Annotated in this window: 46 protein-coding genes and 2 pseudogenes (1 of these 48 running past the window's edge); 29 read left to right on the top strand and 19 right to left on the bottom strand. The window is 67.2% G+C overall.

The features are described from left to right. Window positions 1–78 precede the first annotated feature (78 nt). The 8 genes and pseudogenes from OOZ63_RS23830 to OOZ63_RS23865 all read right to left on the bottom strand — a co-directional run. Window positions 79–714 carry an IS66 family transposase zinc-finger binding domain-containing protein gene (locus tag OOZ63_RS23830; RefSeq protein ID WP_266008141.1) on the bottom strand — a complete coding sequence of 212 codons (636 nt, stop codon included), beginning with the start codon at window positions 712–714 and terminating at the stop codon, window positions 79–81. A 65-nt stretch (window positions 715–779) separates the two neighbouring features. After that, a complete protein-coding gene (tnpB, locus tag OOZ63_RS23835) occupies window positions 780–1,127 on the bottom strand; it encodes an IS66 family insertion sequence element accessory protein TnpB (protein ID WP_266008233.1) in 348 nt (115 codons plus the stop codon). Then, entirely contained in the window at window positions 1,124–1,270 is a 147-nt protein-coding gene (locus tag OOZ63_RS23840) for a hypothetical protein (protein WP_266008236.1), read from the bottom strand. The genes tnpB and OOZ63_RS23840 overlap by 4 nt, the downstream gene beginning before the upstream one ends. A 103-nt stretch (window positions 1,271–1,373) precedes the next feature. Then, window positions 1,374–1,559: pseudogene (locus OOZ63_RS23845) on the bottom strand (transposase); the annotation flags it as partial. Window positions 1,560–2,116: 557 nt separating this feature from the next. Next, window positions 2,117–3,343, bottom strand: a complete 1,227-nt coding sequence (locus OOZ63_RS23850; RefSeq protein WP_266008142.1) for a hypothetical protein — start codon at window positions 3,341–3,343, stop codon at window positions 2,117–2,119. 10 nt (window positions 3,344–3,353) lie between these two features. Continuing rightward, window positions 3,354–3,794, bottom strand: coding sequence for a response regulator (locus tag OOZ63_RS23855; protein WP_266008143.1), 441 nt, complete (start codon window positions 3,792–3,794; stop codon window positions 3,354–3,356). A 2-nt stretch (window positions 3,795–3,796) separates the two neighbouring features. Then, window positions 3,797–7,168 (bottom strand): hypothetical protein, encoded by a 3,372-nt coding sequence (locus tag OOZ63_RS23860; RefSeq protein WP_266008144.1) that lies wholly within the window; start codon window positions 7,166–7,168, stop codon window positions 3,797–3,799. A gap of 769 nt (window positions 7,169–7,937) precedes the next feature. Continuing rightward, window positions 7,938–8,018, bottom strand: a pseudogene (locus tag OOZ63_RS23865) (integrase); the annotation flags it as partial. Window positions 8,019–8,351: 333 nt separating this feature from the next. Here OOZ63_RS23865 and OOZ63_RS23870 point away from each other — a divergent pair. From OOZ63_RS23870 to OOZ63_RS23975, 22 genes are all read left to right on the top strand, one after another. After that, window positions 8,352–10,271 (top strand): phage tail sheath family protein, encoded by a 1,920-nt coding sequence (locus tag OOZ63_RS23870; RefSeq protein WP_266008145.1) that lies wholly within the window; start codon window positions 8,352–8,354, stop codon window positions 10,269–10,271. Between the two features lie 10 nt (window positions 10,272–10,281). Further along, window positions 10,282–10,806: a phage tail protein gene (locus OOZ63_RS23875; RefSeq protein WP_266008146.1), complete on the top strand. Its 525-nt coding sequence runs from the start codon at window positions 10,282–10,284 to the stop codon at window positions 10,804–10,806. Window positions 10,807–10,825: 19 nt separating this feature from the next. Beyond that, window positions 10,826–11,542, top strand: a complete 717-nt coding sequence (locus tag OOZ63_RS23880) for a hypothetical protein (RefSeq protein WP_266008147.1) — start codon at window positions 10,826–10,828, stop codon at window positions 11,540–11,542. Further along, on the top strand, window positions 11,539–12,576 hold the full coding sequence (locus OOZ63_RS23885) for a hypothetical protein (protein WP_266008148.1): 1,038 nt from the start codon (window positions 11,539–11,541) through the stop codon (window positions 12,574–12,576). Before OOZ63_RS23880 ends, OOZ63_RS23885 begins: the two co-directional genes overlap by 4 nt. Then, the gene (locus OOZ63_RS23890; protein WP_266008149.1) at window positions 12,573–13,865 is read left to right on the top strand and encodes a DUF4255 domain-containing protein; all 1,293 of its coding nucleotides are present in this window, start codon (window positions 12,573–12,575) and stop codon (window positions 13,863–13,865) included. Before OOZ63_RS23885 ends, OOZ63_RS23890 begins: the two co-directional genes overlap by 4 nt. Next, the gene (locus tag OOZ63_RS23895) at window positions 13,862–16,087 is read left to right on the top strand and encodes an ATP-binding protein (protein WP_266008150.1); all 2,226 of its coding nucleotides are present in this window, start codon (window positions 13,862–13,864) and stop codon (window positions 16,085–16,087) included. The genes OOZ63_RS23890 and OOZ63_RS23895 overlap by 4 nt, the downstream gene beginning before the upstream one ends. Continuing rightward, window positions 16,084–16,350: a hypothetical protein gene (locus tag OOZ63_RS23900; protein WP_266008151.1), complete on the top strand. Its 267-nt coding sequence runs from the start codon at window positions 16,084–16,086 to the stop codon at window positions 16,348–16,350. The genes OOZ63_RS23895 and OOZ63_RS23900 overlap by 4 nt, the downstream gene beginning before the upstream one ends. Then, window positions 16,347–19,544, top strand: a complete 3,198-nt coding sequence (locus tag OOZ63_RS23905; protein ID WP_266008152.1) for a DUF4157 domain-containing protein — start codon at window positions 16,347–16,349, stop codon at window positions 19,542–19,544. The genes OOZ63_RS23900 and OOZ63_RS23905 overlap by 4 nt, the downstream gene beginning before the upstream one ends. Next, the gene (locus tag OOZ63_RS23910; RefSeq protein ID WP_266008153.1) at window positions 19,541–20,803 is read left to right on the top strand and encodes a DUF4157 domain-containing protein; all 1,263 of its coding nucleotides are present in this window, start codon (window positions 19,541–19,543) and stop codon (window positions 20,801–20,803) included. The genes OOZ63_RS23905 and OOZ63_RS23910 overlap by 4 nt, the downstream gene beginning before the upstream one ends. 28 nt (window positions 20,804–20,831) lie before the next feature. Beyond that, window positions 20,832–21,485 carry a hypothetical protein gene (locus OOZ63_RS23915; RefSeq protein WP_266008154.1) on the top strand — a complete coding sequence of 218 codons (654 nt, stop codon included), beginning with the start codon at window positions 20,832–20,834 and terminating at the stop codon, window positions 21,483–21,485. Window positions 21,486–21,496: 11 nt separating this feature from the next. Further along, window positions 21,497–21,835, top strand: coding sequence for a LysM peptidoglycan-binding domain-containing protein (locus OOZ63_RS23920; protein ID WP_266008155.1), 339 nt, complete (start codon window positions 21,497–21,499; stop codon window positions 21,833–21,835). Between the two features lie 13 nt (window positions 21,836–21,848). Further along, window positions 21,849–22,976 carry a hypothetical protein gene (locus tag OOZ63_RS23925; RefSeq protein WP_266008156.1) on the top strand — a complete coding sequence of 376 codons (1,128 nt, stop codon included), beginning with the start codon at window positions 21,849–21,851 and terminating at the stop codon, window positions 22,974–22,976. Continuing rightward, the gene (locus tag OOZ63_RS23930) at window positions 22,976–25,192 is read left to right on the top strand and encodes an eCIS core domain-containing protein (protein WP_266008157.1); all 2,217 of its coding nucleotides are present in this window, start codon (window positions 22,976–22,978) and stop codon (window positions 25,190–25,192) included. Before OOZ63_RS23925 ends, OOZ63_RS23930 begins: the two co-directional genes overlap by 1 nt. Then, window positions 25,189–25,728 (top strand): phage baseplate assembly protein V, encoded by a 540-nt coding sequence (locus OOZ63_RS23935; protein WP_266008158.1) that lies wholly within the window; start codon window positions 25,189–25,191, stop codon window positions 25,726–25,728. The genes OOZ63_RS23930 and OOZ63_RS23935 overlap by 4 nt, the downstream gene beginning before the upstream one ends. A gap of 11 nt (window positions 25,729–25,739) precedes the next feature. Then, the gene (locus OOZ63_RS23940) at window positions 25,740–26,063 is read left to right on the top strand and encodes a hypothetical protein (RefSeq protein WP_266008159.1); all 324 of its coding nucleotides are present in this window, start codon (window positions 25,740–25,742) and stop codon (window positions 26,061–26,063) included. Window positions 26,064–26,079: 16 nt separating this feature from the next. Beyond that, on the top strand, window positions 26,080–26,448 hold the full coding sequence (locus OOZ63_RS23945) for a GPW/gp25 family protein (protein WP_266008160.1): 369 nt from the start codon (window positions 26,080–26,082) through the stop codon (window positions 26,446–26,448). Continuing rightward, window positions 26,445–29,060 (top strand): putative baseplate assembly protein, encoded by a 2,616-nt coding sequence (locus OOZ63_RS23950; protein WP_266008162.1) that lies wholly within the window; start codon window positions 26,445–26,447, stop codon window positions 29,058–29,060. Before OOZ63_RS23945 ends, OOZ63_RS23950 begins: the two co-directional genes overlap by 4 nt. Beyond that, on the top strand, window positions 29,057–32,482 hold the full coding sequence (locus tag OOZ63_RS23955) for a putative baseplate assembly protein (RefSeq protein ID WP_266008163.1): 3,426 nt from the start codon (window positions 29,057–29,059) through the stop codon (window positions 32,480–32,482). Before OOZ63_RS23950 ends, OOZ63_RS23955 begins: the two co-directional genes overlap by 4 nt. A 1-nt stretch (window position 32,483) precedes the next feature. Continuing rightward, window positions 32,484–34,772 (top strand): hypothetical protein, encoded by a 2,289-nt coding sequence (locus tag OOZ63_RS23960; RefSeq protein ID WP_266008164.1) that lies wholly within the window; start codon window positions 32,484–32,486, stop codon window positions 34,770–34,772. 21 nt (window positions 34,773–34,793) lie between these two features. Next, complete coding sequence (locus OOZ63_RS23965; RefSeq protein ID WP_266008165.1) at window positions 34,794–36,260, top strand: DUF6519 domain-containing protein; 1,467 nt, start codon at window positions 34,794–34,796, stop codon at window positions 36,258–36,260. Between the two features lie 290 nt (window positions 36,261–36,550). Next, window positions 36,551–36,817: a hypothetical protein gene (locus tag OOZ63_RS23970; protein WP_266008166.1), complete on the top strand. Its 267-nt coding sequence runs from the start codon at window positions 36,551–36,553 to the stop codon at window positions 36,815–36,817. A 225-nt stretch (window positions 36,818–37,042) separates the two neighbouring features. Continuing rightward, entirely contained in the window at window positions 37,043–37,276 is a 234-nt protein-coding gene (locus OOZ63_RS23975; protein WP_266008167.1) for a hypothetical protein, read from the top strand. Window positions 37,277–37,397: 121 nt separating this feature from the next. Here OOZ63_RS23975 and OOZ63_RS23980 read toward each other — a convergent pair whose 3' ends face one another. Together OOZ63_RS23980 and OOZ63_RS23985 are read right to left on the bottom strand one after the other, a co-directional pair. Further along, the gene (locus tag OOZ63_RS23980) at window positions 37,398–38,048 is read right to left on the bottom strand and encodes an H-NS family nucleoid-associated regulatory protein (RefSeq protein WP_266008168.1); all 651 of its coding nucleotides are present in this window, start codon (window positions 38,046–38,048) and stop codon (window positions 37,398–37,400) included. 134 nt (window positions 38,049–38,182) lie between these two features. Continuing rightward, the gene (locus tag OOZ63_RS23985) at window positions 38,183–39,115 is read right to left on the bottom strand and encodes a hypothetical protein (protein ID WP_266008169.1); all 933 of its coding nucleotides are present in this window, start codon (window positions 39,113–39,115) and stop codon (window positions 38,183–38,185) included. 415 nt (window positions 39,116–39,530) lie between these two features. Between OOZ63_RS23985 and OOZ63_RS23990 the strand changes: the two genes are divergently transcribed. The 4 genes from OOZ63_RS23990 (at window position 39,531) to OOZ63_RS24005 (ending at window position 44,177) form a co-directional block, all read left to right on the top strand. Beyond that, a complete protein-coding gene (locus OOZ63_RS23990) occupies window positions 39,531–39,665 on the top strand; it encodes a rubrivinodin family lasso peptide (protein ID WP_266008170.1) in 135 nt (44 codons plus the stop codon). A gap of 187 nt (window positions 39,666–39,852) precedes the next feature. Beyond that, window positions 39,853–40,500 (top strand): lasso peptide biosynthesis B2 protein, encoded by a 648-nt coding sequence (locus tag OOZ63_RS23995; protein WP_266008171.1) that lies wholly within the window; start codon window positions 39,853–39,855, stop codon window positions 40,498–40,500. Between the two features lie 18 nt (window positions 40,501–40,518). After that, window positions 40,519–42,312, top strand: a complete 1,794-nt coding sequence (locus tag OOZ63_RS24000) for an asparagine synthase C-terminal domain-containing protein (protein ID WP_266008172.1) — start codon at window positions 40,519–40,521, stop codon at window positions 42,310–42,312. Window positions 42,313–42,314: 2 nt separating this feature from the next. After that, window positions 42,315–44,177: an ABC transporter transmembrane domain-containing protein gene (locus OOZ63_RS24005; RefSeq protein ID WP_266008173.1), complete on the top strand. Its 1,863-nt coding sequence runs from the start codon at window positions 42,315–42,317 to the stop codon at window positions 44,175–44,177. A gap of 31 nt (window positions 44,178–44,208) precedes the next feature. Here the strand turns inward: OOZ63_RS24005 and OOZ63_RS24010 are convergent, their stop codons facing one another. The 6 genes from OOZ63_RS24010 to OOZ63_RS24035 form a co-directional block, all read right to left on the bottom strand. Next, complete coding sequence (locus OOZ63_RS24010; RefSeq protein WP_266008174.1) at window positions 44,209–44,496, bottom strand: nucleotidyl transferase AbiEii/AbiGii toxin family protein; 288 nt, start codon at window positions 44,494–44,496, stop codon at window positions 44,209–44,211. Window positions 44,497–44,594: 98 nt separating this feature from the next. Continuing rightward, window positions 44,595–44,981 carry a type IV toxin-antitoxin system AbiEi family antitoxin domain-containing protein gene (locus tag OOZ63_RS24015; protein WP_266008234.1) on the bottom strand — a complete coding sequence of 129 codons (387 nt, stop codon included), beginning with the start codon at window positions 44,979–44,981 and terminating at the stop codon, window positions 44,595–44,597. Between the two features lie 228 nt (window positions 44,982–45,209). Beyond that, window positions 45,210–47,624, bottom strand: a complete 2,415-nt coding sequence (locus OOZ63_RS24020) for an alpha/beta hydrolase family protein (protein WP_266008175.1) — start codon at window positions 47,622–47,624, stop codon at window positions 45,210–45,212. 92 nt (window positions 47,625–47,716) lie between these two features. Then, on the bottom strand, window positions 47,717–50,563 hold the full coding sequence (locus OOZ63_RS24025) for a TonB-dependent receptor (RefSeq protein WP_266008176.1): 2,847 nt from the start codon (window positions 50,561–50,563) through the stop codon (window positions 47,717–47,719). A gap of 233 nt (window positions 50,564–50,796) precedes the next feature. Continuing rightward, a complete protein-coding gene (locus tag OOZ63_RS24030) occupies window positions 50,797–51,885 on the bottom strand; it encodes a FecR family protein (RefSeq protein ID WP_266008177.1) in 1,089 nt (362 codons plus the stop codon). Between the two features lies 1 nt (window position 51,886). Further along, window positions 51,887–52,711 (bottom strand): RNA polymerase sigma factor, encoded by an 825-nt coding sequence (locus OOZ63_RS24035; protein ID WP_266008178.1) that lies wholly within the window; start codon window positions 52,709–52,711, stop codon window positions 51,887–51,889. Between the two features lie 382 nt (window positions 52,712–53,093). On the opposite strand from OOZ63_RS24035, the gene OOZ63_RS24040 reads away from it, so the two are divergent. The 3 genes from OOZ63_RS24040 (at window position 53,094) to OOZ63_RS24050 (ending at window position 55,349) form a co-directional block, all read left to right on the top strand. Continuing rightward, entirely contained in the window at window positions 53,094–53,882 is a 789-nt protein-coding gene (locus OOZ63_RS24040; RefSeq protein ID WP_266008179.1) for a hypothetical protein, read from the top strand. Between the two features lie 277 nt (window positions 53,883–54,159). Beyond that, complete coding sequence (locus OOZ63_RS24045; RefSeq protein WP_266008180.1) at window positions 54,160–55,095, top strand: TolB family protein; 936 nt, start codon at window positions 54,160–54,162, stop codon at window positions 55,093–55,095. Window positions 55,096–55,193: 98 nt separating this feature from the next. Further along, window positions 55,194–55,349 carry a hypothetical protein gene (locus OOZ63_RS24050; RefSeq protein ID WP_266008181.1) on the top strand — a complete coding sequence of 52 codons (156 nt, stop codon included), beginning with the start codon at window positions 55,194–55,196 and terminating at the stop codon, window positions 55,347–55,349. 211 nt (window positions 55,350–55,560) lie between these two features. Here OOZ63_RS24050 and OOZ63_RS24055 read toward each other — a convergent pair whose 3' ends face one another. The 3 genes from OOZ63_RS24055 to OOZ63_RS24065 all read right to left on the bottom strand — a co-directional run. Next, window positions 55,561–55,911 (bottom strand): RNA recognition motif domain-containing protein, encoded by a 351-nt coding sequence (locus OOZ63_RS24055; protein ID WP_266008182.1) that lies wholly within the window; start codon window positions 55,909–55,911, stop codon window positions 55,561–55,563. A gap of 111 nt (window positions 55,912–56,022) precedes the next feature. Next, window positions 56,023–56,232: a hypothetical protein gene (locus tag OOZ63_RS24060; RefSeq protein ID WP_266008235.1), complete on the bottom strand. Its 210-nt coding sequence runs from the start codon at window positions 56,230–56,232 to the stop codon at window positions 56,023–56,025. Window positions 56,233–56,737: 505 nt separating this feature from the next. Then, window positions 56,738–57,671 carry the 3' portion of an alkaline phosphatase D family protein gene (locus OOZ63_RS24065; protein WP_266008183.1) on the bottom strand. Its footprint extends 26 nt past the window's final position, so only the last 934 of its 960 coding nucleotides appear in the window; its start codon lies off the right edge, out of view; its stop codon occupies window positions 56,738–56,740.

A 57,671-nucleotide genomic window follows, 5' to 3' on the forward strand; every position in this document is an offset into this window, starting at 1 on the left:
CTGGTCGCACGTCACGGCCGTCACGCTCAACCCGGAGCGCGAATCGGTCGTCACTGCGGCCTCGCGTTCCCGAAATACTCAGCCATTGGCTGCATGAATGAGGCGACAGGTAGCTTGACGCGCGCCGATGTGGTCGCAGTATTTGGAGACCATCACATGGGCGATCAGCCCGGGCCCGGCGATGCCACGCGCAATAGGACGACTCGGCGCTGCGGCCTGGAAGATCGACTGGCAGCTCACGCACGCCAGCTTGGGTCGCACGTGGCGGATCACCTTGAAGTGCGATGGCACGTACTCGAGTTGCTCGGAGACGTCCTGCCCGATCTGGCGCAGACGGCCGCCGCAGGCTGAGCAGCCGCAGCGCTGGCCTGCGGTGTCATGGTGTGCGGCAGTGGTGTCGGGCCGGTGGACTTGCGCTTCGCGCGGCAGGTGGGCCGGCAGACTGCGGTCGATCTCGGGCGCGTTCGCCGCATTGGTCTTGGCGGGTGCAACGGCTGCAAGCGGTGCTGGCGTCGCGCCGATGTCAATCAGGTTGATCTGGGCGTCGAGTTGCTCGCTGGAGGTGCCGAACTCGGAGCGCAGGCGGCGCAGCAGTTGCAGCTTGAGCTTGTCGACCATCAGCTTGAGCAGCGCTACCTCGGAGTCGCGAGCCTCAATGACCCGCAGCAGCGAGTCGATCGTGGGGGTCGGATGGGTGGGCGTCGACACAGGCATCGAGTCTGCGATAGGGGCTCTCCCTTGACCATTGGTACTGCCCCGCAGAGCTTGCCACCGACTCGCTATGCAGCCAGTTCCGGATGGTGCGTTCTCACCGGCATGCGCCAGTCGATGCCCTCCAGCAGCATGGACAACTGTGCGGGTGTCAGCGACACGCTGCCCGACGTGGCTTGCGGCCAGACGAAGCGCCCGCGCTCCAGCCGCTTGGCCAGCAGCATCAGGCCCTGGCCGTCAAACCACAGCACCTTGATGATGTCGCCGCGCCGGCCTCGGAAGACGAAGACGTGGCCCTTGAACGGGTTCTCCGCCAGTGCAGTCTGCACCAGCGCTGCCAGGCCATCGAATCCCTTGCGCAGGTCGGTGTGGCCGGCCACGATCCACACGCGGGTGCCTGAAGGAAGGCCAATCATTGGACGCTGGCCAACCCGCGCAGCACGATGCGGATGCTGGCCTCGTCCACCGGGCCACGCAGGCGAACACGGGCGCCGTTGATGTCGATCTCGATGGTGCCCGCCGGTGCGGTGCGTGGTGGCGGGCCCGAGGGCGTCGGCACGCATGCCGCAACTGGATCCTCTGCAGCCACCACAGTGACAGGCAGCAGAACCGGGGGGGCCGTTTTGGCAAGTGTTCGGTGGCTGAGCTTGCAGGTGCAGTCGCCGCCAGTTGAATAGCAAGTTGGCATTGACGCCGGCTTGCTGCGCAATGGCTGCCACCGATGCACCGGGCTCCAGGGTGCGTTGCACCAGCGATTGCTTGAACTCTTCGGCATGCCGGCGCCGAATGTCTTGGGGCTTGCTGACTCGCTTGTTCATGTGTGCATCTATCGGGTTACGCGCACACATCCAAGCGTGGGTGCCGTTACCTGATCGTGCTCATGGGCTGACTCCGGCGCAATGGGGCCTTGGGGCCACGCTTACGGTTCAATGATGAACTACGGCTTTGGGCACACTGCCGCCGGAGCGGCTGCCCCGCGAGCGGCTTAGTCCACAGGCTGTCTGCAGCCATTGAGTTTTGGCGGGCCATCAGCTGCAGCCGCCAGTACCGGTCATTGGCCCGATCGATGGCTGAATGACCGCTGCACCTCCCGGACCTGCACTTCAGCAGAAACTGAGCTTCGGACGGCCGAGACCCAGCGCGGCGCGCAGGTCAGCGACAGCTCTCGCGATCAACGAACTGGCGGTACCGACCCTAATGCGACGGCGGCTGCTCTGATCTCATCGCCCCGAAGCTGCCGGCCAAATTGAAGACAAGGCCCGCGGCTTGACGATCGAGCTTCGGCAATCCAGTAGTGCTGGCTTGGGGCCTTTTGTTCTTTTAAGCGACATCCTCATCGGGTAGAAAAGGATTTCGCAAGGGACATCTGCATGCCAGGTAAACATCGTGCTGAGGTGGATAGGGACTACATTGAATCAACGACATCGCGCCCATACCGCATTAAGAACTCAGTTGCGACGCTTGCGCTTGTGTAGGCTGCATAAGCTTGATACTTATCATCTTTGAGAAAGCTCCCAAAGTCGCAAACCGACTTGACGCTGAACGAAACCGGGCGGGGGCGGCAGGCCATTCTCGCTGCGCAGTACACCCCGTACGCCTCCATCTCGAGGCCGATTGTTTGCCGGTTTTGTTTGGACCGAATTTCCTGAAACACGCTTGCATCTGCGATAACCGCGGGGCCGGTTGCTGACGGACCGATATGAAGCGTGGGAAACAAGCTGCGAGGCTTCTCACCCCTCCATTGTTCGTGGAGCTTCTGAAAGAACGCGCGGTCTTGTTTCAGTTGTTCGAACTTCGCCACCACTTCTCTGTCTACCGCGATGTAGTCGGGCGCGTGCGTAATTTCTCGATGCCCGTTACCGTCGTCACTGATTTTAGCGCACGTGTAGTCCCACGCTGGCGTCGCGAGGATGGGGTCACCATAGTCTACGTTTGGCTCATATCCAGCGCAGATGCCAATCATAACTAGCATCCTCGGGCGAAAGCGTTCAATCAACTTGTACGAGAGAAGTGCGCTTTCAGTGGATCCCATCCTCAAACAACTTGCGGCGACCACACTCAATGGGCCTTTAGGAGTTTGAAGAGATCCGATCGTAGCGAAGCTAGTCGGATCGATAGGGACGCTTTCCTCAAGGCGCAATGCCGTGTCTCTTAGAGCTTCAAACTCCGGTGTCCGAAGAGCCGTAATGATGCATACATCGGTCTCGTAAGCTACTTGCTGAGTACGAGTTTCGTTGAGATACGCATGTGTGATAAGACGTTCTAATTGCTCTTCCCACGCGCCGCCACCTTTCGCCGTCCTAAGTAGCTGCCAAGGGTTTGAAGCAAAGATCTTTTCAACTCGAGGGGATACTTCAGCCGCCGCGGTAATCCCCACAAGATAGGCTGGCAGCTTGATATCGTCGTCCTCTTGAATGTATTCAAGAAGTACAGCGCCACCCTCATCAATTTGCTCACTCCATGCGGTCTCAGGTAGGAGCATATCGACGACAACGAGATCGAATCTGGTTTGCCTGAGCTGTGCAAGACCGTCCTGGACATTGGTGGAAGACCGAAAGTTCGCGTCCTTTACCGTGCTTGAGTTTAATACCCGTTGAATAAGATCCGAGTATCGATTTGGCTTGTCATCCACGACTAGTATATTAATCATTGCTCTTTATGAACCCCGTGATTGCTGTCATCCACGCTCCGGTGCTGTGATGGAAGTGCGTATATCCAGCATATAAGCCGGGAAACTCCTGGCGAAGTTGCATGTCCAGCTCTGCGAGCGAGGTCTCATCACCGTTAAGGTTTCTGAAACCACGCAGTTGAGTCACCAGCATCACCCGCGACGGAATTTCCATTTCCCACATGTATGTGAGAATTTGCCTCCCCCCCAGGTCCTGTTGGCGGCCACCAGAAACAGACGCGTCGAATGTCGGAAGCGACATGTCGAGGAGTATGCAATCGTAGACCCCGTCGTCTAAGTAGCGAATGGCTTCGTTAATTGATGCCGCATGGTCAATTTGAAGCATCTCTGAGCTTAGAAGATCTAGGATCTGGTTCTGCTTGGGCTTGTCGTCCTCAATCAATAAAAGTTTCATGCTTAGTCCCGTTCAAGTTTGAGCATGTATACCGGAACGGAGAATTTTGCCAAGAACTTGCGGTCGCTTTGAAGCCCGAAATCTACTGAGCGATCAGCGCTTCCTTCGTGGTTTAGCAGAAATGCCAATCGAACAAGTCCCGAGCCTTTCGTGCGTTTGGTCGCTTCCTCAAATTTACGTGCCTGTATTTCTGCTTTGGCTTTCGAGACCTTCTCTTCGATGATCGCGAGGTCGGTCAATGGAGATACATCGCTGATGACGGTTACAGAGATTGCATTTGGTTCGACCCATTCGATCGCGATGTCGACCTGCGAGGCGGTCGAGCGCCCAATTTGGGAGTCCACAAATCCCGAGTGTTTGCTGATATTCCCAAAAATTAGATAGGCGGCATCATTGATAATCTCAAGCGCTTCGCGATGGACAACGATATTCGCTCTAGGGTCGATGCTCCACGCCACATCGGGATCGAAGCCCGGGCGAATTGTTCTTACCGAACCAATTCCGATCTCCATCGCCGTGCGAAGGTCGTATGCGGACAACTGCTCAGGTTCACTAGGTACGTGAAACCAAGATGCTAGTTTTTCACCCGCTGCATTGATTGAGTCCTTTGCGGTATGGACGTGACTTCTAAACGCTGTTACCTGAGGGGCGGCCATTCCGGGTTGGATCGAAGCACTGAGTTCATCTAGTCGTCGACAGATCTCGCCGGAGAGCGTTGAGCGCATGTAGTCCTGAACCAAATCTAGGTTGCGGGACAAGGTTGGCCAGAACAAATCGTAGGCACAGTATCGGACTAGCTGCTCCAGCGAGTAGCCTTGAGATAGGCGGAACTTCGCGTTAATCACCCACCGGGACAAATGCTGGCGCCGTTCCTCTTCCGTGCCAAACATCCAAATCAGTCCGTGCTGCTTGGCATCTGTTCGGACATATAGGAGCTCGGTAACGGCCTTATCCAGCAGGTCATCGATTGATCGCGAAAACGAACGCAGTAGCGAGTCTGCTCGTGACTGTGCGGAGGGGTCTTGTATTTCATCAATCCAGAACGAATTACTAGTGTAGTCACCGGTGCTTGCGCTCTTCTTTGTCACCAATCGAGCCGATTCCAATGGGCTCCGAAAAACGCCTTCCAGCGACCCGTGACGCACACGCGATCCTAGAAAAGCATCCAGCCCATGTCGCGGGAGCGTCATGAATCCTGTACAGCATTCCTCGATAAAGTCTGCCAACAGAGAGTCCGCCGTAATATCGTAGTTTGCTAGGTAGTCGCTGATCTCTCGAATGTTGCCCCGACTTTTGAGAATAACTTGCAACCCTCGTTCGACTTCGTTAACACTTTCGGCCAGCTTGTCGCCAGCGTACGCAAGATATCGAAGGAAGGTTTCGTTAAGGTTGGTGAAGCACCAACGCTCAAGCCCAAGTACGTCGACATATACCCGCGAAGATTCGACCTGCTTGACACCTTCCTCGATTGACAGCCTGCGATTCAGTTCAATGATCTCCTCTTCATACAACGTGCTGTTATCCGTATCGAGGTGCGAAAGCATCACGCATATTCTTAGTCGCTCTCGGTCAAGATCTTGCGGACTACGGAAATCGACGCCCATTTCCATGACTTCTTGAGAGCAAACGTTCCGAAGAAAGAAAATTACGTGTGCGCTGTTCTGGTCTTCAGGCAGACCAGGCATCGCTGAAGGCAAAGTAACCCCGTGCGCCTTCAGGAATTGCTTCCATGAAACCTTGAGTGCCACATCCTTATCATTTGCTCGAGCAAAGTGACCGTAGAGGAAGAACGCAATTGGCAGGGAGGCCCGGCGCTGCATCGCCTTTAGGTCTTTAAACCCCCTGGTTTTGATAGCATTCATCAGTGGTAGGACGGTCGTCATCCATAATGCCTCGACTGCGATGTCTACAGACGCTTCAATAGAATTCTCAACGTCTCCGTCCTCGAAAAGTAGCCATGCATGAAGGACGCGTCCCCATAGCCGGAAAAGTTCACTTTTTGAATTTTCAAGACCATCTATTGCTAGCAATGCATCAGCATGTTTTCGCCGTCCACGAAGGCCAAGTGTGATCGCAAGCGTTGCATTCTCAGGGCTTAGGTATTGTGTGCGCGTTTCTTGCCCCTGCTCAAGTCGCAGATACTCAATTAAGGCAGGTGATTTTTCTCCTTGATTCTCGAGCAAGAGCAATTCTGGCCGTAGCATTGACACCGGGACGCCGCCCCGCACCAAAGTTTCGGTATCAAACTTATAGACGCTACCAAGTTGACGATTCTTCAACCATCTTCTAAGGAACATTGAATACGGGAGAGAGCGGAAATTGAGGCAAACCTTTTCTAGCTCTGCGGCGGCGTCATCGCTTTCTTCGGAGTGAGTTAGGAGTTTTGAGTGGAGTTCAATTAGGCTCGCGGGAATGCTCCCGCGCGGCAACGTGCTGGGTGCGCCGAGAGCCTGTATATAGGAGAGAATTATGAGTGCCAAGCCGTCGACTGGCGAGTCATCCAGATCGCGCTTAGCCAGTTCTGCGGCCTCAGGTAGTCGTCCTGCCAAGTAGTGTTCGAGATGCTGAGGGCTCGCGGTTGGAGCAGGTCTCGGGCTCAAGTCCAAGAGGATTCTCAGCATGGACATCTCCTTGCTGTTCAGCTCGAACAAGATTTCCACAGCCTCAAGGACAATGCCTCGCCTATCCGGTCGGTCGGCTAATGAAGAGATTATGGACAAAAATGTCTCATATAGATCGATAGGGGAACTGGCCGCTTCGAATGCGAGAATTTCCGCGAAAGCGGTTTCAGTTTGCGGCAACTCTCCAAGAAGTTTGTAGAAGATATATCGCTTGTGGCTTGGCTCTACGTCCCAATGCGTAGCCCGACTTCGAAGCCTAATTTCGTAGCCGGCTAGTGAAACGCTCGTCTCATTTCGCTCACTTACGTTGGCGGCGAAGAACGAAAGAAACGATTTCTTGTACTTGTTTCCTAGTGTTTGCACGAAGCCGCGCTGTTCATGGAAACCATGGGCTTGGCCGAGTAGCGCAATACGATTCTCGACGGACCATAGACTAGCGCCCGCAATCTTGTCGATCTTGTTGAGGGTAAGGATGGCTTCAACAAATCTGTTCGTAAGAAGTAGATTTAAATACTCCTCTTTCAGAATGCTATATTCCTGAATGGTTGTCCGGACCTGTGCTAGATTCAACGCGGCCCAGAGTAGTTCCCGTCCGAGCTTCGTGGTATCAAGTGGCGGCACAGCTCGGAGCGCACTCTTTCCTTGGCGGACGTTTACTGCGGGGTTTGCCGCGCCCAGCATTGGACTTATTCGCGCAAGCATCTGAAGTCTGGGGAACTGGTGCGCCGGGGCCCGAGACTTAACGGCACTCATAGCTGAGTGAATTGGGCTCCAAAGATCACGATGGCCAACGGCTCCGCGAATCTGCGCGAGAGGTGTTGTTGGCTTAGAAGCGCTCTTCGTTTTCGCCGGGGCGCTTTCTGGTTGGTTGCTCTTTTTACCGCCTGCCCGAGGTTGAGTGCGTCGAGTGGATTCAGTCATATGTTGTTCTGCTCGCTTTTGTTGCGATGCTTGTGCTCCTTGCTTTGAGTATCACCTACCGGGACCCAAAGGAGAGAGCTTGAACTAGTCGTGCGTGATGGCGCACCACGGCTTTTAGGTGGGCCTGTTGTGCCCAACGCGACGTGGCGCAATGCGCGTTTGCGATCGCGAACAGTTGAACTCAGGCCCGCTGTGGTCAAGCCAAGAGGTGGGAGGCAGTTAGAGGGAGCCTGGGCCAAGAGCGCCGGCGCTGATGCAACCCGTGACAAGCACCGAAGGCATTCGTTCGCGGATGCCAGCAAGCCCTAGTGGTCGGGGCGGTGCGTGGCGTCAGGGCTTGCTGCGTTGGCCAGCACTTGGCTGTTGGTACGGGTATTGACGCCGTGATAGGCAAGGACGGTTGGCGCTCGAATCCTGGTAGGGGGCATGTGCAGACACTACCGGTTGGCGTGGCGCAGTTCACGCGTGGCCGGCGGTCGCAGAGCCGACGTTCGCGGACGTCCGCGTATGGCCGGAAGCTCCTGCTTGTCGCGCAACCACATTGCCGCCATTGACGACGCCTGCCCCAGCCGGCTTGCAGGGCCAGGCGCTCCTTCAGTCTTCAGATCTCCGTCTGTTCGGCGATTTCGCGGGCGTCATCGATCTCGATCCCCAAGTACCGCACCGTCGACTCCAGGCTGGTTGCAGCCGGTCGCGAGTGACCGCATTCAGGAGGGCTGGCTTCGGCGAGTCACGCCCCGATCAGTCGGGCGGACCCTGGGGCCCAGCCGATACCCGTTTGCTTCGCGGTCCGACCCGATCGTGACTCTACACAACATTGACTACATGCTGTGCAGTTAGGGATAGAGGCTTGCCGATCCGAGTTCTATCGTACGTTGGCGCTTCGATAGCGCGTTCCGCCAAGGCCCCATCGGACCCCGGCGCAGGAACCGCAGCGTGATGCACAGTGGGCTTGGCCGGCGCCTGCACTCGTGGTCGCATTCCCCGCGTTCCGCCGCCGAGCCAGGAGACACCCATGCCATCCACGTTGAGCTACCCCGGCGTCTACATCGAGGAAGTGCCGAGCGGCGTGCGCGCGATCAGCGCGGTGGCCACGTCCATCACCGCCTTCGTTGGTCGCGCCGCCCGCGGGCCCATCAGCAAGGCCGTGCTGGTCAACGGCTTCGGCGACTTCGAGCGCCAGTTCGGAGGGCTCTGGCTGAAGAGCCAGCTAGGTTACGCGGTGCGCGACTTCTTCCTGAACGGCGGATCGCAGGCCATCATCGTGCGGCTGCATCACCCGAGCTACGGCAGCGAGGAGGACCAGGCTGTGGCTGAAGATGCCGCGGCGGCCACCGCAGCGGCAGCCGTTGGGGCCAATGCCGCCGCCGCCGCCACCGCAGCGCAGACCGAAGCGGCGACATATGAAGACGAGCCGGCCCTGTCGGCGGCCGCAGCGGTTGCCGCCGCCGCGGCCGCCGCCGCGGCCGTCAACGGCGCCACGGTGGAGCAGGTGACCGCCGCCGCGCGGGTTGCCGCTGCGCCCGCGTCGGCCGCGCTGGATGTCGGAGGCCTGCTGCTGGTGGCCGCGTCGCCCGGCCGCTGGGGCGGCAACCTGCGCGTGGTGGTGGACACCGATGACATCGCCGACGAAGTGGCTGCCGCCCTCGGCGTGGCCAAGTCGCTCATCTTCAATCTCACCGTGCGCGACGCCTCGCCCGGCGGTGCCAGCGAACGCTTCGCCAACCTCACCACCGTGGAGAGTGCCCGCCGCATCGACCGCGTGCTAGCGCAGGGCTCGACGCTGCTGCGCTGGCGCGGCACGCTGGACCCCGACGCGGCGCCCGCCGTGACTGCGGTGATGGATCCGGTGAGCGAGGCCGAGGACGACGTGGCCGACGCCAAGGCCGCCTGGACTGCGGCGCAGATCGCCGGCAGCGGCGTGGACGATGCCAAGGAGGCCTACGACGACGCGGTCGCGGCGCTCGTCACGGCGCGTGAAACCGCCTTGCAGGCCGCCTCCGACGGCGGCCATCTCACCGCCGCGGACTTTCTGCCCGCCGGCGGCGAGGCCGATAAGCGCGGGCTCTATGCCCTGGAACAGGCCGACCTCTTCAATCTGCTGTGCATCCCGCCCTACGCCACCAGCGACGCGGTGAACTTCGATGTCGACGACGTGGTGCTGAGCGCGGCCACCGCCTACTGCGAGAAGCGTCGCGCGGTGCACCTCATCGACCCGCCCAGCAGCTGGACCGCCAAGCAGGCAGTGAAGGACGCGGTGAGCGCCGGTTTCCCGCCAGTTCGCAGCCGCAACGCGGCCGTGTACTTCCCGCGCGTGCGCCAGCCCAACCTGCTGCGCGAGAACCGCCTGGAGACCTTTGCGCCATGCGGCGTGGTGGCCGGCGTCATCGCGCGCACCGACACGCAGCGCGGCGTGTGGAAGGCGCCCGCCGGGCTGGAGGCGACCATGAATGGCGTCCCCCAGCTGGAAGTCAACCTCACCGACCTGGAGAACGGCGAACTCAACCCGTTGGGCATCAACTGCCTGCGCGCCTTCCCGGTGGCCGGCCGCGTGGTGTGGGGCGCTCGCACGCTGCGCGGGGCCGACCAGCTTGCCGACGAATGGAAGTACCTGCCGGTGCGCCGCACCGCTCTGTTCATCGAGGAAAGCCTGTACCGCGGCACGCAGTGGGTGGTGTTCGAGCCCAATGACGAGCCGCTGTGGGCACAGATCCGGTTGAACGTGGGCGCCTTCATGCAGGGCCTGTTCCGCCAGGGGGCGTTTCAGGGGTCATCGCCGCGGGACGCCTACTTCGTGCGGTGTGACAAGGACACCACCACGCAGGCAGACATCGACCTGGGCATCGTGAACATCGCCGTCGGCTTTGCGCCGCTCAAGCCGGCTGAGTTCGTCGTGATCCGCTTGCAGCAGATCGCTGGCCAGACCCCCGCTTGAGGAGACCACCGTGCCCCAATTCACCGTCAACGCGACCCGCTTCGACCCGTACAAGAACTTCAAGTTCCGCGTCAAGTGGGATGGCAAATACGTGGCCGGCATCAGCAAGGTGGGCGCTCTCAAGCGCACAACCGAAGTCGTCAAGCACCGCGAGGGCGGTGACCCCAGCAGCAGCCGCAAGTCCCCGGGCCGCACCGAGTACGAGGCCATCTCTCTGGAGCGCGGCGTCACCCATGACAAGGACTTCGAGCAGTGGGCCAACAAGGTCTGGAACTACGGCTCCGGCCTGGGCGCGGAAGTGGCGCTGAAGGACTTCCGCAAAGACATCATCATCGAGGTCTACAACGAGACCGGCCAGTTGGTGCTGGCCTACAAGGTCTACCGCGCCTGGGTGTCCGAGTTCCAGGCCCAAGCCGACCTCGACGCCAACGCCAACGCGGTGCTGATCCAGAGCATCAAGCTCGAGAACGAGGGCTGGGAACGCGACTACGAAGTCGCCGAACCGTCCGAGCCCACCTTCACCGAGCCGGCCTGAGCACACCCGGTCGCAGGCCATGCACACCCCCGACGCCACCGCACTGCTGCAGGTGTGGGAGCGAGGCCTGCACGCCTCGCCCGCCGCCCGCGGACTGCTGCTGCTGGGCTGCGCCTGGCCGGGGCTGGCGGCCGGCACGCTGGCGTGCGCGCCCATCGGCCAGCGCGACGCTTGGTTGCTGAGCCTGCGGGAAGCGCTGTTCGGCAACCGCCTGCAGTGCCTGGGCAAGTGCCCGGCCTGCGGTGAGCGGGTGGAGCTGGCGTTCGACACCGACGATGTGCGCGCGCCGCATGCCAGCGCGGGCGATGAATGCGAGCCCTGGCCGGGCCTGCGACTGCGCGTGCCCGACAGCCAGGACCTGCTGGCGCTGGAGGGCTTGGCCTACGGCGCCGACGCCGAGCTGCATCTGCTGCAGCGTTGCCAGGTGGCCTCCGTGGACGACGTTGCGCTGGTGATGGAGAAGCCGCAACGGGTGGCGGCCTCGCAGGCGCTGGCGCAGGCCGACGCGCAGGCTGAAGTGCTGCTGGACCTGCAATGCCCGGCTTGTGGTGCAGCCTTCCAGCAGCGCTTCGACATCGTGCTGCACCTGTGGGTCGAACTGGACCATTGGGCGCAGCGCATGCTCGCCCGCGTGCATGTGCTGGCCAGCCGTTATGGCTGGAGCGAGGCCGACATCCTGCGCCTGAGCCCCATGCGGCGGCAGGCGTACCTTGAACTGATCGGAGCCCCGGTGTGACGCGCTTCCTGCATGCTCTGGCGTTGCGCGAGCGCTCGCTGCTGCCGGTTCTGCAGCCGCGGCTGCCGGGGCCGTTCGAGCGTCCGGAGTCGCCGGTGGAGCCGGGCTGGCGTGCGGTTGATCCGGGCATGGCGCCGGCAACCGACTTCCAGGCGCCGGTCGTCACAGTGGCGGGCGAGCCGTTGCCGTTGCCCATCGTCCAGCGCCGTCCGGCGCCCGCCACGCCGCCCGCGCCGGCCCAGGTTGCAACGCCGCTTGAGCCAGCCCATGCTGATGCCGCCTCTGCGAGCACCGGGCATCACACCGCGTTCGTTCCCGCCGCCGAGCCGGCGTCGAGTCCAGCCGGCCCTGCGGTGGTTGAACAGCAGCATCGCCCAGCCGCGCCCGAGGTCCAGTGCCACGCGGCTGCCGGCCAGCGCGTCGGGTTGATGCCGCCAGTCGACACGGTGGCGGTCGTGCCGCAGCCTGTGGCCGTACCGCTGGTGAACGACGTGCCGCCGGTGCACCGCCCGGCCCTCGCGCAGCCCGCCTTGCTGCCGCGTTGGACACCCCAGGCCGAGCCTGCCCCGCGCCGTGGACACGTTGGCGCGTCGCGTCGTGCCGATCCCGTCGACGAGCAGCGCAGCGACCCGCCCCCGGCACGCCTGGCAATACAGACTCTGGCGCCTCGGGCGGCCCAGGTGCCGCCAGCAGCTGACAGGCCCGCCGAAACGCGTCCCCCCGCGCCGCCCGCGCAGGGCAGCCTGGTCGACGCCGAACCGCGCCGCCTGCTCGTGCCGGCCCTGGTGCAACAGGTGCAGGCATCGCCGCCGCGGGCCGAAGGGCGGGACGCCGCTGCGCTGGCCGCCGGGCCCACGGTGCACGTCAGCATCGGCCGCGTGGAGGTCCGCGCCGCGGCGCCAGCAGCGGCGCCCTTGCCGGCCACGCGCGTCAAGGCGCCCGTGCGCCCCCCCGCACTGAGCCTGAACGACTACCTACTGCAACGCGGCGCCGCCCCCCGACGCAGTAGCGGCGGCACGGGGGGCGCACGGTGAGCAACCACCTGGCCATCGCCACCGTCACGGCGGCCTTGGGCCAGCTCGTGTTCCGGTCGGCCAGCGACGCCGTCTCGGGCACCGACCTGCGCTACGGCCGCCCGCAACCGCCCACGGCCGGCAGCAGCGCGCGGCGCGTGCATGTCTATCTCTACCAGGTGCTGCCGCACGCCGGGCTGCGCAATGCCGATCTGCCCACGCGCAGCGGCAGCGACGGCCGGCTGGTGGCGCGCCCCCAGGCGGCGCTGGAGCTGCGCTACCTGGTGAGCTTCTACGGCGACGACAGCGAGCTCGAGCCCGACCGCATGCTGGGCGCCGTGGCGCGCGACCTGCACGCCCGCCCGCTACTCACCGCGCAGCAGATTGCCGACGCCATCGCCAGTATGGGCACGCCGCTGCAGGACTCCGACCTGGCCGACAGCATCGAACGCGTGAAGTTCACCCCCGTGGGCCTGTCGCTGGACGAGCTGTCCAAGCTCTGGTCTGTGCTGGTGCAAACCCCGCATGCGCTGTCGCTGGTGTGCCATGCCAGCGTCGTGCTGATCGATGCGCTGGAGCGTGCCGCGCCGGTGCTGCCGGTGCTGCGGCGCGGCGAGCAGGACCGCGGCGTCGACACCCGGCTTGGCACACTCCCGCAGCTGGGCGATGCCTGGGTGGGCTGGCCCGACAGCGCCGCACGCCAGCCGCGACCGCCCAGCCTGCGTGCGCCTCAGCTCGGCGCGCGGCTCATCGTGCAGACCAGCCCGCTGGCCGCTGACAGCGTGGTGCTGCGCTTGACGCACCCGCAGCGGCCGTTGATCGAATGGACCGTGCCCTGGCCGGTCACCGACCCGCAGGCCCGGCCCAACGAGCTGGCGCTGGACCTGCCGGACGATGCCGCCGCGCAGACCGACTGGGCCGCAGGCCTTTACAGCGTGGTGTTGGCTGCCACGCGCGACGGCCGCACCAGCGAGTCGCCCGTGTGGCCGCTGCTGCTGGCGCCGCGCATCATGGCCATCACGCCCAACCCGGTTGCTCGCGTGGCCGGCGTGGCGACGCTGGGCGTGACCTGCCGCCCGCAGGTGCAGCCGCTGCAGGCGGTCAGCCTGCGCATCGACGAGCTGGAAGTGCCGGCCGAGCCGCGCGTCGCCGCGACCGACACGCTGAGCTTCGTCATCGACCCTGCGCCCGCGCTTACCGCGCAACTGGTGTGGCTGCGCGTGGACGGCGCGCTCAGCCAGCCCGTGGCACTGGACCCGGTCAGCGGCCAGTTCGTGTTCGACGACGCGCAACGGGTGACCATCACATGATCACGCTCGAAGACTGGCAGGCCCGAAACGACGCCTATCTGGGCGCCGCGCTGGCTGACCTGCGCCGCCGGCTGGAACGCGCCACGCAGGCGGCTCAGGCGCCTGCCCAGCGCCCGGCGGCGCCCGCGCCCGCGCCCAGCGAGCCGCCGCGAGCCCCGGCGCGCGGGCCGCTGGCCTTCCTGCGCCGCTCGCCCCACCCCACCGTGACCGGACCGGGCGAGCAGCCGCTGCTGGGCGGTGAGCCCACGCCACTGCCGCCCGAGGCGGCCTTCGACGGTGCCGACGGCGACCCACCGCCCGCGCTGGTCATGCTGGCACAGCGCTTTGGCCTGTCGGACTTCGAGCGCCAGGTGTTGCTGCTGTGCGTGGCCAACGAGCTGGACACCGGCATCGCCGGCCTGTGCGCCGCTGCGCAGCGCCAGCCCGAGCGCGACCACCCCAGCTTCGCGCTGGCCATGGCGCTGCTGGACGGCCCGGCCTGGGAGGCCTTGTCGCCCGAGCGGCCGCTGCGCTACTGGCGGCTGGTGGAGATCAGCCAGCCGGCCGGCCGCGCGCTGACCGCCAGCGCGCTGCGGGCCGACGAGCGCATCGTCAACTTCGTCAAGGGCCTGAACCACCTGGACGACCGCCTCGCCCCGCTGCTGGTGGGCATGCCGCGCCCGCCGGTGGAGCAGCTGCCAACGTCGCAGCAGGCCGCCGCGCTAGCCTTGCGGGAGGCGCTGGACGCCCCCCCGCAGGGTGCCGGCCTGCCCTGGCCGGCGGCGCGCGTGGCGGTGCTGCGCGGCGCCCACCGCGACAGCAAGCGCCAGGTCGCCGGCGCCTGCGCCGCGGCGCTGGACCTGCACCTCTACCGCCTGTCCGCTGACGCGCTGAACGCCGCGCCGCAGGAGCTGGACACGCTGGCCCGCCTCTGGCACCGCGAGAGCCTGCTGCTGCCGCTGATGCTGTATGTCGATGCACATGACCTCGACCGCTCCGGCGGCCCCGAGGGTGCGCCGGCCCGCCTGGCGCGGCTGCTCGTGCGCACCGGGGGGCGCATCATCGTGGACACCCGCGACGGCCTGGTGCTGCCCGAGCCCGCGGCGCTGACGCTGGACATCGCCAAGCCCTCGGCCGGCGAACAGCGCGAGGCCTGGCGCGAGGTGATCGAATCTCTGGGCGGCGTGCCGGCCGAAGCAGGGCCGGCCGACGAAGACGACGAGGAGGACGATCCCGTCGCCACGATGGCCGATGACCTGGCCGGCCAGCTGGCCGCCCAGTTCGACCTGAGCCAGCCGGAAATCGAGGCCATAGGCCACGCCACGGCACGCGGAACACCGCCGGCTGACGCGCGTGCGCTGAAGGCGGCGCTGTGGCGGGCCGGCATGCAGGGCACGCGCCCGCACCTGGAGCGCCTGGCCCAGCGGCTGGACGCCAAGGCCACCTGGGGGCAGATCGTGCTGCCCGAGGCCGAGATGGCGCAGCTGCGGCAGATTGCCGCGCAGGTGCGCTCACGCAGCCGGGTCTACGACGAATGGGGTTTTCGAGCGCGCATGAACCGCGGCCTGGGCGTGAGCGCGCTGTTCGCCGGCGACAGCGGCACCGGCAAGACCATGGCCAGCGAAGTGCTGTCGCGTGCGCTGCGGCTGGATCTCTACCGCATCGACCTCTCGGCGGTGGTCAGCAAGTACATAGGCGAGACCGAGAAGAACCTGCGCGAGGTATTCGACGCGGCCGAGGCCGGCGGCGCCATCCTGCTGTTCGACGAGGCCGATGCGCTGTTCGGCAAGCGCTCAGAGGTGAAGGACTCGCACGACCGCTACGCCAACATCGAGATCGACTACCTGCTGCAGCGCATGGAGTCCTACGGCGGGCTGGCCATCCTGGCCACCAACATGAAGAGCGCGCTGGACCCGGCGTTCGTGCGCCGCCTGCGCTTCATCGTCAACTTCCCCTATCCATCGCAGGCGCAGCGGCGCGGCATCTGGCAGCGCGCCTTCCCCGCCGAGACACCGCTGGATGCGCTCGACGTGGACCGGCTGGCGCGGCTGAGCCTGTCCGGAGGCAACATCCACAGCATTGCGCTGCACGCCGCCTTCCTGGCCGCGCGCGCCGGCACGGACGTGACCATGCCGCTGGTGCTGGAGGCCGCGCGCATGGAGCTGCGCAAGCTGGACCGGCCCGTCAACGAAGCCGACTTCCGGGCTGCCGAAGGCCCGGCCGTGCAGAGGGTGCGGGCATGAGGTTGGAACTGCACATCGAGCACCTGGTCGTGGACACCTCACTGGCCCGCGATGCCGAGGCGCTGCAGCAGGCCATCGTCCAGGCGCTGGGCCGGCAGTTGCAGGGCCAGCGCCTGGCACCGTGGCTGCAGCAGGGTGGCCGCGCCGCCACGCTGGCCGACGTGCCCGCCGTTGCCGCGGCGCGCGGCGAGGCGGCGCTAGGGCAAGGCATTGCCACTGCACTGCACGCGGGCCTGCGCAGTGGGCCAGGGAGAGCGCCATGACCGCGGTGCGCACGGCGTTGAAACCGGTGACCGCGGCACTGGACATGGCCATGCCCGGCTTTGCGCCGGCAGCCCCCCGGGCTCGCGGACCGGCGCGCTCGCCGTCCCCGGGGTGGGCGCAGGACCTGAGCGCCGTGCCCCTGGTGCAGCGCCAGTGCAGCGGCAGCGCGCCCAAGGCCCGGGGCTGCCACTGCGCCAGCTGCGACGACGAGCCGTCCGAGGGCGTGCAGGCCAAGCCGCTGGCCCCGGCCGTGGAAGATGCCCACGACCAGGCCGCTGATCGCGCCGCCGATGCGGTGATGGCGCGGCGCCGGCCCGGCTGGCTGGGCTCGGTGTCGGCTGGCCCTCTGCGGCGCGCGCGGGCGCAGCCGCCGGGCGGCCAGGCCTCGCCGACGGCCACGGCCGTCGAGCCCGTGCTGCGCGCATCCGGGCGGCCGCTGGAAGCGCCCGTGCGCCACCTGATGGAGTCGCGCTTCGGCCAGGATTTCAGCGCCGTGCGCGTGCATGCGGACGACCGCGGCGCCAGCGCCGCGGCCCGGCTCAACGCGAGGGCTTTTGCACTCGGGCCGCACCTGGCCTTCGGTCGAAATGAATACGCGCCGCACACGCCCGCCGGCCAGCACCTGCTGGCGCACGAGCTGGCGCACGTGGTGCAGCAGCGCGGCCTGCCACAGGTGCAGCGCATGCCGCTGCGCACCAGTTGCGATGCGCCGCGGTGGGACGGCCAAGCTCCGGGTTGCGGGGCGGGCGGACTGAAGGCGAGCTGGACGCTAGTGGACTTGGTCACCAAGGCGGCGGCGAACTACGCGCTCGATGAACTGGTCGTGAGGCGCGGTCTCGCCAGCGCCTTCCCCGGCAACTGGATCACGCAGGTGTGGACGCCGGCGAACCCGGAGAAGTCCGGCGCAGACCGTGGCCGCGCCGACGGCATGAAGGTGCGCACCGGCGGCACGCTGCGCGTCGAGGTCGTGGAGGTGAAGTCGCGCAGCACCGAGTTCGCGGGCGGTTGCGACCTCGCCGCACGCGAAGCGGCCGGCTATGTCAGCGTGCTCCGGCCGCTGGCGCCTCAACTGCTGCAGATCTCGCAGGGGCTGGCCGGCATCGGCGGCATGCGCGTCGACCCCAACCGCCGGCTCAACGCCACGCAGCAGTTCGTCATCGAGTCCGCCGGCATCAGCATGGCCACGGAGCGCATGCGGCAGGCCTGGCGCTTCTACCAGGGCCTGCAGGACAAGCTGAACACCACCTTCACGACGCCGTTCACCGCCTTCGAGGCCGCAGTGCATGCCGAAGGCGCGCGCGGCAAGGTCTATCCGGCCGGCCCGGAGGTGCTCGAGGAATGCAAGACCGGCCGCGGGCGCAGCTCACGCCCGGGCAGACGGCGCGTGCAGCTCGGCTTCCAGGTGAACCTGGAGGGCGGCGCGAGTTACGGCTGCAGCAAGACGCCGTGCCAGGGCGAGGAGGAGGAAGAGCAGCGCCAGCGGCAGGCTGTTCCCCTGGCGCTACCGCGGGCCCAGCCCGAGGCCCTGCCGGAGACCGAGGTCACCGGCGTGCGCCAGCCGCAGCCGGCCATACCCCCGCCGAGTGAGGAAGACGACCTGACCATTCCCGTGCTGGTGGGCACCGGTGCAGCGGCGGCGCTCACCGCGGCGGCCGTCGCGCGGGCGCAGCAGCGTGCCTTGCAGATTGCCGGTGAGCGCACGCTCGCGCTGGCCGCCGATAAGGCGGCCCAACGGGTCGCCATCAAGGCGGCCAAGCAGGCAGCAGCGAAGAATGTCATCAGCCTGGCCGAGCGTCGTGCCGCCAAGGCCGCAGGGACCAAGGTCGCGGGTCGCGTGGCCGGCGCCGCCGCGGCGCGGGCTGTGGCGGCGGCATCGGCGGCGGCGGCCGTCTTCCTGCTGGCCAGCGGCCGGGCCGAGGCGCGCGTGGGCCTAGGCCCCGACCCTTTGTCCGCGCTCTACGACGCGCTGACCCGCAACGGCACGCCACCCACCGACGAGATGCGGGCGCTGATCGAGAGCGACCCCACGCTGCGCGCGCTGGCGCAAGAGGCCGGTCCCAGCGGCAACATGACGCCGCTGCAGCAGGCGCTGGCGCAGCGCACGATGGAGCTCATCCGCGACAACGCGTCGGAGTTTAGCGAGGAGGACCTCGAGATCCTGTCGCAGATGTCGTCGAGCGGCGCTGCCGGCGCGTCTCCACAGACCGGCGCGGACCTGTGCGCAGCCATCGACGCCGCGCGGGCCGACCAGAGCGGCACCGGCAAGGGTGCGGGAACCGGCTCGTCAACCAGCCCGGGCAAGGCCGCGGGCCAAGGATCCGGCAGTGTCCCTGGCGCCGGCCCTTCCACGTCGCCCACCACCGCGACACCCGCCGGCACCAACGGCGGTGGCACGTCGGACCCGCAGGCAAAGGCCGTGGGCGACGCCCGGCGCGCCTACCCCGCGCTGTCGGACGAAGCCCGCGGCCAGGTGGCCGCTGCGCCGCCGGCCGTGCGCCGGCTTTTCGACGCGATGACCGGCCGCGGCCCCGGCCCGGCGGTGGACGACGCGGTGGTGCGCCGCTTCTTCGAGATCGTGCCGTTGGACCTTGACGACGCCGGCGTCAGCGCGCTGATCGCCGGCCTGGGCCCGACGGGTGCCGGGCGCACGGCCGAGGAGATCCTCGCCAGGCTGGACGCCGCGGTGCGTGCCCGCGGCACGCGCCCATCGCCCGAGGTGCCGCCGCCGCCCAGCGAACGCCCGCCGCCGCAGACCGGCGAGGGCGGTACCGAGACCCCGGGCGCCGCGGCCACCGCCGGCCCCACGGCCGCAGGCGAGAAGGCCTCGCCCGAACGCAGCGCCAGCGAGGAGGACGCCGTGCGCCTGCGCAGCATCGAGCTGCTGGTGGCGGCCATCAAGGCCTATGACGGCTGGGCGTCGCTGGGCCCCAGCCAGTACGTGATGGTGGGCAACCTCTCCGGCGTGCCGGTGGGCGGCACGGTAGGGCTGCACGTGTACCAGCGCAGCCCGCTGCCCGACGGCTCGTCCGTGCGGGCGGCGTGCTGGGCGCAACTGCGAGTCACGCAGGCCGCGACGCGCACCGGCCAGCGCTGGCGCGGCACGGTGGTGAGTTCCACCTTCTTCGTGTCCGAGAACGGCGACACCGTCGACGGCCTGCCGGCCGGCCGCGTGCTTTCGGGAATCCTGCAGTGAGCCGCCAACGCCAGTCCCCAGACCGCCCCGCCGCCGACATGCTGCTGGTGGGCGCCCGCCCGTCAGCCGCGAGTGCCGGCCCACGCGTCGAGGGCCGGGCGACGAGCGGCCCCGGGCAGCCGCTGGATGCCGCCACGCGCGCCGCGATGGAGCCGCACTTCGGCCACGACTTCAGCGCCGTGCGGGTGCATGCCGACGCCGGCGCCGCCCGCCACACCGCGATGCGCGGCGCCGAGGCGGTCACGCTGGGCAACGACATCGGCTTCGCCGCGGGCCGCTATGCGCCGGGCACGCCCGAGGGCCGCGAGCTGATCGCGCACGAGCTGGCGCACGTGGTGCAGCAGTCTGGCGCGGGCGGCGCGGCGCAGGGTGGCGATACGTTGGAGGCGCAGGCCCAAGAGGCCGGCGCCCGCGCCATGCGCGGCGGCGACATGCCCGCGCTGGACACTGCGCCGCGTACCGAGCAGCGCCGGATCCCGCTGCGCGACGGCGGGCGCGGGCTGGGCTCGGGCATGTCGCATATCGACCAGCTGATCGCCCGGCTGAACGCGATGTCAACCGGGCTCGATTTCGCGGTCGTGGCCGGCGCACTCGACGCCACCTTGAGGCCCCGTGGCAGCTTGAGCGAGTTCGACCGCCAGATGAAGGCCTTCGTCGACGACGCGACACCCATCCCGATGCGCATGGTCACGCGGCACAACCGGCTGGGCAACAGGCTCACCGGCTTCCGCGAGACCATCGATGTGGACAACTGGCGGGATGGCTACGTGGACATCGACGACCTGTTGGCCAGTTCGGATCTGGGGCTGCAGATTGCACTGGTGCACTTCCTGCGCGAGCGCCAAGCCACGCGCCGCTACGACGCCCGCATCGGCACGCCGTCGATGGACCCCAACTTCGCGGGGCCGGCCGCCGAGTTCAACGGCGTCCATGGCGTCGGCCTGCAACGCGAACTGCTCGTGCTGCGCGACTTTTTCTCCGACCCGAGCATCGTGGTGGTAGACGCGGATTCGCGCCGCTTCCGCAACGACCGGGGGCACCGCATCAACATGCGCACGCGCATCGGCCGCGGGGTCGAGAGCGGGATCTTCGCGGTCAACTTCGAGGTGGTGATCCCCGGCCCGCCGCGCCGCGTGATGACGGCCGAGGCCTACCGCGACATGCGCCGCGCCGAGGCCACGGCGGCGCAGATCGAAGGCGAGCGCCTGCGCGGCGCGACCGAGCACCGCGAGGGCGGCCGCTCCGTGCCCGCGCCCTGACCGACCCACCCAGCGCACAAGGCACACCATGAGCGACAGCTTCCCGAGCAATGCGCCGCGCCACCTGAAGGGCGCGCTGATCGGCGTGGATCCGTTCAACCCGCTGGCCAGCGTGGTGGTGTTCCAGTACAACCCCGAGACCATGTCGCGCCGGCTGGAGCCGCGCGGCCCGGCCGCCGACGGCGAGCGTGGCGAGGCCTTCCGGCTGTCCGGCCCGCCCAAGGAGACCATCACGCTGTCGGTGGAGATCGACGCCACCGACCAGCTCGCCGAGGCCCACCCGCTCGCGGTCGCCAGCGGCATCGGCGCGACGCTGGCCGCGCTTGAAATGATGCTCTACCCCAAGAGCGCGCTGGTCATCGCCAACACCGTGCTGGCAGCGGTGGGCACGGTGGAGATCCTGCCCACCGAGGGGCCTATGGTCCTGTTCGTGTGGGGGCCCACGCGCGTGCTGCCGGTGCGGGTCACGTCGATGTCCATCACCGAAGAGGCCTACGACACGCTGCTCAACCCGACGCGCGCCAAGGTCGAGCTGTCGCTGGCCGTGCTGGGCTACAACGACCTGAAGCTCACTTCGCCCGGCAACGCGCTCTTCTTCGTGCACCAGGTGACGAAGGAAGTGCTGGCCACCACCAACCTCTTCAACAGCGTGCAGAACATCGGCACGGGTTTGAAGCTCTAGAAAGGCGCCCCATGAGCCTGCCCAAGTTCCCCGCCAACAGCCGCTATGCGTCGACCGAGACCACGCGCCTCGTCGGGCCCGACGGCGCCGAGCTGGTCTACCTGAAGCGCCGCTTTCTGCCGCAGCCCGAGCGCCTGGCGCTGTGGCGGGCGCACAGCGTGGTGCAGGGCGACCGGCTCGACAACCTGGCCGCGCGTTACCTGAGCGACCCGGAGCTGTGGTGGCGCATCGCCGACGCCAACCGCGCGATGCGGCCCGACGACCTGCTGCAGCCGGTGGGGCGGGTGCTGAAGCTGTCGCTGCCAGACGGCGTGCCCGGCGCCGGCGTGCCGGGGCTGGGCTCGAACTGAGTACGAGGCGGCCTTGTTCGACGGTGCCCACCTCACGCTGCTGATCGGCCCGCTGCCGGCGCCGCTTCCCGCGCCGCAGCCGCTGATGGAGGCGCTGCAGAGCGTCGAGGTGAACGCGTCGCGCGACCGCAGCGGCTTCCAGATCACGTTCGCGATGGGCAAGACCTCGCCGCTGCAGCTCGCGCTGCTGCCGGCCGGCTTCTTCGACCCCATGATCACCCGCGTGGTCATCGTCGCCACGGTGCGCGGCATCCCGCAGGTGCTGATGGACGGCGTGGTCACGCGCCAGGAGATGCAGCCCGGCACCCAGCCCGGCCAGGGCAGGCTGACGCTGACGGGCGAGGACCTCAGCGTGCTGATGGACATCGTCGAGCTGCGCATCCCCTACCCGGCGATGCCGGACAACGTGCGCATCATGACCATCCTGGCCAAGTACGCGATGTTCGGCGTGATCCCGCTGGTGATCCCGCCGCCGGTGATGAACGTCGACAGCCCCACCAGCCGCTTCGACACCCAGGACGGCACCGACCGCGCCTACATCCAGCAGCTCGCTGCGCAAAGCGGCTATGTGTTCTACATCGAGCCCGGCCCGCTGCCGCTGCAGAGCATCGCCTACTTCGGGCCTGACATCCGCATCCCCATCCCGCAGCCGGCGCTGAACATCGACATGGACGCCGACACCAACGTCGAGTCGCTCAGCTTCAGCCTCGACGGCCTGGCCAAGAAGACGACGGTGATGTTCCTGCTCGACCCGGTGACGCGCAAGATCCCCATCCCCATCCCGATCCCCGACATGAACCCGCTGCACCCGCCGCTGGGCTTGAGGCCCACGCCGCCGGCGCGCATCACCTTCGCCGAGGACACCACGCGGCTGTCGGCCACCGAGGCCGCCAAGCGTGCCTTCGGCATCATGATGCAGAGCGCCGACGCCATCAGCGGCAGTGGCTCGCTGAACGTGGCCAGCTACGGGCTGCCGCTGCGGGCGCGCCTGCTGGTGGGCGTGCGCGGCGCAGGCATTGCGTACGACGGCTTCTACTACGTCGACAGCGTCAGCCACAGCATCAAGCCGGGCGAGTACAAGCAGAACTTCCAGATCTCGCGCGACGGCCTCATCACCCAGACTCCCGTGGTGGTGCCCTGATGAAGCAGGCCGCCGCCCTCCTGCCCCTGCCGGCTCCGCCTGTGGCCACCTTCGGCCTGCTGCAGCGCTGCGCCGCGCCGGGCTGCGGCTGCGCCACGGCCGACCACGACGATGACGAGAAGCAGCGCCCCGGCCGAGGCTTGCTGCAACGTGCCGCGCGCGGCGGCGGTGCACCGGGGGAGGCACCGCCGTCGGTGCAGGCCACGCTGCGCCAGCCGGGCCTGCCGCTGGATGCGGCCACGCAGGCCTTCTTTGCCGAGCGGCTGGGGCAGGACTTCAGCGGCGTGCGGGTGCATGCCGATGCCGCCGCGGCGGCGTCCGCCAACGCCGTGCAAGCGCTGGCCTACACGGTGGGCCAGCATGTGGTATTCGGGCCCGGCCGCTATGCGCCGCACAGCGCGGCTGGCCGCCGCCTGCTGGCCCACGAGCTGACACACACCGTGCAGCAGCGTGGCGCCGCCAATGGTGCGGTGGCCGCGGCGCCGCTGCGCGTGGGGGCGACGGACAGCGCGCACGAGCAGCAGGCCGAGCGCGTTGCCTCGGGGCTCGACGGCCCGGCCGACCTGCGGCCGGCGTTGACGCCCGCTGGCGGCCTGCTCGTGCAACGCAACACGCCCGACGTGCCCGGGCCTGTGCCCCAGCCCACCACGCCTGCGGGCATCGCCGAGCGCCTGGAGGCCATCATCCGCAAGGGCGGTCCGGTGCCGCAGGAGACGCGGGTCATCGGCGCGGCCATTATCGAGACCGAGGGCCCCGGCTACGACGGCCCGAAGGAGATGCGAGCAATCAGCGGCGCGGCCACCGACAAGCTCAAGCTCAAGCCCGGCGACACCTACCACGCCACCTCGGCCCAGTCGCGCCAGCTGTCGGCCACGCGCAGCATCGCCGGCTCCCCGGGCGAGTTCCCGTTCTCGCACGTGAACGACGCCGAGATCAAGATGTTCGAGGACGTCCTGCGCCGCATGCCCAAGCAGATGAAGGGGCGGCTGCACTTCATGACCATGCGGGTGCGCGTGCAGGGCGGCGTGGTGGTGTTTGAGCCCTATGCCGCCTGCTCCGGCTGCGTGCGCGCCACGTTCCAGACGGCCGGATCGCTACCCAACATGGCGGTGCAGAGCTACACCCCGCCGCGGGCGCCGCGTGCCGTGATGGACCTCGGCCTGGGGGGCGGCAACACGCCGGTGCCCGAAGGCCCGGGCGGAGCCAAGGGCGCCGTGCTGGAGGGCGAGCTACCCAAGAACCCCCTCGGGGCCGCCAAGCCCGGTCTGCCGTCGCTGGCAGAGGAGATGCCCGGCAGGGGGCTGCGCGGCATCGGTGGCATGGGGCGCTTCGGGCGGTTGGGCGGCGTGGCGCTGGAGGGCGCGGCCAGCATCGCTGCGGGCATCGCGGTGCTCGCGGCGGCGCTGGTGTGGGAGCTGATCATCGCGCCCAAGATCAATGCGCTGCAGCGCAAGCTGGAAGCCGAGTTGCGTCGGCTGGAGGCCGAGCGGCAGCGGCGCATCGAGGAGAAGGTGAAGCAACGCATCGAGACCTCCATCAGCCGCCAGATCGCGCGTGCGGTGAAGCACTGCGAGATGAAGCGCCTGCGCGCGATGCAGGCCGCGGACCAGAAGGCCTATGTGAACGTCGACCTGATGGTGAGCTTCGAGGATACGTCCGACCGGCTGCAGATCTTCAACGAGACCCCGCCCGAGAGCTTCTTCGACATCGAGTTCAACGACGTGACGCTGCATTGGGCCACGCTCAGCGACACGCCGGTGGAGCCCAAGGCCGGCCCACTCAAGCGCTGCGATTCCTGCGGCACGATGGGCCGCAGCCGCACCTTCGTCTCCAACAACCCGCTGTGGGAGCAGAAGCTGAGCTTCTCGTTCGAGGCGCCGGACGCCGATGCGCTGTCCAAGGAGTTCGGCGACATCAAGGAGTCCGAGTGCAACATGAACTGCTTCATCGCCACGGCCTGCTATGGCTCGCCGCTGGCGCCGGAGGTGGATGCGCTTCGTCGCTTCCGCGACACGCACCTGGCCCCGCACCGCGCCGGCCGCGCCTTCATCCGCAGCTACTACCGCCTGTCGCCGCCGGTGGCCGCCTGGCTGGTGCTGCACCCGCGGGAGCGCGCCTGGATGCGTGACGCCCTGGTGGCCCCGCTGGTGCGCCTGGTGCAGGCGCGCGGCTGGGACGCCCCCCAACTTCCACAACGACAGGACGGCCCCCGATGACCTCCTCCGCCAGCCCCGGCCGCTTCCTGGGCAAGTACCGCGCGACGGTGCTGCTGAACACCGACCCCGAGCTGCGCGGCCGGCTGCAGCTGATGATCCCCGACGTGCTGGGGCCCATCCCCAGCACCTGGGCCGAGGCCTGCGTGCCGCTGGCCGGGCCCACCGGGCCGCCGATGGGCGTCTACATGGTGCCGCCCATCGGTGCCGGCGTGTGGGCCGAGTTCGAGCAGGGCGACGTCAACTACCCGATCTGGTCGGGTTGCCGCTGGGGCGCGCAGAGCGACATCCCGCCGCTGGCGCTGGCCGGCCTGCCGGCCTCGCCCAACATCGTCATGCAGACGCTGGCCCAGCATTCGCTGGTCATGAGCGACCTGCCGCCCTCGCCGGCCACCGGCGGGATCATGTTGAAGAGCACGACCGGCGCGATGGTGGTGGTCAACGACTCGGGCATCTACCTGAGCAACGGCAAGGGCGCCGTCATCGCGATGGTGGGGCCGTCCGTGACCATCAACAACGGCGCCCTCGTCGTCACCTGAAGGAGCGCTGCATGCCCGGCTTTCTCGTCCAGGTGGGTGCCCAGGTGACCTGTTCTCATGGCGGGCAGGCCACGCCTACCGTGCCCAACCCGCGGGTGCTGCTGGGCGGCGCCCCCAGCGTGCTGCAGACCACGCCCTTCGTCGTGGCCGGCTGCGCCTTCCCGCCGCCACCGGCGGCCAACGGACCCTGCGTCACCGGCACCTGGATGACCGGCACCACGCGCGTGCTCAGCAACGGCCAGCCGCTGCTGGTGCAGAGCAGCACCGGCATCTGCGCGCCCACCGGCACGCCCATGCTGGTGGTGCTGCCGCAGGCGCGCGTCTTTGCGATGTGAGCTGGAGGTGAATCCCATGCCCATGCAGATCGACTTCCCCTTCCGCTTCGACGCGCTCGGCCGCGCCGCCGGCACGACGGACGCGGAGCACGTGCGCGACATGATCGAGCAGCTGCTCTTCACCCGCCCGGGCGAGCGCGTGATGCGGCCCGACTTCGGCAGCGGGCTGATGCACGCCGTCTTCGCGCCCAACAGCCCCGAGATCGCCAGCGCGCTGGAGTTCACCACCCGGGCCGCGCTGCAGCGCTACCTGGGCGACCTGATCGAGGTGCAGGCGCTGTCCGTCGCCGCCGACGACGCGGTGCTGCAGGTCAACCTCGTCTACGTGCTGCGCGCCACCGGCGAGCGGCGCGGCGACAGCTTCCAACTGGGGCAAGCATCATGAGCCTCTTCCCGACGCCCAGCCTCGCCTGCCGCGACGACCACGCGCGGCGCGAGCAGACCCGCCGCGCCCCACTGACCGGCTTCGACGAGGTGGAGGTCGACGAGGCGCAGACCACGCTGCGCGTGAGCTTCCTCGGCCGCGCGCCGGACGAGCTGACGGCCGCTCACCTGCGGCTGGAAGGCGGCCGGCGCCTGCTCGCGCCGCGCATCGTCGAGGCGCAGCTGCACCGCGCCGAGGACGACGACCTGGACGACGTGCTGGTGGTGCGTGTCGAGCGGCCCGGCGACTTCTCCCCCCACACGCTGCGCCTGCTGGCGCTGGACGACGCCGGCCGCCCCACCGGCGGCGTGCCGCCCGGCGTGGACCCGCGCTACGCCGCCGTGTGCTTCAGCTTCAAGGCCTCCTGCCCGAGCGAACTGGACTGCGCGGCCGAGGCCAACTGCCTCGCTCCGGCGTTCGACGAACCCGCCATCGACCTGCTGGCCAAGGACTACGCCAGCTTCCGCCGCCTGATGCTGGACCGCCTGGCGCTGCTGCTGCCCGACTGGCAGGAGCGCCACGTGCCCGACTTGGGGCTCGCGCTGGTGGAGGTGCTGGCCTATGCGGCCGACCAGCTGAGCTACCAGCAGGACGCCGTGGCCACCGAGGCCTACCTGGACACGGCCCGGCTGCGTGTGTCGGTGCGCCGCCATGCGCGGCTGGTGGACTACCTGCTGCACGAGGGCTGCAACGCGCGCACCTGGCTCACCGCGGAGGTGGACGACGAGGCCGTGACGCTGGTCCCCGAGGACTTCTACACCATCACGCACCACCCCGAGCGCCCCGACGCGCTGCTGGCCGAGGCCGATCTGCCGGCGCTGGCGCCGCTGCCCTACCTGGTGTTCGAGCCGCTGCCGCTGGGCGCGAGCCCCGTGCGCTGGCGTCGCGTGCGCAACCGCATCCGGCTGCACACCTGGGGAGGCGCTGAGTGCTGCCTGGCGCGCGGCGCCAGGTCGGCCACGCTGCGGGACCCGGGCAAGGCGCCCGATGCCCTTGCACCCGAAGACCCGCGCGAGCGCGACCACTGCGCGCCGCCACCGACAGCAGCGGACCTGGAGGCCGCGGTGGCCACCGGCCGCTGGCACGAACTGCAGCTGGCCGTGGGCGAAGTGCTGGTGTTCGAGGAAGTCATCGGCCCGCGCACCGGCAACCCGGCCGACGCCGACCCCACGCATCGCCACGCCGTGCGGCTCACTGGCGCCACGCCTGGCTGGGACCGCCTGACGCACGAGCTGGTGTGGACCGTGACCTGGTGCATCGAGGACGCGCTGCCCTTCGCGCTGTGCCTGCAGACCACCAGCGACGCGCCGCACTGCAAACCGCTGCAGGACGTGAGCATCGCCTGGGGCAATGTGCTGCTGGTGGACCACGGCCTCAGCGTCGACGAAGACCTGCCGCCGGTGCCGCAGCTGGGCGACGCCGCCCGCTGCGAGGACCCCTGCTACGGCGCCGAAGTGACACGCCGCCCCGGCCGCCACCGCCCGCCGCTGTCGCGCCCCGAGCTGACGCATGGCGTGCCGCTGCCGGCCTGCCACCCGCAGGACGTGTGTGGCGGCTGCGGCCCGCACGCGGCCTCGCAGTTGCTGCTGCAGGACCCGCGCGCCGCGCTGCCGGCGATCACGCTCGACGCCGACGGCGCGCGTTGGCGCGCACGTACCGACCTGCTGGCCAGCGGTGGCGACGATGCCCACTTCGTCGTGGAGACCGACGATGAACGCGTGGCCTGGCTGCGCTTTGGCGACGGGCAGCACGGCCGCGCGCCCGAGGTCGGCCTGGTCTTGCGCGCCCGCTTCCGCACCGGCAACGGACCCGTCGGCAACCTGGGGGCGGACTCGCTGGTGCAGCTCGTGTTCCGCCGCGCGCTGCCCAACGGCGCCGGCATCCGCGTGCGCAACCCCTTGCCGGCCGTGGGCGGCACAGCGCCGGAGCCCACCGCCGAGGCCCGGCTGCGCGCGCCACGCGCCTTCCGCCGCCGGCTGGAGCGCGCCATCGCCCCGGCCGACTACGCCGCCATCGTGGAGCGCGACTTTGCGCAACGCGTGCAGCGGGCCGCTGCGGTGTTCCGCGCCAGCGGTGCGGCGGTGGAGGTGCAGGTGGCCGTCGACGCGCTGGGCCGGGACGAGCCCGACGCCGCGCTGCTGGCCTGCATCGAGGCCCACCTGCAGCGCTACCGCCGCATCGGGCACGACGTGCGCGTGGTGCCGGCGCGCGCCGTGCCGCTGGACGTGGCGCTGCACATCTGCGTGGCCGCCGGCTACCTGCGCGGCCAGGTGAAGGCCGCGCTGGCCCAGGCCCTGGGCCGGGGCACACAGGCCCGCCCCGGCTTCTCCCACCCCGACGCGCTGAAGCTCGGCGAGCCGGTGCACGCCAGCCGGCTCATCGCCGCAGCGCAGGCGGTGCCGGGCGTGGCCGGCGTCGTGCTGCTGCGGCTGCGGCGGCTGTACGAGGGCGACAACGGCGAGCTGGCGGCCGGCGTGCTGGCCATCGGCCCGCTCGAAGTGGCCCGGCTGGACAACGACCCGAGCGCGCCGGACCTGGGCGTGCTCACCCTGCAACTGGAGGGTGGACGATGAAGCCCGACACCGAGGTTCCCGACACCCCGACGGTGGTGCGCTGGCACTGCGGCTGCGCCGGCTCGCTGGGGCCGGCCTGCGCCTGCGGGGACGGCTGCGGCTGTTGCAGCGGCGTGCAGGCGCTCACCCCGCGCGACACGCGCAACCCGCCCGGCCTTCCCGCGCTGGCGCGCCGCATCGGCACGCATGGCGCCTTCCTGCAGACCATGATCGCCCGGCTGTCCAGCCATGCGCTACCGGCCGCCAAGGCCGGCGAGGAGCCGACCCGCCCGCTGGCGGCGCTGCGCACCCGCGACCCGGGCGACGCGTCCATCGCGCTGCTGGACGCCTGGGCCACGGCGGCCGACGTGCTGACCTTCTACCAGGAGCGCAGCGCCAACGAGGGCTATCTGCGCACGGCCACCGAGATGCGTTCGCTGCGCGAACTCGCGCGCCTGGTGGGCTACGCGCCGCGGCCCGGCGTGGCGGCGGGCGTCTACCTGGCCTACACCATCGATGCGAACACGCCGCAGGAGATCGTCATCCCGCGCGGCTCGCGCGCCACCAGCGTGCCGGGCCAGGGCGAGCTGCCGCAGCCCTTCGAGACTTCGCAGGACCTGCGCGCCCGCGCGGCGTGGAACCAGCTGGGCCTGCGCATGAGCGTGCCGCAGCGCTGGAACACCGCCAACCCGCCCTCGGTGCTGTGGCTGGCCGGGACGCAGACGCGGCTGAAGGCCGGCGACCCTCTGCTCATCGACCCCGGGCACCTGGAAGCCAACAAGCTGCCGCCCGAGCCCTACCGCGTCATCGAGGTGGTGGCCGATGCCGCAGCCGACCGAACGGCCGTCAACCTAGAGCGCTGGGACGCCGCGCGCAACCTGCAGCGCCTGCCGCCGAAGCTGAAGGAGCTGCACGACACGGCGCCGGACGGCAAGATCGCCGCCGAGATTGTGGACGGCCTGCGGCGGCTGAACGACGGCGCCGTGCTGCCCGACCGTCGCGCCGTGGAACTGCAGCGGCTGGCAGACCTGCTGGACCAGCGCCAGCTTGACGTGCAGGCCCTGCAGGCGCCGCGGCTCAAGCCCTGGCTGCAAGCGGTGGATGCCGCGGTGCGCGAGCACAAGGCTGGCGCGGTGGCGGCCAAGGGTGAGCTGGCCGACCGGATCGACCAACTGGCCCTGCCGCCCACCACGCCGCGTGCCGATGCGCTGCAGCTGCCGCGCGACCTGGCGTCCAGCTTCCGCAGCACGTCGGACGCCAGCCTGAAGCTGCTCGGCGCCGCCGCGCCCGGGCTGGCGGACAGCCTGGCGCCGGCCATCGCCGGCTACACCCGTGCAGCGCCCGAGCAGCCGCTGCGCGTGTGGGCGCTGCGCCGCACCGCGGGGCTGTTCGGCCGTGCGTTCCCGAAGCGCACGAGCTCGGTGTTCAGTCAGCAGGAGATCCCGGGAGGCATGGCCAACAGCAGCGTCACCGAAGAACTGGGCGAATGGCCTATCTTCAGCGGCGTCATCGAGGCCGGCAACGGCAACGTGCGGCTGGCGGGCCGCGAGCAGCCTGACACCCTCTACCTCGACACGGCGGTGGACGGCGTGGCGCCCGGCGGCTGGGTCTTCCTCGACGCCAGCGCGCGCACGCCCTACCGTGACGACGAGACGCTGATCGCGCCCGTTCGGCCACTGCTGGTCGCGCGGCTGCAGGAGGTCCTGCCCAAGGTGGCGCGCGCCGACTACGGCACCAGCGCCGACACGCTCGGGCTGCGGCTGGCCAGCGACGCGGGGCCGCAGCCGTGGTTCCGCGTCACGCTGAAGGATGACGGCGAGTTCGAGAAGCGCAACCGGCAAGCCGTGTGGGACCGCGACTTCGAGCTCATCCGCCGCAGCGTGGTCTACCTGCAGAGCGAGCTGTTGCCGCTGGCCGAGGCGCCACTGACCGAGCCGCTGTGTGGCGGCGATGGCAGCGACGCCATCGAGCTGAGCCGCTTTGCCGCCGGGCTGGAGCCGGGGCGGCTGGTCATCGTCAGCGGCGAGCGGGCCGACATCGACGACACCCGCGGCGTGTTCACCAGCGAGGTGGCCATGCTGACTGCGGTGGTGCACGACGTGCGCGCCGGCACGGCGCGCGGCGGCCCGTGGACCCAGGTGCAGGCGGCGGTCGACGCTCAGGGCGACGTGGACGGCGGCGACCTGCCGGCCCCTTTGCCCAAGCAGCCCGGCGACAGCCTGCACACCTTCGTCCGGCTGGACCGGCCGCTGTCCTACTGCTACCGGCGCGAGACGGTCATCATCCTCGGCAACGTGGTGGCCGCCACGCATGGCGAGACCCGCCGCGAGCCGCTGGGCGCCGGCGACGCGGCGCGGCCGCTGCAGCGTTTCGACCTGAAGCAGGCGCCGCTGACCTGGCTGGCCGCGCCCACCGCGGCCGGTGCAGCCAGCACGCTGGAGGTGTTCGTCAACGATGTTCGCTGGCACGAGGTGCCCGACTTCGTCGACCGCGGGCCTACCGAGCGTGTCTACACGACGCGGAGCGACGAGCAGGGCCGCACGACGGTGCAGTTCGGCAACGGGCAGGAGGGCGCGCGGCTGCCCACGGGGCTGGACAACGTGGCCGCCGTCTATCGCAGCGGCATCGGGCGGCCCGGCAACGTGCCCGGCGGCAGCATCACGCAGCTGGCCACGCGGCCGCTGGGCGTGAAGGAGGTGCGCAACCCGCTGCCGTCCACCGGCGGTGCCGACGCCGAGGACGAGAGCACGCTACGCGGCAACGTGCCGCTGGCGGTGAAGTCGCTGGACCGCCTGGTGTCCACCGTCGACCATGCCGACTTCGCGCGCGGCTTCGCCGGCATCGCCAAGGCCGACGCCATCGAGCTGAGCGACGGCCGCCGCAGCCTGGTGCATGTGACTGTGGCCGGGATGGACGACGCGCCGCTGGTGGCCGACACCGACCTGCTGGTCAACCTGCGTCGCGCCATGCGCGCGCTGGGCGACCCCTACCAGCCGGTTCAGATCGCGCCGCGCGAGCTGCGGCTGCTGATCGTCGACGCGCGGCTGCAGATCCATCCCGACCACGTCTGGGAAGTGGTGGCGCAGGCTGTCCGCGCGGCGCTGCTGGCCGCCTTCGGCTTCCGCCGCCGCGCGCTGGCGCAGGGCGTCTCGATGAGCGAGGTGGTGGCCGTGATGCAAGGCGTGACGGGCATGGTGATGGTGGACCTGGAGGCCTTTGGCGCCATCGACACGGTGGTGGCTGACGGCAGCTGGCGGCGCCTGCGCACGCCGCCCGAGCTGGCCAAGGCCGTGCAGGGGGTGGTGAAGCTGGGCGTGGCGCCGGCGGTACAGGCGGCCCGCGCGCGCCGTGACGCTGGCGGCGGCATCCTGCCCGCGCAACTGGTGCTGCTGTCCGCCGCGGTGTCGGACACGCTGGTGCTCAATCAGATCGCAGGGGACTGACATGACCGACCGGCTCTACGAACTGCTGCCCACGCTCTACCGCGTGCGCGACGCCGCGCAGGGCGAGCCGCTGCGTGCGCTGATGCAGGTGATCGGCGAACAGGCCCAGCTGTTGGAGGACGACCTGCGGCAGGCCTACGACAACTGGTTCATCGAGACCTGCGAGCCCTGGGTGGTGCCCTACATCGCCGACTTGCTGGGCCACACGCCGGTGCAGGACGCCGCCGTCGCCGACGGCGACACCTCGGCCGACCTGGCGCTGAGCGCCGTGCTCGCGCCGCGCCGCGAGGTGGCCAACACGCTGCGCTACCGCCGCCGCAAGGGGGCGCTGGCACTGCTGGAGCTGCTGGCGGCGGACGTGGCCGGCTGGCCGGCGCGGGCGGTGGAGTACGCGCCGCTGCTGCGGCAGACGGCGTCGCTGCGGCTGCTGCGCGCCGGCCGCGGCCGGCTCGTCGACCTGCGCTGCACCGAGGCGCTTGAGATGCTGGGCACGCCGCTGGACGCGCTGGCCCACGGGCCCGACCTGCGCCGCCTCGAATCGGCGCGTGGCCGCGGCCTGCATGGCGGCGCCAAGGTGGCGCTGCATGTGTGGCGGCTGCAGGCGCAGCCCATCACCCGCGCGCCCGCAGCCTGCCGAGAGGACGTGGGCCCGCACTGCTTCACCTTCAGTGCGCTGGGCAACGATGCGCCGCTGTTCAACCGACCGCTGCCGCCCGGCTGCGACGGGGCCGACCCGGGCGACACCGGCCTGCCGGTGGCCCTCACCCGCGCGAGGCTGGCCGCGCCGCGGGCGCCGGGCGAGCGCCTGGCCGCGGCTGACGAGCGCTGGTACGGCGTGGCCCGCGACGCCGACGGCCGCGAGCATGCGCAGAGCCTGGCCATCTGGGCGCCGGGCTGGCCACCAACCGCGCGTGACAAGGCCGCAGCCGCCGTCGGCGCGGACGACGACAAGCTGCTGCCCATCCCGGCGCACCGCATCCTCGTGGCCGACCTGTCCGGCTGGGCCTACCAGCCGCCGCGCGACCACGTGCTGGTCGACCCGGTGCGCGGCCGGCTGATGTTCCCCCCGCGGCAGATGCCGCGCCGGCAGGTGGTGGTGAGCTACCACCAGGGCGTGGTAGCCGAGCTGGGCGGCGGCGAGTACACGCGCGTGCTGCAGCAGCAAGACGGGGCAAAGGTCATCCGCGTCACGGGCACGGCGGCGCTGCGCGACGCGCTCAAGCGCTGGCAGCGCGAGGACGACGGCCAGGGCCTGCCCATCGCACCGGCCGACCAGCCGGCGCACGCCGTCATCGAGCTGGGCGACTCGGGCGTCTATGTGCTGCCGGTGGCCATCTGGCTGGCGCCCGGCCACACGCTGCAGATCCGCGCCGCCCAGCGCACGCGGCCGGTGCTGCGGCTGCTGGACTGGCAGGTCGACCGCTCCGACAACCTGCTCGTCAGCGGCGGGGAGGGCAGCCGCTTCACGCTGGACGGCGTGCTCGTCACCGGCCGCGGGCTGCAGATCGAGGGCGCCATCGCGTCGGTCACGCTGCGCCACGCGACGCTGGTGCCCGGCTGGTCGCTGGATGGCGACTGCTGCCCCTGCCGCCCGTCCGAGCCCAGCATCGAGGTCATCGACAGCGGCGCCTGCCTCGTCATCGCGCGCAGCATCGTCGGCTCCATCCAGGTCAACAACGACGAGCGCCGCACCGACCCGCTGCCGCTGCGCATCACCGACAGCATCGTCGACGCCACCTGCGACCACGGCGGCGACAGTGCTTGCGAGGCCATCGGCGCGGCCGGGTCTCGCAGCGCCTTCGTCACGCTGCACGTCGAGCGCAGCACCGTCATCGGCCGTACCATGGTGCATGCCATCGAGCGGGCGCAGGACACGATCTTCACCGGCTGCGTGAGCGTGGCGCGGCGGCAGTTGGGCTGCCTGCGCTTCAGCTACGTGCCGGCCGGCTCGCGCACGCCGCGCCGCTACCTGTGCCAGCCCGACGGCGTGCTGGCCGCCGCGCAGCGCGAGGGCGAGGAGAGCGGCGCGAATGCCGCGGCCATTGCCGAGCAGCAGCGCGCGGAACGGCTGCGGGTGCGCCCGCGCTTCGATTCAAACCGCTACGGGCAGCCGGCGTATGCGCGCCTGGCTGCCGGCAACGCGCCCGAGATCCTGCGCGGCGCCGGTGACGAATCGGAAATGGGCGCCTACCAGCACCTGCACCAACCCCAGCGTCTGGCCAGCCTGGCCACGCGGCTGGAGGAATTCACGCCCACGGCCAGCGACGCCAGCGTCGTCTTCGCCGACTGAGGCCATCTCTAGGAGAATACCATGCAAGGCGATTTTTCCCGCGACAGTTTTGACCCGCTGCGCCGCTACAGCCGCGTGCTTCAGCAACAGGGCCGGGTGGAGCTGGATGCAGACGGCAACGAGCGACAGGCCATCCAGCTGCACCTTCTGCGCCAGCTGGCGGCGGACCTGATCGGGCCGTCCGGCGGACCGGGCGACGGCTTTGCCATCGGTGATCGATTGAACGGCAAGCCCATGCTCTTCAACTTTGCTGTCTCACCCGGCCACTACTACGTCAACGGGTGGCTGTGCGAGAACGACGGCGTGGCGATCTACAACTCGGACGCCCCGGCGCCCGCCGAGCCGGCGCCCGCCCGGCAGCACCAGGTGGCCGTCAAGGTGCCGCCGCTGGAGGCGGGCAACACCTACCTGGTGGTGCTGGACGTCTGGGAGCGCCACGTCAGCGCGGCGGAGGCCGACGGTGCCGCATCCGCCCGCCTGCCAGGCGCGCTGCGCGAAGTGGCCCTGGGCGGCCCCGACACCGCCAGCCGTGCCCAGGTGGTCTGGCAGGTGCGTGTGAGCAACGGGGCCGTCGCCAACGGCAAGCCGCTGGCGTTGCCGGCCGAGCCCTACACCGCTGCGGCTTGGCGCAAATGGTTTGCGGACGTCTGGCCGGCCTGGCTGGCGCTGTGGTCGCCCGAACAACGCGGGCGCCTGATGGCCCGCGCGGCCGACCCCAGCGAGGCGGAAGCCGGCAGCCCCTGCGTGGTGGCGCCGCAGTCGCACTACCGCGGCGTGGAGAACCAGCTCTACCGGGTGCAGGTGCACCGCAGCGGGCGCGCGGGCGAGCTGCCGGCGCCGACCTTCGTCTGGTCACGCGAGAACGGCAGTGTGGTCTACGCCATCTCTCGCATCGCCGGCAAGCAGGTCAAGCTGGCCGATGGCTGGCGTGACACGCGCGTCGCGCTGTCGGTGGGCGACTGGGTGGAACTGCTGGACGAAGGCCTGTCGCTGAACGGCTCACCCGGGCGCCTGCACCGCGTGACCGAGGTCGACATCGACACCAGCACGGTGACGCTGGACGCCACCCCCGCCATCACGACCGACGACCCCGCCAGCCACCCCGTGCTGGTCCGCTGGGACCACGGCGGCCGGCGGCCGCTGGCGGCCAACACCGCCAAGCCGTCGGACGACGGCGGGCTGGAGATCGACGAAGGCCGTTGGCTGGGGCTGGAAGACGGCGTGCAGGTGTGGTTCGAGCCCCCCGAGGCCAAGGGCGACGTCACGCAATACCGGGCGGGCGACTACTGGCTGCTGCCGGCCCGCGTGGCGGTGGGCGATGTGCTGTGGCCACGTGATGCGCAGGGCGCGCCGCTGCCGCAGCCCCCGCGCGGCGTGGCCCACCAATATGCGCCGCTGGGCGTGGTGAAGGTTGCGGCCGATGGCGTCGTGACCGTGGCGGCGGGCGAAGCACCGCGACGGCAGTTCAGGCATCTGGTAGATCTTTGAGCCTTGAACGACAGCTTGCGGGCATCGAGCTCGAGGACGTGAATGGCAGCTCTCGCTGGCGGAGCCGCCCTTCATGCTGGCTTCAGGGGCCCAGAAGAGGATGTCTATTCAGGACGGATCCAGGCCGAATCGGCCGGCAATGTCGCTTCGACGAACTCTGTTTGGATCGACTTTCCGAGGGGTTCTGACTTCAGTATTCCCGACGGACTTCGCAGTTCAACGTCAATGTAGACACATCAAGAACTTACGAGCGTGGCTCTCGACGGACCTTATTTGTTGGAATCAGCTGATTGCTGATGAAGCGTGCAGCCAGCTCGAATGCGCCGCATGCAATGACCAGCATGCTGCCGAACAACACGAAGTCGGCAAGATCCCAGTTCACCTCGCCGCCGAACGGCATGGCCAATCTGGGCGCCGCGGGAACCAGCAAGGCGCCGCTGCACAGAGCAAAACGCCAGCGCGGTGCTCGACAGTGGCAATGGGTGATCTTCGTCTTCTCCTTGAAGTTGGCTCAGAGTGTCGACGAACTCGGCAAGGCACGTGAGCGGCCTAGGTGAAGCGACGGTGAAGTCGACTGCCAGCCCACAGCGACGGGCAAGGGCAGCCAAAGGCAACCAGAAGACGCTGCAGACCCCAGCGTCTGGCCGGACCAGCGCCTGCCAGGACGGATCGGCTGGCAGATTCTGCAGTCTGTCGCAGCGCGCTGGAGTCAGGGGTGGCGGACTTCGATACTGACCCCATCGACACAGCAATCCGCTGTGCCGCACGCAACAGGACCCAACATGAACTTCAATCTGATCCGCAGCGTCGCTGCCCTCGCCCTTGCCACCGCAACCCCATTGCTGGCCCATGCAGCACCGCAAAAGATCGAACAGTTGCCGCGAGTCGTGATCACCGGCAAGTCTCAGCCAGCCCTGCACAAGCTTGTTCAGCTGCCGCGCGTGGTCATCGAAGGCCGCAGCCTGAGAGCAATGGCATTGAACACGACGACCAAGCCGGTCACCCGCCGCGCCTGAGGCAGACATGGGTTTGAACAGCTGTTCCAAGCGAGCCAAGGCTCAGCCGCAGCGACCGCTGTGACTGCGCCTTGGCTTTGATGACCAGCGCCACGCCGTCAGACGGCGTGATCGAGCGAATTCAACTCGCTGCCGATTGAGCCGCTGGACTTGCTGCCTTGGCTTGACGGCGCTTCGGCGTAGCAGACTTCTTTACCGCGGCCTTCTTGACGGCAGACTTCTTGACGGCGGCCTTCTCTACGGCCGCTTTCCTCACAGCGACTTTCTTTGCAGCGACTCTTTTTGCAGCGACCTTCTTCGCTGGGCCCACCTTCTTCTTGGCAGCAGCCGCTGGAGACTTTTCCGCAGCGGCGGTGACTGGCTTGCGCGCCGGGCCAGCCTTTTTCGTCGAGGGCTCTTTCGTCGATGGCTTCTCGCTTGCCGCCTTCTTGGCAGCCGCCGCTTTGGCGGGTTTGCCGATCAAAAAGTCCTCAAGCGCCTTACCGGCATCCAGGGCTTGCCGGACCCAGTCCGGCCGCTTGCCCATGCCACCCCAGGTATTGCCAGCGCCATCGGCAAACTTCGGCGACTTCGCCTTGCCCTGGGTGTTGGCTCTCGTCTTCTTGCCTGCAGGCTTGCGGCCGGCGGGCGTCGCGCCGAAGAGATGCTCGGGCGTCAGGCCGTAATCAGCGATCTCCTTTCTGATCCGGTCAACGACTTCCGTTTGTATGGCCGCAGCCTCTTTCTGCAGGCGTTCGATCTGATCCAAAATTCGAGAGAAGGGTTTCGCCATCGTGTGCGCTCCTGCATCAGTGATGTTGACCAGCAACCCAACATTGCCAGTACCGCACGATAGCACCCGAAGGGCGTATTCATGAAGGTCGCCTGACGATGTGACCGGCAACGCGCTCAGGGCAGGAATAGCGTTTAGCTTCGCTTGAAAACGCGATACCTTGGCTGGCCGTCCGGCGTTCGCAGCGCCTGCGATTCTTCCAAGATTCGCGCCAGTGGGGTTGCAATGATCAGCCGATCCTCCGCACGTGCTCGGCACGCCTTCATCTGCTCGCTCAAGGTGGCCTTCGCACGACCAAAGTGTCGCGCCACCGACGCCGCTGAGCACAGCCGATGGCTGGCGGCCAGGCAGGCGACCAATGCCCGCCCCCTGACGGCCACCATGCTGTGGCCCTTGTGCAAGTCGATGCTGTGGCTGGGATGAATCTTCGCGATCACCCATTGCTCCAGGACCCTGAGGGCGTCATCGATTCGCAAGCTGCCGCCGGCCACAATCAAAGTGGCCGCGAAGGCATCCAGCGGTTTGGAGACGGCCTTGGCCGGCTCAGATCCGACATGGGTCACTGGCAACTCGAGCCCGCGCATGAGCTCCCAGACCCGCCACTCCTCTTCCGTAGGCGGCCGACGAATACAGCGCCGGATCGCATCGCGGGCCTCTAGCTTGGACTCCCCAAAAACTGAGCGCAGCGGTCGTGCGTCGAATCCTTCGCCAGGCTTGGAGCCCATGAGGATTCGAAGCGCCGCGTGGGGGTAGTGTGCGGCGACCTTGCACTGCATCCGCCTCACCGGCCGCCACGCCAACATGCGCAGCTCGCTGCGTAGCGCAGCCTCAGACTCGATGAGCTCCATATGGCAAGGCCCCGCGAGTACTGGTCCACGCAGGGTCTGCGCTTCACGCACCCAGCGCGACACGACGTGCGTGAAGGAGCGCATGATGTTGGCGACCGACTCGCCAGCGTCGATACGCGCAATGGCATGGATCTCCGATGGCAGCAGCAAAAAGTACAGCAGCTGCCTGCCAGGGGCTTGATGAGCGCGAAGCAGCCGCTCTCGGATTTTCACGATCAAACGCTTGTTCGCAAGAAAGTCCCGGCCAGGTGTGGCCTGCCAACTCAGACTCCAAGTCGTCGCATGGGCGCTAGGCACCCCCTCCAGTGATTTCTTGACTCCCATGCATATATGACGATTTGGCGAGCCAATCCCTCATCAGATTTGTACCTAGCCATCGCCAGATCGGCGTTCTGATCCAGAACATCCGCCTGTGACGCAGGCAACCGAACAAGTACAGCAGGCTTGCCGATTCCAGCCACCCCGGAATCGATCGACAGTCACCCTGCGTCAGCGCCGACAGGCGGCAGCCGAACGGCCCATGTCATGCCAGCCCAAGCCTCGACGCGGCCTGAAGCTTGAACTAACTTCAAGTCGCCTGATGGCAATTCGGCCAAAGGGCATCGGTCTTTACTTCTACTTGAAGGAGTTCTCCATGAACGAGCAATCCAATGCGGCACTGGAGCCGCAAGTCGTCGACCTCGGCGATGCGAAGACGCTGACCAAGGGCTTCCCAGATTTCCTCTACGCCGAGGAAGACCCGACAGTCCAAGGGCGCGTGGAGACCTGAAGTTGCTAGGCCCGCCTCGCGATCCGCGGGGTGTGCCTTGCACCGTAAATGCCGCTGCGGGACCTTCCGCAGCGGCAACTCATGGACCGCGCACTCGGACGACAGACGGATGTCACACGCCATTCACCGAGATCGACTCAGCCTCGCACCGCACGTGCGTGCCTGCGATTGCGAGAGCGGTGTCGTCTTGCTCGACCTGAAGCACGGCCGCTACCTGGGCGTCAGCAACGCCGTTTCGACATCACTGTTTGGCCACATCGAAGGGTGGCCGGCGCCAAGCGAGCCGGCCGAAGCGGCGGCGGCGCAAGACACACAACGTGCCGCCCTGCAAAGCCTCGTCGCCCAAGGGCTGCTGACCGAGGCTCAGGTAGCGCCAATGTCGACGAACGCCCTGGAGATGGCAGGCGCCTCGATCCACGAGGGGCCGCCAGCGGCGTCTGGCTTCCCCAGTATGCGACGTTCATTGCAGTTCGCCAGCAGTGTTGCCTTGGCTGGCTGGTGTTTGCGGTTTTGCTCCCTGCAGACCATCGCGCGCTCGATCACCGCGCACCGCGAACGGCTGTGCACGCCAGGGTCGGAATCGCTGGAGGCCATGAGGCCGGCCTTGCTCGCCTACGAAACGCTGCGACCCTTTGTCTTCACAGCTCGCGAGAAGTGCCTGCTGGATTCGCTGGCGCTCGTCATGTTTCTTGCCAAGGACGGATTGCTGCCGCGCTGGGTCATCGGGGTCAGGACCGGTCCATTCGGTGCGCACTCATGGGTGCAGTGCGGCACTACCGTTTTGAACGACCAGCACGAGTACGTGCGTCAGTTCCGCCCGATATTGGTTGTCTAACCCCGCAACGTCGCCACCATGTTCAGGTACATCGCGCTTGCCTGGAGCGAATCGCAGACCCACAGCGCAGCTGTCGCTCAAAAGCTCAGTCTTGCCTGGCAGCACAAGCCCGCCTGGCAGGCTGCGCTGGTCCGACCCGGCCTTCATGTGTTCGCCACAGGGGCGAGTCGGGGCATCAATGAAGTCTGGCCGCTGCAAGACGGTGCGGGCGTCGTGCTCGGCAAACTGTTTAGCCGCGCTGACTTCGATTCGACGCCAGCGCCAAGCGCCGACATCAGCAGCCTGAGTGCAGCCCGCATTCTCCAGAACCAGGGCCGCACCCTCGTGGACAAGTTCTGGGGGCGCTATATCGCATTTGTTCTGGATGCCTCCAACGCCCCCCTGGTCATGCGAGATCCGAGCGGATCGCTGCCCTGCTTCAAGCTTCGACATCAGGGCGTCTGGATCGTCTTCTCCTGGCTTGAGGACGTCTTGCAAATGCTTGGCCCCTCAGAACACCCGGTCGTCAACTGGGAGGTCCTGAGGGCGCAGATCGTGCGCGGGCCGCTGGGCGGTCGTGAGACAGCACTGGCCGAGATCTCGCAGGTCCTTCCCGGTGAGATTCTCGATCTCCATGCCGATCACCCCACCCTGCTGTGGAGCGCAGTGGATGTCGCCGCTCAGCCGGCGAACTACGACCTAGCGCAGGCGACCCAGCTACTGGGTCATGCGGTACGCTCGTGCACGCGCGCGTGGGCATCGTGCTACGACAGGGTGCTGCTTCGCTTGTCCGGCGGGGTCGACTCGTCAATCCTGCTGAGTTGCCTTGCGCCTGAGTGCACGCTCGCCGATGTGGTTTGCGTCAACTACCACTCGCCGGGCGCGGACAGCGATGAACGCGACTACGCATTGATGACGGCGGGGCGGGTCGGGCGCGACCTGCTGATGCGCGAGCGTGAGCTGGGTTTTCGGGTCGAGCGCGTCATGCAGATTGCCCGCATGCCCAACCCGGTTCCCTATGTGGGTTGCATGAACACGGCCACGGACGCCAAACTGGCATCGGCCTACCACGCGGGCGCCATGTTCACCGGCGCGGGCGGCGACGCGCTGTTCTACGAGCTGCCCCGCTCGTGGCCGGCTGCAGACTACCTGCACGACAAGGGATTGGATGCCGGGTTTGCAGGCGCCGTACTCGACGCCGCCCGGCTCGGAAAACTCTCCGTCTGGCGCACCCTCGCGCTCGCCCTGCGGGAGCGAGTCCGCCCGAAGCTGTCATCGCGGCTGCCGGCAAGACCACACCCCTTTCTGAGACACGATTGCACATCGGCAGCATGGGCTGAACGGCGCTTCATGCATCCGGCACTCTCCGGGGGAGCACGGCTGCCGATCGGCAAGTCCGTGCAGACCGTGGCGCTGATGCATCCGATCGGCTACTACGACCCGTTCGAACAGGCAGCGGCGCCCGAGCTGGTCCATCCGCTGTTCTCGCAACCGCTGGTGGAGCTGTGTCTTCAACTGCCGACCTATGTGCTGGCGCATGGCGGGCGAGGTCGCGCCCTCGCGCGAAACGCCTTTGCAGCAGATCTGCCCCCGCAGGTCGCCAACCGCCGCTCCAAAGGGGGCATGGAGGAACACATCACGGCGGTGCTGCACGCCAACATGGATTTCGTGCGAGGACTGCTGCTCGAAGGTGAGCTTAGTCGCCGCGGCATGCTTGATCGACCCAAGGTGGAGCAACTGCTGTCCGGCAGACCGACAACGCTGCCTTGCACGCCCAGCCAGATCCACGGCCTGGTCGCCGTCGAAGCCTGGCTCTCCCGCTGGACTCGCTAGCTGTGGCACCGCCGCCGGCCCAGATCGAGACCCCGTCGCTCGGCGAGTTCCGCGCGGCCGTCAGGCTGCTGTTCGAAGGCCTGGATCAAAGCATGGTCCGGCGCATCGCGGCCGCCAATGCGCTGGCTCTGGCGGGCGGCGCGCTTGCCGGACTGGCGCCCGTCGCACTCAAGCAGATGATCGATGCGGCCAGCAGCGCCGGCAGCGCGCTTGAACCCTACCCGTCCATCGCGGGCTTCGGTATCGCCTACCTGGGCTGTCTGGGCATCAGCCGCCTCATCACCGAGACTCGACCCCTGCTGATTGGCACGGTGGAGCAAGGTCTTTATGCGAGGCTGCGCCTGCGCTACTTCAAGCACCTGCTTGATTTGCCATTGAGCTTTCATCTGGCCCGGCGCGCCGGCGCGCTCAATCACAGCCTGCTGCAGGCGGTGTCCGGCTATCAGATCATCCTGTTCAGCCTCGTCAATGGTCTGGTTCCGGTGCTGGTCGAAGGTGTGACCGTCGGACTCGTGCTGATCTCCCTGGGTCTGCCAGCATTGACGGCAAGCTTCGCAATGACAGCGCTGGCGCTCTCGGTCGCGATCAGCCCGCGCATGGGCAGGCTGCGCGCCGATGCGCGTGCCGTTTCCCGGGCGACCATCGACGCGCACTCGCATCTGGCCGACAGCCTGACCAACTATGAGCCCATCAAGTGCTTCGGTGCGGAGCCTCGAACCCTCGATCGCTTCGCCCAGCTCTCCCGCAGCATCGAATCATGCTGGCGGCAGCTGCAGCGCACCCGCCTGGCAATCGGCCTCACGGTGACGCTGATCTTCACGCTGAGCGTGGCCGCGTCCCTGGCGATCTCCATCCACGCGGTATCGCAAGGGGCGCTCACCGTTGGCGGCTTTGTCCTGGCAAACCTCTACATGCTGCAGATCATTCGACCGATGGAGATGCTGAGCAGCGCGGTACGCGACGTGTCTCAAGGTCTCGCCTTCGTCCGCCCGCTGATCGAGATACTTCAAGCGCCGGTCGATGAAGCCAAACAGAGGCTGCCCGCAAACATCCACACCGGCGCAGGCCCGGTCGAGAGTGACGCGACCGACACCGACACCGACACCGACACCAAGTACCAGGCCGCAGCCGTGAGCTTCCGAGGCGTTCAGCTGGCGTTCGACGCGGGGCCACCCGTGTTGGACGGCTTGAATCTGGAGGTGCCGGCGGGCAGAGCCATGGCCATCGTCGGCGCCAGCGGCTGCGGCAAATCTTCCCTGGTGCGACTACTGCTGCGCCTTCTAGAACCCGACGCCGGCAGCATCGCCATCAACGGCATTCTGATCGACACCCTTGCGGTCACCAGGCTCCGATCAATGATTGCCGTGGTACCGCAGGACCTCGTACTCTTCAACGACACCATCTCGGCAAACATCGGCCTCGGCCGGGACAGCGCGTCGCCCTCCGACATTGAAGAGGCCGCGCGGCTGGCCGGCCTGCACAGCTTCATTGCCGCCCTCCCCGGCGGCTACGACACGGCCATCGGCGAGCGAGGGCTCAAACTATCGGGAGGTGAACGCCAGCGAATTGCCATCGCACGTGCGATTTTGAAGAATCCACTCGTGTACGTCTTCGACGAGGCCACCTCGATGCTCGACGGCCCGACAGAACGGGCCATCTTGCAGAACATCAAGCAGATCTCAAGCGGACGCACCACGCTCACGATTGCCCATCGGCTCTCAGCGATCCAGCATGCGGACGAGATCGCCGTCCTGGCGGACGGAAAGATCGTCGAGCGAGGCAGCCACACACACCTGCTCGGGCATGGCGGCGTCTATGCCGCCATGTGGCGGGAGCATCAAGCAGCCCAAAGCATCACACCCTGAGCCGGTGCCCATCGTGCGGCCTGCTGCGGTGCTATTGCGGCCCCCTCCAAGACGAGCTGGCATGCCGCAACAAAGTGCCTTCCTGATTCCGAATGCGCCCCTGCACGGCAGCTCGCTCGTCACCGATGGACTTCATCACTTCGTCGCGTGCCAACTCATGGCGGACGAAGACGACGTCGAGGTCCACCGACAGGCGCGGCATGTCCTGAGCGAAGAGCTTGAGCGCAGTGCCGCCCTTCACAACGAATGCCGGGGCCTCGAAGACTGCGGACGCGACCTCCGGCAAGAGCTGGACCCTGCACATGGAAGCTTCGTTCATCCGGGTCGCTTCAGATTGAGGCGCTCGCCGGTCTTTGTGGCCGATACCCATCTGCCACTTGAGCCCATTCTTTCACTGTGCCTGCAGGCCATGTGTGCCTAGGCAAGCTTCAGCTCCTCGGCCATGAGATGCACTAGGCGACCCACCTTGATTCGCAGCAGATGGGCCAGCAGTTCTTCAGCAACAGGCAGGCACAGGGACCGCGCCCCCTCGACCAGGTGCCTGGCCTCCGCAAGCTCCTGTCCTTTGCCAACATCACTCAGCAGCTCAAGCAATGCCCGTTCCGGTGGGGACACCAGGACATCGGCGCGTCCAGGGGGCAAAGGTGCAAGCCCGGTGACTGCAGGCAGGCTTGCATCGAAGAGGTGTGTGGCCTGCTCTTGAGCCGGGAATACCGCTGTGAACCAGGCGGCCAGGTCCCGGGCATGTCTCCCAAGAGGTTCAGCCACTCCTTGAAAGCGATGTCGTGCCTCACCCCTCGCCATACCCGTGCCGTCTTGCCCGCCACATTTGCCCGCCACATGCAGTCCCGGGACCCACTCGGCCAAGCGAACCAGGCTGGCCTCGCGATTGCGTTCGTCGCCGGGAAGCAGGCAAGTGACCTGACCCAACCGTCTCAGCCCCTCCTTCTGGGGAGCCTCGCTACTTGCTTGGCACCGAGGCCCCGTCCCTGCAACCAAGTCGTTGCCAAGGAGGGGCCTCGCGACAGGGCCCTAGTCTGGAACCGCGACTCGAGCGCACTTCGGCACAGCATCGGTCGCCTGCTTCAACGTCACCATCTGGTCCCAGCGCGCGTACTGTTCCTTCAAGCTCTCGGCCGTCTCTGCGGGGATGAGCAGTTCGGAGCGCCGCTCCCCCTTCAACCAGAAGCGGTACCAGTCGACGTTGCCCTGCAGCGAGATCATCCGTTCGCTGGGCCGCGCCAAGGCGTGGGCGCCTTCCGGGAACTTGATCAGCTCAACGGGTCGGTACTGACGCCGCAGCAGCGCGTAGATGTCCCAGTTGTTCTTCACTTCGGCGCCGTAGGACTCGATCCGCAGCGCGGCCCGGATGCAGTCGGTGTGCAAGGAGGGATCGTTGCGGAACCAGCGCTCCTTGGATTCGCCAAACGGCCCGCCCTGATTTGCGCGTTCCTTGATCGCCTGGATCCCATCGGACATTGCATAGGTGATCGTCATCGAGTACAGCGTATTGGAGTCGCCGTCCATCATCGTCGCCGCGCGGATCGGAACATCGGTGAAGGTCACCAGATTGAGCACCCGCACGCCGGTGGCGCTCCAACCCAGAATGCCGACCCGCTCCCGGTCCACGAGGCCCTCGGCGACCAGCGCTTCGATGGCCGCGCGCACGCCATCCCCGAAGGCCTTGATGGACTCGTGCTCATCCTTGGGCAAGCCGCTGGAGGCCCGCCACGGGAGCGCCAGCACCAGCAGGCCCTCTCGCAGGAACGCGCGGCCGGCAAAACCGCTGGTGAAGCCGTCGTAGATGTTCGATCCGTCACGATAGAACCGGGTCGGCGAGAATCCATAGCTCTGGATCACCAGCGGATACTTGCGGCGGGGCTTGAAATCGGCTGGCACCATCAGGCCACCGTCCCAGCGCCTGCCCTTCGCGTCGGTCCAGCTGTAAGCCTTCATCGTGCCCCACTGCGCTGAGAACTGTGGGTTCAGGGCCGTCAGACGCACCTCCTGGCCGGCCGGTCCCTTCGCGACGATGTCAGGGGGCAGGTTCAAGGCTTGCCGCACAAGCGGGCGCCAGGACTTGGGCGCGTCGACGCGCTGGCCCACATCCGACTCACCGCCGATGACTTCCTGCCAGCCGAGCTGGGCGTCACGCCTGAACACACGTCGGTTCTCGCCGTCAATCGCAATGAACTCACCCTTGGCGCCCGCCACGGCGTGCGCGGTCTCCAGGCGCTGCTTGAGCACGGCGATGGGCTTCCAATCGCCGGTCTCCGGCCAGTACTCGATGATGTGCGAAGCCGCCGCTTGATCGCTACCGCCCCCCTCCCGAAGGGGCAGATAGGTCCCTGCGATGACCACCGACCGGCCGCCGTCCATCCACAGCCGGTCGGTGCGCTGCTGATTGCCCCCACGCGAGTCGTCCGGCGCGTCGATCACCGCGCGTTCGTGTCCGTCCGTGAGCCGGTAGACCATCATCTGCCGCGAGACATAGCCCGTCGGGCGGGAGTAATAGCCCAGGGGATCCTGTACCAAGGACGGGCTGGCCTCTTTGAAGGCGTCGGCCACCAGCGGGTACTGCCGGGCCCAAGCAAGCTGGCGATCCGGCCGGTACGTCGGCAGCAGCAACCAACGGCCATCGGGCGAAATGCTGGCCCTCGGTGTCCCATAGCTGCTTTCCAAGAACGCGGCGCCGAGTGCTCGCGCCGGTGTGCGGGAGCCTGCTTCCGCCAGGTAGAACTGGTAGCGCCTGATTTGCGAGTCGAAATCATCCGGCTGCCCATGAACGCTCCAGAATGACTTCGCGCCGGCGACGACGCTGCGGGCGCCCGGCGCAATGGCCGGATTGGGCACGTGCGTCAGGTAGACCACGCGGCGCAGATCATCCGGCACATCGAAGGCCACGACGCCCAGCGGCGCATAGGTCAGCTGGGTCACCCGTCGGGTCTGCACATCGACCCGGTAGACCTGATACGGCTCGTCATTCATGCGCGCGCGGAACACGATGGTCCGATTACCCACCCAGCGGGCATCGCGCAAGGAAGGGGTTGCGTCGGCACGGTCGTGTGCAGCCTCCACCGTCAGCAGGCGAATCGGCGACGGTGCTGCAGGCATCGCCTCCAAGGACGCAAGCCGCGCAGGGCTCACGTCCATCAGCAGGATCTCGAAGCGGTTTCTGTCGCTCGCCACATCCGCCTTGCGCGTGACGATGAACAGCTGCTCGCCATCCGGTGAGATCTGCGTCTGCAGAGTATCGTCGTCGAGCTTGACCGGCTGGATGATCCGGGTGAACTCAATCACCTCCTTGACCGACGGGCCGACGCCTGCCATCGCGGGAGCGCCGAGTCCTGCAGCGAACACCAGCACAAGTGCAGACCAGAGCACCACCAGAGAAGCGAGCCCGATCCGGGGCGCAAGAGATATGTCTAAGGAAAATTGAGGCAGCATGGCGCAATCTCGGCGCGTGGCCGGAGTAAAGAAGTTGAGGGAGGGAGAAAAAGCCGGCGATCGGAGCGATCGCCAAGGTCAGCGCGTGCGCGCTACCAGCTCAGCGACAGGCGCAGCGTGATGTAGCGCCCGCGCCAGTCAGCCTGGGTGACGTCGTAGTAAGGCAAGGTGCTCACGTACTCGGGCTGCCGGTCGGCGACATTGGCGATCGCCAGGGACACGCGCGCGTCATTGACGCTGGGCAGGCCGAGACCGAAGCGTTTGAGGTCGAGCGAGGCTGCCAGATCGTGCACCCAGTAGTTGCCCAGTGCATGCCCGCTCGGCGCAACGTCCTTGTAAGACCCCAGATAGCGGCTGGTCATGCCCAGACTCCAGGCGCCTTGCTCGACACCGGCCTGGAGCCGGCCTTTCCACTTGGGCGCCCAATAGTCGACCGCACGCAGACTCAGGCGCTCCGCCACCGCCGACCCGGGCGCCAGTGCGACGTCGTACTTGGTGCTGCGGGTGGCGCTGGCCGATGCTGTCCACTTCGCGCCCGCCGTCTTCCAGGCATGCGATATCTCCATATCAAGCCCGGCGGTGTCCACCTTGCCGTAGTTCACCTCGGCGTAGAGCACGCGCGTGATCGGACCTGGCTCGCCCCCGACCGCCGGCCCACGAATGACAAAGCCGGGGAATAGTGCCTCGTTGTCCACCGCCGTCTGCGGCCACAGCAGCGCGATCAGGCCATTGATCTTCACCTGCCAGGCGGTCAGACCCAGCCGGGTGCCCGCGGCGGACTCGGGCTCCCACACCAGGCCAAGCGACGTGGCCTTGCCCTTCTCTGGAGTCAGGTCTGCATTCGTCGTGCGCAAGACCTCGCCGCCAAGGACCGGCGCATTGCCTCGCCGAGGGTCTCTGAGTGAATACGCCTCGGAGGTCAGCGACACGTCGTTGACATGGGTCTGCAACAGCGTCGGCGGCTTGAAGGATGTGGCCGTGGAAGCGCGCAGCAGGCTGGTGCGCGTGGGACGGAACTCCAGACCTGCTTGATAGGTGTTGGCACTTCCGAAGTCGCTGTAGCTGTCGCGTCGCGCAGCGACCGTGAGTGCGGCCAGATCCCTGGCAGGGCCGGCGTCGGCGCTCGTTCGCCACAGCGGCACCCGCGCCTCGCCATAGACCGCGCTGTTCGTACGGCGACCTCCCACGCTAGTGCCGCCCCGGATGGCGGACAGAAAGCGGTCGCGCGCCGTTTCTGCGCCGACGATGACATCGACGCTACCGGCGGGCAAGGTCAGCGCCGAGCCCCGGACCAACACACTGGCCTGGTCCTTGCGACCGTGCCCGTCCCGGTTCGAGTCCGTCCAGATGGCGCGCAGCACCTCCTCGCTGGCCGCGCGGCCGGTGGTAAAGGGATTGAGTGCGGTTGCGGGATTTGACGACGCGAGCGCCGCTGTGCGCGCCGCCACATTCGCGGTGGTGTTTGACAGGGTGTTGACACCGTCATCCCGCGTCGTCGAGACATTCGCCTCAAGCTCCCATCCCGACACCACCTCGCCGCGCACGCCGAGCAGCAGACGTTTGAAGTCGGTCTCGCGATGCAAGGTCTCCGCGCCGTTGTCCAGCCCGAGCCGTCCGCTGACGCGTACTGCGACACCGAAGGGGTTGTAGGCGTTGGTGGCCGGCACCAGCACGTTGCTGAGCAAGATGCCGGTCTGCTCGGCATGAAGTTCTTCCCGTGCCAGGGTCAGTTCGCCAAACACCGACCAAATTGGCCCGAGACGGCGCTCAAAACCAGCATGCAGGCCATAGGTCTCGTAGCCATGCACCAAGGCGCTGCCATTGCCATTGGCCATCGAATTGCACAGATTCGCCTGACCTGCAGTGGTTGCGAAGTTCGCAACGGTCAGCGGCTGCCCGCCTGGAGCCGAGGGGATGCCGGCGAAGCTGGCGTTCAACCCAGGCAAGTTCGCAGCCGTGGCGCTGCTCACGGTGCCCGGCGTGCAATTCCGCGAACGGGCATCAACGCCCCCAAAGCGTCGGTAGTCCGCGTCCAAAAAGTAGCCGCGTTCGGACATCAGCAGCGGCGTGGCCTTGCGATAAGAACCCAGCACCAAGAAGGAGCCCGCCTCATCAGAGCCGCCCGTCCCCAGCGACATGCTGCCATCACCCACCCCTGTGGCAGAACCCAGTCGGGCATCCAACACAAAGCCATCGATCTTCTTCTTCAGAATGATGTTGACCACGCCGGCCAGCGCATCACCGCCATAGACGGCAGAGGATCCGACCGGCACGATCTCAACGCGCTCCACGGCCGCCATCGGGATCAGGCTGAGATTGAAGAAATTGGCCTGCGACGCGCCCGCCGCCTGCACTCTGCGGCCGTTCACCAGTACCAGCGTCGATCCGAGCGGCAAGCCGCGCAACTGCACCGAGCCCTGCCCATTCGTCTGACTCGAACCGCCCTCCCCCGGGTTCATCGAGACCTCGTTGAGACCGCTCAGAAAGCGGTCGAGCGTCGGTTGACCACTGCGCTCGATGTCGGCCCGGGTATAGACATTCACCGGGGTCGGACCATCCGCCTGGATGCGCTTGAGCCGGGATCCGGTGACCTCCACCCGGGTGAGGGATACGGGCACTTGCGCCTCTTCGCCGACCACCGCACCGCCCCCGGGGGTGGACGCCTGAGCGAGCACGGCAACAGGCGCTGCACCCGAATCCACGCCGCGTACCGGCCTGACGGAAGGTGGCCGGGGCGCAGAGGCAGGCTGGCCCCTGCCTGCCCGTATCACGATCGGACCGTCCGGCATGACGGTCAGCACGAGGTCGGAACCCTCCAAGGCCTGCGACACGGCCTCCTCCGCGGTCAGCTGTCCCGATACCGCGCGAGCACTTCGCGCGCCGACCTTGTCGGGATCAAAGATCACCGAGACACCGGTTTGCCGGGCAATGGCGCGCAAGGACTCTGCCAAAGGCTGCGACGGTTGGTCGATGCGATGACGCGCTGCCTTGACGGCATCGGCGGCACAGGCCAGGCCGCAACTCAGGACCAAGGCGATGACCGTGCTATCCCGAAAGTGACTGCGACGCGCTACCGCGCCAAGGAGAATCTTGCGAAACATTCTTGCCTCTGTCTTGTTGTAGGGGATAACAAGATGACGAGGGCACCGAACAGTTTCCGTCAGGGCTAGTCCTACTGCGAGATTGCCAGCTCCAGACGTCCCGCACGCTCGCGAAGCTCCAGTCCATGCAGCGCAGCCACAGCGCGGGCGAAGCCAGGGCTGTCACTGGTCTGGTACAGACCGCTCACGCGAAGCGTGGACGCATCGCCGATCAACACCATCGGTGTGCGCGTGTAGCGGTTCATCTCGCTCACCGCCTGCGGCAACGAGATATTGTCGAACACGACTTCGCCGCGTTTCCATGCAAGCAACTGTTCGAGCTGAGGTCGCTGCAGATGCTCAATCGCTGGCACCGTCTGGGCGCTGGGCTGGCTCCGACGCGTCGCCAGCACCAGGCGCTCACCGGGCTTCATCAGCCGCGCCTTCGAAGCGTCCCGCTGGCCGGCGTCACCGGAGACCGGGCGCACGCCAATCTGCCCTTCTATCAGGGTCACGGTCAGCGGCTCATCGCGGCGATCCGTGCTGCGGCCAGGCAGTCGAACCGCAAAGATGGTGCCAATGGCCAGTACCTCGCTGTCAGCCGCTCGCACCACGAAAGGTCGATAAGCATCCTTGGCGACTTCAAAGACAACTTCGCCGCCCTCGACGCGCACGGATCTGCGCTCAGCATTGAGCTCCACACGGACCTGGGTGTCGGTATTGAGCGACAGGCGCGAGCCGTCCTCCAGCAAAACCAGCTGTTGTTCGCCGACCTTGGTGGCATAGACCTCCACAGCCCACCAGCGATGGGCCGCGAACGCCGCGACAGCAATCACAAGGGCGAGCAGGCCCAGCAGCGGCCAGCGCATGCGCGCCCACCAGCGCTCGCCCGCGAGGGCCGCATTCAACGACCGGGCTGCTGCGCCGGCGTAGACGTCGGCAGCACTGACGCCCGCCACCTCTTGCCAGACATCGGTGCACTTCTCGAAGGCGTGGCGGTGAGCCGCAGAACGCGACAGCCACTCGCGCAGCGCCCGCTCCATCTCTGGCGACCGGCCGGGACCATGAAGGCGAGCGATCCAGGTCGCCGCCTCGGCGGCGATCTTGCGCGTCACGACCGGGGTTGGGCCGCTGTCCCGGCCCGGCAGCCCGTCCCGGCCGTTCATGCCGTCGCCAGCCATGTCACCACCCCTCCATCCCCTGCATCACCGCGATCGTCGCTTTGGCGACATGCTTTTCGACTGCACTGACGCTCATGCCGAAGCGCCGTGCGATCTCCTGATAGCGCAAGCCTTCCATGCGGTGCGCCAAGTAGATCCTGCGGGTCAGCTCGCTGACATCGACCAGACTCTCGGCAAGTCGCGCCAGGCGCTCTTTGGCCAGCACGGTGGCCTCCGTCGTGGGCGCGGAATCGGCCTGCAGCAGATCATCGAGCGTCATGTCCTCCAGCAGCACCGGCTCGCCACGAGTTCGCTGCATGCGGTAGGCATCGATTCCCAGGTTCAGGGCGGTGCGCATCAGAAATGCATCGGGCTTGGCCACCGTGTGATCAAGCTCGTAGCAGATGAGCTTGAGGTAGGCCTCCTGAGCCAGATCATCGGCATCATCGCTGGTGAAACCCCGATGCATCAGAGCGGACTTCACTCGTGAGAACACGGCTCGCAAATCCTTGACCGTTGCCATGGCGCCCCCCATCCCAGCGCCAAGGCCTCCGGCGCTGATCTGCGCAATCTTAGGACGGTAATCCCTTGCGAGAAACCCCCGGGGACGCCGGCAAAAGGAAGCCCCCCCCTGAAAGCCGAACGAATACGACCACCTTCGCCGCCCGTCGCGCCCCGTCAATCCGGGCGCCCCGGGCGACCTGGCGCAGTTCCGGATCCAGGCCCCGGCCTCGACGTCAGGCGACGTTTCCCTGGGGACAGCCTCGCCATCGCTGCAGACGAATGCCGCGCCGAGCGCAGCAACAAGGTCACCGACAAAGTGCCGAACGATGAATTTCAACGCCACATCGACTCTTGAATTCACGCGCGGACATCTCCACCATTGCGTGCGCGCAAAACGCAGCCATCGCACTGCGTCAGAGATTTCATGAATTCCAGGGAGCACATCATGACGCAAAGACGCGCCAACAGCACTGCGTCAACTGCTGGAGAAGGTACAGCAGCCACACGGCCGGGACTGCGAGATCACGCAGCCCCCCACAAGCTGCAGCTGGTCGCCGTGGGCCTGGGGGTCGCGGCAAGCCGCACGCGCCGCCTCCGTGGCAACGCCCATGCCCAGTGCTGGGCCTTGCTCGTCACGCGCGAACAGTTCGACGCGTTCTTAGCCAGCGATCCGCTTCGCTTCGAGGATCCCGTGCGCTTCGCCCAGCTCAGCAAGGAGTTCGCCCATGCCTTCGACAACCACGAGTCGCATGACGCTGCGGGAGCGAGCGAGTACGCCGGACTACCCAGCCCAGGCCCTGCAAGCGATCTTACAGATCCCCACAGCGACGGACCCCTCCGAACTCCTGGTCAGACTTGTTAAAGCCACATCGGCCATCGGCGCGAGCGCGAGCGTCTACACCGCCACCATTCCCGAGGGCAACCATGAGCCCTCCTCCTACCTGTGCCTCTTCGCCTGCGACTGGCACTACGCCGATGCACAAGAGGGACTCGGGCAGATTCTCTCGCACCCCTGGTTCCGATTCGCCCGCACACACACGTCACCCGGCACCCAGCGCCAAGTCAGAGTGCTGGCGTGGGAAGACGAGAAGGCGATCAACCTGGCCCACCAGTACGGCTTTCGCTCCTGCTTCATCGTGCCGACGTCGGCCGGGCCCAACCCCGAGCGCATCGAGATGCTTTGTATCGGCAGCGAGGAAGCGGACGACTTCGAAGGCCCCGACGCCCGGATCGTTCGCACGCTCGCCCGCTCACTGGCGGCCGAACTGCACGACTGGCTGACCTGCTACCTCCAGCAGCGCCTGCTCGAAGCCGCAAAGCTCAAGGACGAGGACGTGGACCTGCTCGCCATGCAATGGCAAGGCCTCAACACCAAGCAGATCGCGCAGCAGACCGGCATGAGCGTCGGCTGTGTCAACTCGCGTTTTCAGCGCATCAACACCCGGCTGCACTGCGCAGACAGAAGGGAATCCGCAGCCCGGGCCGCCGCTTACGGGCTGTTGGAGTTGACTTAGCCGCAGCAGCTCAACCCGGCGCCCAAGAGACCAATAGAGCGACCCCGACGGGCATCTCCTGTGTCGCCGAGCTTCGGGCATCGAGCGATGCCGCGCAAGCAAGCGCCACTTGCGCAGATCTGGATCGCAAGGGTTGAGCCACCTGGTGGTGCAGCCGACAGAAACTGGCGTTCGCACCTCATTTATCCGTGTCTGTCGCAAACCAGGGATCAACGCCGACCCTCTTTGCTAACCTCGCGCCCTCCATTGAATCACTGTAGGAACGCACGCTATGCGTATGTCCTGGATGGCCGGCCCTGTTGCCGCGTGCTTGCTTGCCTGCGGCGGAGGCGGTGATGGCGGCGCTGTGCCGCCGCCGACAAAGGTCGACTTCGATCTCGTGTTCGACAACGAGGCAAGCGATGGCAGCCGCAGCTTGAAGAGGGCCGCTCTTGACGGGTCGGCGGTCGCATCCGTGCCCAATGCCATCAACGCAGTGCGGCCGCATGCGCGAGCCGATGGTCGCGCGCTGGTCTACACCTCGTTCAGCACCGATCCGCTGCAGGTGCCGACTCTGATGTTGCTCGCAGACTTCTCGCGCGCAGCCACTGTACTGTCCAGCAGGGCCGACGTGTATGAGCGCGAGGCGGTTTTCTCGCCCGATGGACGTCGTGTCGCCTTTGTCTCCCAGCGGGACGAACCCCAGGGCTCCGACGTTTTTGTCGCCACGCTCAATGGCGAGCGGATGGAGGACGTGCGCAATCTGACGCCGAGCGCTTCGGGTGCTGTCAGCCTTGACGTGACGCCGGCATGGTCGCCCGATGGCAGCCAGATCGCCTTCGCGTCAAACCGCGATGGCAGTGACTTCAAGCTCTGGGTCATGCATGCCGACGGCAGCCAGGTGCGCCAACTGACCACTGCTGGGGCCTACGCCGACGTGTTCCCCACGTGGTCGCCCGACGGCAAACTGATCGCCTTCCAACGGCGCAGCGGTGACCGCTACCGCATCGGTTTCCTGCCCGCCACGGGTGGCTCGCCTGCGTTCTTTGAATTCGACGACAACGCCTATGCACCTGCTTGGTCGCCAGACGGCCAGCGCATTGCCTTCGTGGGCCGTGTGGGCGGCGAGTACGACATCCACTGGCGGGACGCAAGCGGCTCTGGCCCGATCACCCGCATCGCCAATCCCGGGGCGGACCGCAACCCAAGCTGGATCAAGCGCGCCGCGTCCTGAGCGGCAAAGTGCCGCCGCCTTCCCCTTGTCTCTGGACAAAGCACATCACCCGCTTGGCCGCAACGCGGCAACACGATGCGTGCGAGGAGGCAAAGCCGATGCAGATGGCGCTGAAACACGACGTGAAGGCAAGCCCCATGGCACACCGCGGCGACGCACCCCGCGCCCGCATCGTCGCCCTGACCGTGGTCGCTGATCGCGATATCGAAGACGCCGAAATCGGGTGGCTCGAGCCTTGTCGTGCCTTGTCGTGAATGAGCGGCTGGGCCCTGCGCGGCAGGCGTCACACGCAATGCTGGGCGCGCCTGCGAGGACTTGCCTTTGAGCAAGCAGCTGCAATAGACCGGCAGCGGCATGGGCTGTGCGCAAGCAGGTCAGGCCGCCCTCGCCAGCGGCTCAAGCAGCCTGACCGGGGCTAAAAGAAACCGACTCAGGAGAGCCGGTCATTGGCGGGGAGCCGCTGCCTCAGTAGCGACCACCACCGTAGCCGCCCGTGCCGTAGCCGATATCCGAACGCTTGGCTGCGGTGTACCCACCTGCGCCGTAGCCGTTCGAATCCGTGTTTGCTTCGCGGGGGCGGGCCAGACTCACGACGATCGAGCGTCCATCCACGGACATGCCGTGCAGGGCTGCGATAGCCGCCTGGGCAGCTTCGGCAGAAGCCATTTCCACAAACCCAAAGCCCTTGGACGTGCCGGTTTCGCGGTCCATCATGACTTTGGCAGAGGAGACGCTACCGAACTCGGCAAAGTTGCTCTTCAGGCTGGAATCGGTCACAGAGTAGGGCAGGTTACCCACGTAGATTTTGCTGCTCATGGACGAGCCTTTCTTAGTACTGGCGCACCGTCAGGATGCGAATCTCGAATCTGCGAATGGGGAATACGCAGGGAGTCGGACGTTTGGACAGGATCTGGCGGGACCAAATCGTCAGCAGACAGGGGGGTGCGGCATGCTTGCCTGCAGCCAGCCCTGAGTGACAGCGAACAACCGAGCCGCGTCGTGCGAGGCGAAGGTTGTTTCGAAGCGGAACACACGGCGGTGAGCACCGTTGTCCTGAGCACGGCGAACCGAAAAAGAGGCGCGAAAGCGGCCACAGTCGGTCGGGTGTGTCGCGGGCGAGACGACGTACTTGCCCATGGGAATGGCGTTGTTTGAAATGTTCTTCAATCAAAATTGCAGGCTTGAATCGCCTGACGGGAGCATTCTTGAACTCGGTGCCGCGGCTGCCGCACCAGACAAAAATGCACGGGTCACAATCAGCTTCCGGTCGGCGTTGATCGCCAATCGAAGAAGGCAGGTTGCACGTGCCCTATTATACCGTTTCAAGCCTATTGAACGGAATTTATATTCCCCCAGGTATTGAAGCAGCCATTGCAGTGGGGTTTCCCGACGGCGCTCGCAAGAGTTCCGCTGCGCAAGCCCGGCGAGAGGACGCCGCCGCCCGGCGCGCGCGAGCCCATGTCGCCGAGCAGCGTTTTGCTGACGCAGGGCTGCTTGGCCGTGCTGCTGGCCCGAAAGGCGGCGATCTTCGTCCGTCAGTTCGGGACCGTCGCACCTGGGTGCTGCGAATCTGCAGCGTCTGCTGTGCTTGGGGACCTGTCGCCGGGTTCACTGCGGTGTTTCGCCCGAGGCGATGCAGGCGCTAGGACTGCAGTTGCCAGCTGCTGCGATCGATGGTGACCGGCGTCAATGCTGCGGGCTTCCCGAAGCGAAACCACTGGCCGCGCAGTGCCGTGGCGTCGATGTCCAGCAAGCCAAAGTTCTGGCACTCGGTCCCGATCCAGATGGCGCGGCGGATGGCCGCACCCGACGCCGTGAAGTCGTAAACCATGCGCCCGTTGTCCGTCGGGATGCGGTGAAAGTCGTTGGCGTGAATATCACCTGACAGGCAGGCAATGCAGTGCTCTTTTGCAAGCTCGCGCAGCCATGCCAGGTCCTCGAAGCTGCCCCATTGATCACCCTTGTGGGCCTCGATCACGGAGCCGCTGGCCACCAGGTGCAGGGTGTGAGCGGGTGCAGCCTCCATCGCCAGCCCAATATCGGTGCGCTGCTTGGCGCCCAGCAAGGTACGGTTCACGCGCCAGCTTCGGCCGTCTGTCAGATGCAGGTGAACAGCAGCACCGCCGGGCACGTCCAAGACCACTCGCCGGTATCCGGGGGCGGGCTCATCGGCATCCCACAGCCGGGCGTCGCTGTCATCGGCCGGAAACTGCTGCCTGCCCTCCAGATGCGCACAGTAGGCATTGAAGAGCGCCCGTGATGCGCGGATGTGTCCTGCATAGACCTTCTTCTGAATGGCCTTCTCCTCGTAGCACTCATTCCACAGAAAGTCATGGTCGTCCCAGATCGCATACGTCGGTACCGCGGCAATCAGGGCGGCGAAATCAGCCTGCGCCAGTTGTTGGCGGTATTTCGCCGCCACCAATCGCAAGAACTCGAAGTCCGCCATGGCCTTTGGATGGGTGGGGTGCGTGAGTTCATCGATGTAGATCGAGTCGCCCGTCAACACCAGCGCATCCGGCTTGTGCGCCAATATCTGACGCCAAATCGGCTGCTGCGCGAAGACGGTGGCGCTG

The sequence above is a fragment of the Paucibacter sp. PLA-PC-4 genome (assembly GCF_026241155.1).
Taxonomy (GTDB): Bacteria; Pseudomonadota; Gammaproteobacteria; order Burkholderiales; family Burkholderiaceae_C; genus Roseateles_E.

Excerpts from the sequence above, each read along its gene's own strand:
- OOZ63_RS24040 (WP_266008179.1), top strand. The coding sequence starts at position 53,094 with ATGCCTTCGACAACCACGAGTCGCATGACGCTGCGGGAGCGAGCGAGT.
- OOZ63_RS23855 (WP_266008143.1), bottom strand. The coding sequence starts at position 3,794 with ATGAAACTTTTATTGATTGAGGACGACAAGCCCAAGCAGAACCAGATC.
- OOZ63_RS24010 (WP_266008174.1), bottom strand. The coding sequence starts at position 44,496 with ATGAACGAAGCTTCCATGTGCAGGGTCCAGCTCTTGCCGGAGGTCGCG.
- OOZ63_RS23965 (WP_266008165.1), top strand. The coding sequence starts at position 34,794 with ATGCAAGGCGATTTTTCCCGCGACAGTTTTGACCCGCTGCGCCGCTAC.
- tnpB (WP_266008233.1), bottom strand. The coding sequence starts at position 1,127 with ATGATTGGCCTTCCTTCAGGCACCCGCGTGTGGATCGTGGCCGGCCAC.
- OOZ63_RS23990 (WP_266008170.1), top strand. The coding sequence starts at position 39,531 with ATGAACGAGCAATCCAATGCGGCACTGGAGCCGCAAGTCGTCGACCTC.
- OOZ63_RS24000 (WP_266008172.1), top strand. The coding sequence starts at position 40,519 with ATGTTCAGGTACATCGCGCTTGCCTGGAGCGAATCGCAGACCCACAGC.
- OOZ63_RS24020 (WP_266008175.1), bottom strand. The coding sequence starts at position 47,624 with ATGCTGCCTCAATTTTCCTTAGACATATCTCTTGCGCCCCGGATCGGG.
- OOZ63_RS23920 (WP_266008155.1), top strand. The coding sequence starts at position 21,497 with ATGAGCCTGCCCAAGTTCCCCGCCAACAGCCGCTATGCGTCGACCGAG.
- OOZ63_RS23870 (WP_266008145.1), top strand. The coding sequence starts at position 8,352 with ATGCCATCCACGTTGAGCTACCCCGGCGTCTACATCGAGGAAGTGCCG.
- OOZ63_RS23905 (WP_266008152.1), top strand. The coding sequence starts at position 16,347 with ATGACCGCGGTGCGCACGGCGTTGAAACCGGTGACCGCGGCACTGGAC.
- OOZ63_RS23980 (WP_266008168.1), bottom strand. The coding sequence starts at position 38,048 with ATGGCGAAACCCTTCTCTCGAATTTTGGATCAGATCGAACGCCTGCAG.
- OOZ63_RS23975 (WP_266008167.1), top strand. The coding sequence starts at position 37,043 with ATGAACTTCAATCTGATCCGCAGCGTCGCTGCCCTCGCCCTTGCCACC.
- OOZ63_RS24045 (WP_266008180.1), top strand. The coding sequence starts at position 54,160 with ATGTCCTGGATGGCCGGCCCTGTTGCCGCGTGCTTGCTTGCCTGCGGC.
- OOZ63_RS23940 (WP_266008159.1), top strand. The coding sequence starts at position 25,740 with ATGCCCGGCTTTCTCGTCCAGGTGGGTGCCCAGGTGACCTGTTCTCAT.
- OOZ63_RS24050 (WP_266008181.1), top strand. The coding sequence starts at position 55,194 with ATGCAGATGGCGCTGAAACACGACGTGAAGGCAAGCCCCATGGCACAC.
- OOZ63_RS24030 (WP_266008177.1), bottom strand. The coding sequence starts at position 51,885 with ATGGCTGGCGACGGCATGAACGGCCGGGACGGGCTGCCGGGCCGGGAC.
- OOZ63_RS23935 (WP_266008158.1), top strand. The coding sequence starts at position 25,189 with ATGACCTCCTCCGCCAGCCCCGGCCGCTTCCTGGGCAAGTACCGCGCG.
- OOZ63_RS23950 (WP_266008162.1), top strand. The coding sequence starts at position 26,445 with ATGAGCCTCTTCCCGACGCCCAGCCTCGCCTGCCGCGACGACCACGCG.
- OOZ63_RS23860 (WP_266008144.1), bottom strand. The coding sequence starts at position 7,168 with ATGAGTGCCGTTAAGTCTCGGGCCCCGGCGCACCAGTTCCCCAGACTT.
- OOZ63_RS24015 (WP_266008234.1), bottom strand. The coding sequence starts at position 44,981 with ATGGCGAGGGGTGAGGCACGACATCGCTTTCAAGGAGTGGCTGAACCT.
- OOZ63_RS23960 (WP_266008164.1), top strand. The coding sequence starts at position 32,484 with ATGACCGACCGGCTCTACGAACTGCTGCCCACGCTCTACCGCGTGCGC.
- OOZ63_RS23895 (WP_266008150.1), top strand. The coding sequence starts at position 13,862 with ATGATCACGCTCGAAGACTGGCAGGCCCGAAACGACGCCTATCTGGGC.
- OOZ63_RS23930 (WP_266008157.1), top strand. The coding sequence starts at position 22,976 with ATGAAGCAGGCCGCCGCCCTCCTGCCCCTGCCGGCTCCGCCTGTGGCC.
- OOZ63_RS23880 (WP_266008147.1), top strand. The coding sequence starts at position 10,826 with ATGCACACCCCCGACGCCACCGCACTGCTGCAGGTGTGGGAGCGAGGC.
- OOZ63_RS23830 (WP_266008141.1), bottom strand. The coding sequence starts at position 714 with ATGCCTGTGTCGACGCCCACCCATCCGACCCCCACGATCGACTCGCTG.
- OOZ63_RS24055 (WP_266008182.1), bottom strand. The coding sequence starts at position 55,911 with ATGAGCAGCAAAATCTACGTGGGTAACCTGCCCTACTCTGTGACCGAT.
- OOZ63_RS23915 (WP_266008154.1), top strand. The coding sequence starts at position 20,832 with ATGAGCGACAGCTTCCCGAGCAATGCGCCGCGCCACCTGAAGGGCGCG.
- OOZ63_RS24060 (WP_266008235.1), bottom strand. The coding sequence starts at position 56,232 with ATGGGCAAGTACGTCGTCTCGCCCGCGACACACCCGACCGACTGTGGC.
- OOZ63_RS23900 (WP_266008151.1), top strand. The coding sequence starts at position 16,084 with ATGAGGTTGGAACTGCACATCGAGCACCTGGTCGTGGACACCTCACTG.
- OOZ63_RS23955 (WP_266008163.1), top strand. The coding sequence starts at position 29,057 with ATGAAGCCCGACACCGAGGTTCCCGACACCCCGACGGTGGTGCGCTGG.
- OOZ63_RS23945 (WP_266008160.1), top strand. The coding sequence starts at position 26,080 with ATGCCCATGCAGATCGACTTCCCCTTCCGCTTCGACGCGCTCGGCCGC.